The organism is Mycobacterium dioxanotrophicus (assembly GCF_002157835.1).
GTDB classification, from domain to species: Bacteria; Actinomycetota; Actinomycetes; order Mycobacteriales; family Mycobacteriaceae; genus Mycobacterium; species Mycobacterium dioxanotrophicus.
Genome location: NZ_CP020809.1, coordinates 2,847,904 through 2,905,028, shown reverse-complemented (window position 1 = coordinate 2,905,028; position 57,125 = coordinate 2,847,904). Strand labels below are relative to the sequence as shown.

The 57,125-nt window shown below is 67.2% G+C and carries 49 protein-coding genes and 1 tRNA gene (2 of these 50 only partly in view); 19 read left to right on the top strand and 31 right to left on the bottom strand.

Annotated features, from left to right (window positions below; genetic code table 11):
• Positions 1 to 580 carry the 3' portion of a flavodoxin family protein gene (locus tag BTO20_RS14015; RefSeq protein ID WP_087076752.1) on the top strand. The gene continues 68 nt to the left of window position 1, outside the view, so only the last 580 of its 648 coding nucleotides appear in the window; the start codon falls outside the window, past its left edge; the stop codon is at positions 578 to 580.
• On the opposite strand, the gene BTO20_RS14010 is transcribed toward BTO20_RS14015, so the two are convergent.
• The 4 genes from BTO20_RS14010 to BTO20_RS13995 are packed head-to-tail and all read right to left on the bottom strand — an operon-like array spanning position 531 to position 3,568.
• Positions 531 to 1,907 carry an FAD-containing oxidoreductase gene (locus BTO20_RS14010; RefSeq protein WP_087076750.1) on the bottom strand — a complete coding sequence of 459 codons (1,377 nt, stop codon included), beginning with the start codon at positions 1,905 to 1,907 and terminating at the stop codon, positions 531 to 533. The two genes, BTO20_RS14015 and BTO20_RS14010, sit on opposite strands and share 50 nt — an antisense overlap.
• Positions 1,908 to 1,909: 2 nt before the next feature.
• Positions 1,910 to 2,392 (bottom strand): DUF4126 family protein, encoded by a 483-nt coding sequence (locus BTO20_RS14005; protein ID WP_087076747.1) that lies wholly within the window; start codon positions 2,390 to 2,392, stop codon positions 1,910 to 1,912.
• A gap of 40 nt (positions 2,393 to 2,432) precedes the next feature.
• On the bottom strand, positions 2,433 to 3,284 hold the full coding sequence (gene hisG / locus BTO20_RS14000) for an ATP phosphoribosyltransferase (protein ID WP_087076745.1): 852 nt from the start codon (positions 3,282 to 3,284) through the stop codon (positions 2,433 to 2,435).
• 2 nt (positions 3,285 to 3,286) lie between these two features.
• Entirely contained in the window at positions 3,287 to 3,568 is a 282-nt protein-coding gene (locus tag BTO20_RS13995) for a phosphoribosyl-ATP diphosphatase (RefSeq protein WP_087076743.1), read from the bottom strand.
• Positions 3,569 to 3,682: 114 nt separating this feature from the next.
• Here BTO20_RS13995 and BTO20_RS13990 point away from each other — a divergent pair, with 114 nt between their 5' ends.
• A complete protein-coding gene (locus BTO20_RS13990; protein ID WP_087076741.1) occupies positions 3,683 to 4,135 on the top strand; it encodes a hypothetical protein in 453 nt (150 codons plus the stop codon).
• Here BTO20_RS13990 and BTO20_RS13985 read toward each other — a convergent pair.
• From BTO20_RS13985 to metH, 3 genes are all read right to left on the bottom strand, one after another.
• Positions 4,132 to 5,598: a sugar porter family MFS transporter gene (locus BTO20_RS13985; RefSeq protein ID WP_087076739.1), complete on the bottom strand. Its 1,467-nt coding sequence runs from the start codon at positions 5,596 to 5,598 to the stop codon at positions 4,132 to 4,134. The genes BTO20_RS13990 and BTO20_RS13985 overlap by 4 nt on opposite strands.
• A gap of 96 nt (positions 5,599 to 5,694) precedes the next feature.
• A complete protein-coding gene (locus BTO20_RS13980) occupies positions 5,695 to 6,378 on the bottom strand; it encodes an HAD family hydrolase (RefSeq protein WP_087076737.1) in 684 nt (227 codons plus the stop codon).
• A gap of 161 nt (positions 6,379 to 6,539) precedes the next feature.
• Complete coding sequence (metH, locus tag BTO20_RS13975; RefSeq protein WP_087076735.1) at positions 6,540 to 10,295, bottom strand: methionine synthase; 3,756 nt, start codon at positions 10,293 to 10,295, stop codon at positions 6,540 to 6,542.
• Positions 10,296 to 10,751: 456 nt separating this feature from the next.
• Between metH and BTO20_RS13970 the strand changes: the two genes are divergently transcribed.
• Positions 10,752 to 11,630, top strand: coding sequence for a PAC2 family protein (locus tag BTO20_RS13970; protein WP_029372971.1), 879 nt, complete (start codon positions 10,752 to 10,754; stop codon positions 11,628 to 11,630).
• A 72-nt stretch (positions 11,631 to 11,702) separates the two neighbouring features.
• On the opposite strand, the gene BTO20_RS13965 is transcribed toward BTO20_RS13970, so the two are convergent.
• The 3 genes from BTO20_RS13965 to BTO20_RS13955 are packed head-to-tail and all read right to left on the bottom strand — an operon-like array spanning position 11,703 to position 14,700.
• A complete protein-coding gene (locus BTO20_RS13965) occupies positions 11,703 to 12,473 on the bottom strand; it encodes an SDR family oxidoreductase (RefSeq protein WP_083166168.1) in 771 nt (256 codons plus the stop codon).
• A gap of 17 nt (positions 12,474 to 12,490) precedes the next feature.
• Positions 12,491 to 12,958: a ribose-5-phosphate isomerase gene (locus BTO20_RS13960; RefSeq protein ID WP_087076731.1), complete on the bottom strand. Its 468-nt coding sequence runs from the start codon at positions 12,956 to 12,958 to the stop codon at positions 12,491 to 12,493.
• The gene (locus BTO20_RS13955; protein ID WP_087076729.1) at positions 12,958 to 14,700 is read right to left on the bottom strand and encodes a dihydroxyacetone kinase family protein; all 1,743 of its coding nucleotides are present in this window, start codon (positions 14,698 to 14,700) and stop codon (positions 12,958 to 12,960) included. The genes BTO20_RS13960 and BTO20_RS13955 overlap by 1 nt, the downstream gene beginning before the upstream one ends.
• 144 nt (positions 14,701 to 14,844) lie before the next feature.
• On the opposite strand from BTO20_RS13955, the gene BTO20_RS13950 reads away from it, so the two are divergent.
• The 4 genes from BTO20_RS13950 (at position 14,845) to BTO20_RS13935 (ending at position 19,433) form a co-directional block, all read left to right on the top strand.
• A complete protein-coding gene (locus BTO20_RS13950; RefSeq protein ID WP_087076727.1) occupies positions 14,845 to 16,368 on the top strand; it encodes a sugar ABC transporter ATP-binding protein in 1,524 nt (507 codons plus the stop codon).
• Positions 16,369 to 16,397: 29 nt separating this feature from the next.
• Positions 16,398 to 17,414, top strand: coding sequence for an ABC transporter permease (locus BTO20_RS13945; RefSeq protein WP_064944734.1), 1,017 nt, complete (start codon positions 16,398 to 16,400; stop codon positions 17,412 to 17,414).
• 73 nt (positions 17,415 to 17,487) lie between these two features.
• Positions 17,488 to 18,516 carry a substrate-binding domain-containing protein gene (locus BTO20_RS13940; RefSeq protein ID WP_157680212.1) on the top strand — a complete coding sequence of 343 codons (1,029 nt, stop codon included), beginning with the start codon at positions 17,488 to 17,490 and terminating at the stop codon, positions 18,514 to 18,516.
• Between the two features lie 77 nt (positions 18,517 to 18,593).
• Positions 18,594 to 19,433 carry a DeoR/GlpR family DNA-binding transcription regulator gene (locus tag BTO20_RS13935; protein WP_087076723.1) on the top strand — a complete coding sequence of 280 codons (840 nt, stop codon included), beginning with the start codon at positions 18,594 to 18,596 and terminating at the stop codon, positions 19,431 to 19,433.
• 82 nt (positions 19,434 to 19,515) lie between these two features.
• On the opposite strand, the gene BTO20_RS13930 is transcribed toward BTO20_RS13935, so the two are convergent.
• The 3 genes from BTO20_RS13930 to BTO20_RS13920 form a co-directional block, all read right to left on the bottom strand.
• Positions 19,516 to 20,391, bottom strand: coding sequence for an SDR family oxidoreductase (locus BTO20_RS13930; protein WP_087076721.1), 876 nt, complete (start codon positions 20,389 to 20,391; stop codon positions 19,516 to 19,518).
• Between the two features lie 21 nt (positions 20,392 to 20,412).
• Positions 20,413 to 21,651 carry a cysteine--1-D-myo-inosityl 2-amino-2-deoxy-alpha-D-glucopyranoside ligase gene (gene mshC, locus BTO20_RS13925; RefSeq protein ID WP_087082060.1) on the bottom strand — a complete coding sequence of 413 codons (1,239 nt, stop codon included), beginning with the start codon at positions 21,649 to 21,651 and terminating at the stop codon, positions 20,413 to 20,415.
• A 121-nt stretch (positions 21,652 to 21,772) separates the two neighbouring features.
• Positions 21,773 to 22,531: a 3'(2'),5'-bisphosphate nucleotidase CysQ gene (locus tag BTO20_RS13920; protein WP_087076719.1), complete on the bottom strand. Its 759-nt coding sequence runs from the start codon at positions 22,529 to 22,531 to the stop codon at positions 21,773 to 21,775.
• A 110-nt stretch (positions 22,532 to 22,641) separates the two neighbouring features.
• On the opposite strand from BTO20_RS13920, the gene BTO20_RS13915 reads away from it, so the two are divergent.
• Together BTO20_RS13915 and BTO20_RS13910 are read left to right on the top strand one after the other, a co-directional pair.
• Positions 22,642 to 23,049, top strand: a complete 408-nt coding sequence (locus BTO20_RS13915; RefSeq protein WP_087076717.1) for a DUF2628 domain-containing protein — start codon at positions 22,642 to 22,644, stop codon at positions 23,047 to 23,049.
• Between the two features lie 6 nt (positions 23,050 to 23,055).
• Positions 23,056 to 23,730, top strand: a complete 675-nt coding sequence (locus BTO20_RS13910; RefSeq protein ID WP_087076715.1) for a DUF6891 domain-containing protein — start codon at positions 23,056 to 23,058, stop codon at positions 23,728 to 23,730.
• Positions 23,731 to 23,754: 24 nt separating this feature from the next.
• On the opposite strand, the gene BTO20_RS13905 is transcribed toward BTO20_RS13910, so the two are convergent.
• The 6 genes from BTO20_RS13905 to BTO20_RS13880 all read right to left on the bottom strand — a co-directional run bounded on the left by BTO20_RS13905 (position 23,755) and on the right by BTO20_RS13880 (position 28,136).
• Entirely contained in the window at positions 23,755 to 24,672 is a 918-nt protein-coding gene (locus BTO20_RS13905; RefSeq protein WP_087076713.1) for a TIGR03619 family F420-dependent LLM class oxidoreductase, read from the bottom strand.
• A gap of 115 nt (positions 24,673 to 24,787) precedes the next feature.
• Complete coding sequence (locus BTO20_RS13900) at positions 24,788 to 25,645, bottom strand: SCO1664 family protein (RefSeq protein ID WP_087076711.1); 858 nt, start codon at positions 25,643 to 25,645, stop codon at positions 24,788 to 24,790.
• The gene (locus BTO20_RS13895; RefSeq protein WP_064944740.1) at positions 25,629 to 26,216 is read right to left on the bottom strand and encodes a DUF3090 domain-containing protein; all 588 of its coding nucleotides are present in this window, start codon (positions 26,214 to 26,216) and stop codon (positions 25,629 to 25,631) included. Before BTO20_RS13895 ends, BTO20_RS13900 begins: the two co-directional genes overlap by 17 nt.
• 35 nt (positions 26,217 to 26,251) lie before the next feature.
• Positions 26,252 to 26,923, bottom strand: a complete 672-nt coding sequence (locus BTO20_RS13890) for a histidine phosphatase family protein (RefSeq protein WP_087076709.1) — start codon at positions 26,921 to 26,923, stop codon at positions 26,252 to 26,254.
• Positions 26,924 to 26,948: 25 nt separating this feature from the next.
• Entirely contained in the window at positions 26,949 to 27,779 is an 831-nt protein-coding gene (locus BTO20_RS13885) for an undecaprenyl-diphosphate phosphatase (protein WP_087082058.1), read from the bottom strand.
• A gap of 45 nt (positions 27,780 to 27,824) precedes the next feature.
• Complete coding sequence (locus BTO20_RS13880) at positions 27,825 to 28,136, bottom strand: hypothetical protein (RefSeq protein ID WP_087082056.1); 312 nt, start codon at positions 28,134 to 28,136, stop codon at positions 27,825 to 27,827.
• Between the two features lie 114 nt (positions 28,137 to 28,250).
• Between BTO20_RS13880 and BTO20_RS13875 the strand changes: the two genes are divergently transcribed.
• Genes BTO20_RS13875 through BTO20_RS13865 form a run of 3 tightly spaced genes read left to right on the top strand, consistent with a single transcriptional unit; the run spans position 28,251 to position 30,597 of the window.
• Positions 28,251 to 29,273 (top strand): YncE family protein, encoded by a 1,023-nt coding sequence (locus tag BTO20_RS13875; RefSeq protein WP_198344512.1) that lies wholly within the window; start codon positions 28,251 to 28,253, stop codon positions 29,271 to 29,273.
• Between the two features lie 2 nt (positions 29,274 to 29,275).
• The gene (locus tag BTO20_RS13870) at positions 29,276 to 29,536 is read left to right on the top strand and encodes a DUF5703 family protein (protein WP_029368317.1); all 261 of its coding nucleotides are present in this window, start codon (positions 29,276 to 29,278) and stop codon (positions 29,534 to 29,536) included.
• Positions 29,536 to 30,597 carry a quinone-dependent dihydroorotate dehydrogenase gene (locus BTO20_RS13865; protein WP_198344511.1) on the top strand — a complete coding sequence of 354 codons (1,062 nt, stop codon included), beginning with the start codon at positions 29,536 to 29,538 and terminating at the stop codon, positions 30,595 to 30,597. The genes BTO20_RS13870 and BTO20_RS13865 overlap by 1 nt, the downstream gene beginning before the upstream one ends.
• Before the next feature lie 77 nt (positions 30,598 to 30,674).
• Here the strand turns inward: BTO20_RS13865 and BTO20_RS13860 are convergent, their stop codons facing one another.
• Positions 30,675 to 31,199 (bottom strand): YbhB/YbcL family Raf kinase inhibitor-like protein, encoded by a 525-nt coding sequence (locus BTO20_RS13860; RefSeq protein WP_087076703.1) that lies wholly within the window; start codon positions 31,197 to 31,199, stop codon positions 30,675 to 30,677.
• Positions 31,200 to 31,208: 9 nt separating this feature from the next.
• Entirely contained in the window at positions 31,209 to 32,552 is a 1,344-nt protein-coding gene (locus tag BTO20_RS13855; protein WP_087076701.1) for a M20/M25/M40 family metallo-hydrolase, read from the bottom strand.
• 117 nt (positions 32,553 to 32,669) lie between these two features.
• Here BTO20_RS13855 and BTO20_RS13850 point away from each other — a divergent pair.
• Positions 32,670 to 32,755: transfer RNA gene (locus tag BTO20_RS13850), tRNA-Leu, on the top strand.
• 125 nt (positions 32,756 to 32,880) lie between these two features.
• Here BTO20_RS13850 and BTO20_RS13845 read toward each other — a convergent pair.
• The 3 genes from BTO20_RS13845 to BTO20_RS13835 form a co-directional block, all read right to left on the bottom strand.
• Positions 32,881 to 33,390, bottom strand: a complete 510-nt coding sequence (locus tag BTO20_RS13845; protein ID WP_087076699.1) for a YkgB family protein — start codon at positions 33,388 to 33,390, stop codon at positions 32,881 to 32,883.
• A 49-nt stretch (positions 33,391 to 33,439) separates the two neighbouring features.
• Complete coding sequence (locus tag BTO20_RS13840) at positions 33,440 to 34,087, bottom strand: nitroreductase family protein (protein ID WP_087076697.1); 648 nt, start codon at positions 34,085 to 34,087, stop codon at positions 33,440 to 33,442.
• A 66-nt stretch (positions 34,088 to 34,153) separates the two neighbouring features.
• On the bottom strand, positions 34,154 to 34,693 hold the full coding sequence (locus BTO20_RS13835) for a carboxymuconolactone decarboxylase family protein (protein ID WP_087076695.1): 540 nt from the start codon (positions 34,691 to 34,693) through the stop codon (positions 34,154 to 34,156).
• Between the two features lie 104 nt (positions 34,694 to 34,797).
• Here BTO20_RS13835 and BTO20_RS13830 point away from each other — a divergent pair, with 104 nt between their 5' ends.
• Positions 34,798 to 35,430 carry a TetR/AcrR family transcriptional regulator gene (locus BTO20_RS13830; RefSeq protein ID WP_198344376.1) on the top strand — a complete coding sequence of 211 codons (633 nt, stop codon included), beginning with the start codon at positions 34,798 to 34,800 and terminating at the stop codon, positions 35,428 to 35,430.
• Positions 35,431 to 35,527: 97 nt separating this feature from the next.
• On the opposite strand, the gene BTO20_RS13825 is transcribed toward BTO20_RS13830, so the two are convergent.
• From BTO20_RS13825 to BTO20_RS13815, 3 genes are all read right to left on the bottom strand, one after another.
• Positions 35,528 to 37,984: a hypothetical protein gene (locus tag BTO20_RS13825; protein ID WP_087076693.1), complete on the bottom strand. Its 2,457-nt coding sequence runs from the start codon at positions 37,982 to 37,984 to the stop codon at positions 35,528 to 35,530.
• Between the two features lie 230 nt (positions 37,985 to 38,214).
• Positions 38,215 to 39,579 carry an alpha/beta fold hydrolase gene (locus BTO20_RS13820; RefSeq protein WP_087076691.1) on the bottom strand — a complete coding sequence of 455 codons (1,365 nt, stop codon included), beginning with the start codon at positions 39,577 to 39,579 and terminating at the stop codon, positions 38,215 to 38,217.
• 17 nt (positions 39,580 to 39,596) lie between these two features.
• Positions 39,597 to 41,435, bottom strand: coding sequence for a S8 family peptidase (locus BTO20_RS13815; protein WP_087076689.1), 1,839 nt, complete (start codon positions 41,433 to 41,435; stop codon positions 39,597 to 39,599).
• Between the two features lie 424 nt (positions 41,436 to 41,859).
• Here BTO20_RS13815 and BTO20_RS13810 point away from each other — a divergent pair, with 424 nt between their 5' ends.
• The 3 genes from BTO20_RS13810 to BTO20_RS13800 all read left to right on the top strand — a co-directional run bounded on the left by BTO20_RS13810 (position 41,860) and on the right by BTO20_RS13800 (position 47,491).
• Entirely contained in the window at positions 41,860 to 43,674 is a 1,815-nt protein-coding gene (locus BTO20_RS13810; RefSeq protein WP_087076687.1) for a peroxidase family protein, read from the top strand.
• Positions 43,671 to 44,771, top strand: a complete 1,101-nt coding sequence (locus tag BTO20_RS13805) for a catalase family protein (RefSeq protein ID WP_087082052.1) — start codon at positions 43,671 to 43,673, stop codon at positions 44,769 to 44,771. Before BTO20_RS13810 ends, BTO20_RS13805 begins: the two co-directional genes overlap by 4 nt.
• Positions 44,772 to 44,890: 119 nt before the next feature.
• A complete protein-coding gene (locus BTO20_RS13800) occupies positions 44,891 to 47,491 on the top strand; it encodes a LuxR C-terminal-related transcriptional regulator (protein ID WP_087076685.1) in 2,601 nt (866 codons plus the stop codon).
• A gap of 3 nt (positions 47,492 to 47,494) precedes the next feature.
• Here the strand turns inward: BTO20_RS13800 and BTO20_RS13795 are convergent, their stop codons facing one another.
• The 4 genes from BTO20_RS13795 to BTO20_RS13780 all read right to left on the bottom strand — a co-directional run bounded on the left by BTO20_RS13795 (position 47,495) and on the right by BTO20_RS13780 (position 54,777).
• Entirely contained in the window at positions 47,495 to 51,550 is a 4,056-nt protein-coding gene (locus tag BTO20_RS13795) for a bifunctional nitrate reductase/sulfite reductase flavoprotein subunit alpha (protein ID WP_087076683.1), read from the bottom strand.
• Positions 51,551 to 51,718: 168 nt separating this feature from the next.
• Complete coding sequence (locus BTO20_RS13790) at positions 51,719 to 53,260, bottom strand: tripartite tricarboxylate transporter permease (RefSeq protein WP_087076681.1); 1,542 nt, start codon at positions 53,258 to 53,260, stop codon at positions 51,719 to 51,721.
• On the bottom strand, positions 53,261 to 53,785 hold the full coding sequence (locus tag BTO20_RS13785) for a tripartite tricarboxylate transporter TctB family protein (protein ID WP_087076679.1): 525 nt from the start codon (positions 53,783 to 53,785) through the stop codon (positions 53,261 to 53,263).
• On the bottom strand, positions 53,782 to 54,777 hold the full coding sequence (locus BTO20_RS13780; protein ID WP_087076677.1) for a Bug family tripartite tricarboxylate transporter substrate binding protein: 996 nt from the start codon (positions 54,775 to 54,777) through the stop codon (positions 53,782 to 53,784). Before BTO20_RS13780 ends, BTO20_RS13785 begins: the two co-directional genes overlap by 4 nt.
• Before the next feature lie 63 nt (positions 54,778 to 54,840).
• On the opposite strand from BTO20_RS13780, the gene BTO20_RS13775 reads away from it, so the two are divergent.
• Positions 54,841 to 56,484 carry a sensor histidine kinase gene (locus BTO20_RS13775; RefSeq protein WP_087076675.1) on the top strand — a complete coding sequence of 548 codons (1,644 nt, stop codon included), beginning with the start codon at positions 54,841 to 54,843 and terminating at the stop codon, positions 56,482 to 56,484.
• Positions 56,477 to 57,125, top strand: the 5' portion of a protein-coding gene (locus tag BTO20_RS13770) for a response regulator (RefSeq protein WP_087076673.1). Its footprint extends 32 nt past the window's final position; the window shows 649 of its 681 coding nt (coding positions 1-649); its start codon is at positions 56,477 to 56,479; the stop codon falls past the right edge of the window. The genes BTO20_RS13775 and BTO20_RS13770 overlap by 8 nt, the downstream gene beginning before the upstream one ends.

Genomic DNA, 57,125 nt, shown 5'->3' with positions numbered 1-57,125 from the left:
CACCGCGACCCTGGCCGACGCGGTGGCCGCCGGTGCGGTCGACGCCGGAGCCGACGTCACTCTCGTCGTGGTCGACACCATCACCGAGGCCCAGTGGGACCTCCTCGACAACGTCGACGCCATGATCTTCGGCACCCCCACCTATATGGGCAACGTGTCGGCCGGGTTCCAGGCGTTCGCCGAGAAGACCGGACGGCGCTGCGTCGACGGCACCTGGCGGGACAAGGTCGCGGCGGGCTTCACGAACTCCGGAGGCAAGAGCGGCGACAAGCTGAACACGCTCAGTTCACTGGCGGTCCTCGCCGCCCAGCACCGGATGCACTGGGTGAACCTGGGTTTGGCACCCGGCTGGAATACCTCGTTCAGTAGCGAGAACGATCTCAATCGGCTCGGCTTCTTCCTGGGGGCAGGCGCTCAGACCAACGTGGACGCCAACCCCGATCAGGTGCACCCCGCCGACGTCGCCACGTGCCGTCATCTCGGGGCGCGCGTGGCACTGGTGACCCGCCAATTGAACATCGGCCGCAGCCTCAGTCCAGCGGCTGCAAGTCCTGCAGCAGCGTCGGCACCAGCTCACTGACCGTCGGATGGATGTGCATGGTGCGGGAGATGGCGGTGTAGGGCAGCTTGGCGGTCATGACGTCGAGGATGCTGTGGATGACCTCGTCGCCACCGACGCCGAGAACGGCCGCACCGAGAATCTCCTCGGTCTCGGCGTCGACCACCACTTTCATGAAGCCCTGCGTCTCCCCCTTCTCCACCGCGCGACCCACCCGGGTCATCGGGCGCTTGGCCACCAACGCTTTTCGTCCTGACGCCCGCACCTGGTCGACGGTCAGCCCGGCCCGCCCCAGCGGCGGATCGATGAACAGCGCATAAGTGGGAACGCGATCGCTGACCCGGCGCGGATCGTCGTCGAGCAGATTGGCCGCCACGATCTCGTAGTCGTTGTAGGAGGTATGGGTGAACGCGCCCTTGCCGTTACAGTCCCCCATGGCCCAGATGTGCTCGACGCTGGTGCGCAACTCGTCGTCCACCACGATGTAACCGCGCTTGTCGGTCTGCACACCGGCGTTCTCCAGGCCGAGATCGTCGGTGTTGGGCACCCGGCCGACCGCCACCAGCAGGTGCGTTCCCGCGATCGGCGCCGCGCCGTCGGCCGGGACAACCTCAAAACCGTTGTCTCGCTTGGCAAAGCGGATGCCGGTCGCATTGAGCACGATGTCGATGCCCTCGGCTTCGAGGATGTCCTTGATCGCGGCCGAGATATCCTCGTCCTCCCGTGAGGTCAGCCGCGGGCCCCGCTCGACGACGGTGACCCTCGCGCCGAAGCGGCGGTACATCTGAGCGAACTCCAGAGCGATGTAGCTGCCGCCGATGATCACGAGGTGCTCGGGCACCGAATCCAGTTCCAGGATCCCGACATTGGTCAGATAGTCGATGTCGGCCAGGCCCGGGAAATCGGGAGCCACGGCGCGGCCGCCCACGTTGAGGAAGATCCGATCCGCACGCAGCAGCCGACCGTCGACCTCCATGGTGTGCGGATCGACGAACCGGGCGTGGCCGCGGATGAGCGACGCCCCGTCCATGCCCTCCAACCAGGCCTCCACCCCGTGCCGGTCGTCCCCGATGATGCCGTCCTTGCGGGCCTTCACCTTGACCATGTCGACGGTGACTTCGCCTGTGCTGACCCCGTATTCGGCGCCCCGGCGGGCCAGGTGCGCGGCATGGGCGCTGGCCACCAAGGTCTTGGTGGGAATACAGCCGGTGTTCACACACGTACCGCCCACCAGTTTGCGTTCGATCACGGCGACGGTGCTGCCTGCTGTGGTGAGGCGCCCGGCCAGCGACGGGCCGGCCTGCCCGGCACCAACGATGATGGCGTCGAACCGCTCTGGCTCCGCCATGGCTACACCACCGCGGTGAGCGCCGCGACCGCGAAGCCGCCCACCACCGCGACGACATCCTCCACCAGGGCGACCGGCAGATCGCGGCCGCCCGTGGCGGCGACCAGGCGGGTCCGGGCCTCGTAGCCGCCCAGCGTTCCCAGCACCGCACCGATCATGCCGGCACCGAGTCCGCCGAAGGTGTACCCCCAGGCCGTGCCGATCACCGCCCCGGCGAACGCACCGACGATCAGCCTCGCGAGGAACTGGACCGGGGTTTTACGACTGGGCGTCTTGGGGAGCTGATCGGTAATGAGCTCGACCACAGCAAGAATGGTCAGCACAGTGACGGTGATGGGATGGGCCAACCACTGCGCCCAGGTGCCGTCCAGATTGATCCAGTGCAACGCCGCGGCCCACGCCACCACGGCGGGCGGGGTCAACGCCCGCAGCCCGGCCACCACCCCGATGAGCAGCGCCAGCAGCAGAACGAGGAAATGGGTCATGCCCGGACGCTAACACGCAGCGCGTCCGGGCACCGGATGATCAGAAGCGGCAGAACCGGATGTCAGAGGCGAGAATCGCCTTGGCGCCGATGGCCGCGAGCTCATCCATGATGGAGTTGACGTCGCGGCGCGGGACCAGGGCTCGCACGGCCGCCCATTCTGGATCGGCCAGCGGCGCGATGGTCGGCGATTCCAGCCCCGGGGTGACCGCCATGGCGTCGTCCAAAACCGCACGCGGGCAGTCATAGTCGAGCATCAGATACTGCTGACCGAAGACCACGCCCTGCACTCGGGCGGTCAGCTGGTCCCGCGCGGCCGCGTTCTCGTCCGAGGCACCGTCACGTTCGATCAGCACCGCCTCCGAATCACACAGCGGCGCACCGAAGGCCACCAGATCGTGCAGCCCCAGCGTGCGGCCCGAGCCCACCACGTCGGCGATGACGTCGGCGACACCGAGCTGGATCGAGATCTCCACCGCCCCGTCGAGCCGGATCACGGTGGCATCGATTCCTTGTGCCGTCAGGTCTTTGCGCACCAGGTTGGGAAACGACGTGGCGATCCGCTTGCCCGCGAGGTCCGCCGTCGTCCACTCCCGGCCCGCAGGCGCGGCGTAGCGAAAGGTGGAATTTCCGAAACCGAGCGACAACCGCTCACGCACCGGTGCGTCCGAATCCGCGGCCAGGTCACGCCCGGTGATGCCGAGATCGAGCTGACCGGACCCGACGTAGACGGCGATGTCCTTCGGCCGCAAAAAGAAGAACTCGACGTTGTTGTTGTTGTCGACGACCGTCAGATCCTTGGGATCGCGCCGACGCCGGTATCCAGCCTCGGACAGGATCTCGGCGGCCGACTCGCTCAACGCGCCTTTGTTGGGAACAGCGACCCGCAGCATGCTCACAGCTTCCGGTAGACGTCGTCGAGGGTCAGGCCGCGGGCGAGCATCAGCACCTGCGTCCAGTACAGCAACTGGCTGACCTCCTCGGCCAGCGCCTCGTCGCTCTCATGCTCGGCGGCCAGCCACACCTCGCCGGCTTCCTCGAGGATCTTCTTGCCGAGCCCATGCACCCCGGTGTCCAACGCCGCGACGGTGCCACTACCTTCGGGCCGGGTGCGTGCCTTCTCGCTGAGCTCAGCGAACAGGCCGTCGAAAGTCTTCACGGGCATGGATTGTTTCATGGCCCGCCGGTAATCCTGCGTTGGCCCTGGTCACCCCGACCGTGCACGGCCGGGCACCGAAAACAGTCCACTTTTGTGCACGGTAGGAACCCGAACCTGGGGTGCAATAGAGGGGTGAGCGATCCAGCCGACCATCCCCTGCCGACATACACCGCACGGGTGGCAGCGATCAGCACGATCCTGGCGAAGCACCTGCCGCTCGATGGCCTGGTGCGGAACAACCAGGTGGCCAACCCGCTCGCGCCGTACCCGTCCTTGACGGCGGCCTGGGGCCCGGGCACCTCCGCACCGGCGACGCTGACGATTTCCGTGCATCCCGTCGACGACGTCGCCGAGGAGGTCGCGCTGTTGCGGTCCACGGCAGGTGACATCGCCTACGAGGTGCCGTGCCGGGACCCCGGCACCTACGCGCTGGTCCAGAAGGATCCGGCGGCCGTGTGGGTGGTGGCGACGGGTTGTGAGGTCAGGATGAGCCACAACGGCATGGACCCGGCCACCCTGGTGGAGCCCGCGCTGGAAGTCGCGACCAGCGTCGGCTGGTCGGACTTCGTCGACGACACGCGCTAGGAATTCAGCGTGGGATGCTGCTCGTGGTGCGGGATCTCGCTCTGCATGTCCTCGAGATGTTTGCCCTTGGTCTCCTGGACCCACCGCGACACGAACACGAACGACAGCACCGCGCACAGGGCGTAGAAGCCGTAGGCCACGCCGAGCATGCTGCTCAGCGTCGGGAACGTCACGGTGATCACCCAGTTCGCCACCCACTGACCGGCCGCGGCCAACCCCAGCGCGGCGGCGCGGATGCGGTTCGGGAACATCTCACCGAGCAACACCCACACGACCGGGCCCCACGACATACCGAATGCCACGACGAACAGGTTGGCGGCGACCAGCGCCACCGGTCCGGCGACGTCGCCCAGCACCGGCTTGCCGCCGACCTGGCTCGCGGTGCCGAAGATGACCGCCATGGTGCCCAGCGTGACCGCCATGCCCGCCGAACCCATGAGGAGCAGCGGTTTGCGGCCGATCCGGTCGATGAGTGCGATGGCGATCAGCGTGGTCACGATGTTGGTGATCGACGTGATCACCGTGATGACGAACGCCTGGCTCTCACCGAATCCGACGGCCTCCCACAGCACGTTCGAGTAGTAGAAGATCACGTTGATGCCGACGAACTGCTGGAAGATCGACAGCCCGAGGCCCACCCAGACGATGCCGTAGATACCGCCCGCGGGCTTGCGCAGATCCCGCCATGACGGCGGCTTGTCGGATTTCAGCGAATCCTGGATACGGCTGATGGTGATTTCCAGGTTCTTCTCGCCCAGCAGCATCGTGAGAACCGAGCGGGCTTCCGGAATCCGGTACTTGGCAACGAGATAGCGCGGCGATTCCGGGATGGTGAATGCCAGCGCGCCGTAGAGGATCGCGGGCAACGCCATCGCAAGGAACATCCAGCGCCACGCAGCCAACCCGAGCCACAGTTCCTCCCGCGATCCCCCGGCCAGTCGCGCCAACAGCGCATCGATGGCCAGCGATATGAAGATGCCGCTGACGATCGCCAACTGTTGCAACGACCCCAGCCGCCCCCGGATTCGCGGTGGCGAGGTCTCGGCGATGTAGGCCGGTGCGATCACCGACGCCACGCCGACGCCGATACCGCCGATGACGCGGAAGATCACCACCAGCCAGATGTTGGGCGCCAAGGCCGTGCCGATGGCGCTGATGAAGAACAGGATGGCGGCCAGTTTCATCACCGACAGACGCCCGATGCGGTCGGCCAACCGGCCCGCCGTCATCGCGCCCGCCGCGGCACCCAGCAGCGCCGAGGCGACCGCGACGCCGAGGGTGTAATCGCCGATGCCGAACTCGTCGCGCAGGGCGGCGACGGCGCCGTTGATCACGGCACTGTCATAGCCGAACAGCAGGCCGCCGAGTGCGGCCACCGACGCGATGCGCACCACCTTGCCGCTGTGTTCCGATTCCTCATAGTCGAGGCCGGACGTGGAATCGCCTACCGGTCCGTGCGTCATGACACGTCCTCTCGCAGCGTCGCGTGATCTGTGCCACATCACAATCGCACAGTCGACCTGCCGATAGGGGCGAAATCCGTACCGGTGATTGACGCCTCAGGCGCTGCGCTGACCTTGCTCGCTGTCCAGCTCGGCGTGGATCGCCCGAAGATCGGCCACGTCGAGCCGGCTCAGCGATTCGACGTGCTTGCGACGCGGTCCGTGAGGAACGGCCATATCGTTGGGCACCACCAGCACGGGGCACCCGGCGGCCTCGGCGGACGCCGTGCCGGTGACCGAATCCTCAATGGCCAGACAACGGCTCGCGGGCAACCCGAGCAGTTCGGCCGCACGCAGATACGGGTCGGGTGACGGCTTGCCGGTTGGCACCTCGTCACCGCATACGGTCACCGAAAAGTAGTGGTTGCCAATGCTTTTCAGGGCCCGCTCGGCGAGATCGCGCCGGGTGTTGGTCACCAGCGCCATCGGAATGCCCGCGGTGAGCAGGGCGTCGAGCAGTTCCTGGGCGCCGGGGCGCCACGGCAGGCCCTGCTCGAACAGATCACCCGTGTAATCGTGCAGCCAGTCCGCCGACTCGGCCATCGCGGCCGGGTCGGGGTCGAGCCCCACGTCTTTGTAGACGATCTGCATCACCGTCTCTGCCGAGCCACCCAGCGTCGACTCCCTCACCTCGGGAGTGAGCACCGCACCCATCCGCGCATAGAGCGCGTGCATCGAGACGTCCCAGAGTTTTTCGGAGTCGACCAGGGTGCCGTCCATATCCCACAGCACCGCTTTCACCCGGCGATTCTCGCACAGCGGCCACCTGCCAGTCACATCGCGCGACCGGCCGCCAAACCGGCTCGCACCACCGAAGTTTCGGTGGTGTCGAGCACGGCCTCCCCGAAAGCCTTACAGCCGTGGGCATTTCTCCGCCCACCGGCCGCCGACGAAGGTCGAGCTCAGTCCTCCGGGTTGTAGCCGAGGTTGGAGGACAGCCAGCGCTCGGCCTCCGGCAACGTCCAGCCCTTGCGCTTGGCGTAGTCGGCGACCTGATCCTGGGCCAACCTGCCGACCACGAAGTACTGCGACTGCGGGTGCGAGAAGTACCAGCCACTGACGGCGGCTCCGGGCCACATCGCCATCGACTCGGTCAGCTCGATGCCGGTGCGCGCGTGGACGTCCATCAATTTCCAGAGCGTTTCCTTCTCGGTGTGCTCCGGGCAGGCCGGGTAGCCGGGGGCGGGGCGGATTCCCACGTACTTCTCGCCGATGAGTGCGTCGTTGTCGAGCTGCTCGTCGGGCTGGTAGCCCCAGAACTCCTTGCGGACGCGCTCGTGCATGCGTTCGGCGAACGCCTCGGCCAGCCGGTCGGCGAGCGACTCCAGCAGAATCGCGCTGTAGTCGTCGAGCGCGGCCTTGAACTCCATGATCTTGTCCTGGCTGCCGAGCCCGGCGGTGACGGCGAAGGCGCCGACGTAATCCCGGAGGCCCGTTTCTTTGGGGGCGATGAAATCACCCAGCGACCGGTTCGGGATACCTTCGCGGTGCTCGCCCTGCTGGCGCAGGTTGTGCAGCGTGGTGAGTACCTCGGAACGGGTCTCGTCGGTGTACACCTCGATGTCGTCGCCGACGGCGTTCGCCGGGAAGAACCCGATCACCCCGTTGGCGGTCAGCCACTTCTCCTTGATCAGGGTGTCGAGCATCTCCTGGGCGTCGTCGTACAGCTTGCGGGCGGTCTCCCCCGTGGCCGGGTTGTTGAGAATGTCGGGAAACTTGCCCTTCATCTCCCAGGCGTTGAAGAACGGCTGCCAGTCGATGTACTCCCGCAGCTCGGCGAGGTCGTAGTCGAGGAAATCTCGCACTCCCGTCCCTATGGCAGGCACCGGTGGCGTGTACCCGCCCCATTCGATCGGCGTCCGGTTGGCGCGGGCCTTCTCGAGCGTCAGCATCGGCCGCTCATGCTTCTGGGCGTGCCGTTCGCGCAGCGACGCGTAGTCCTTCTCGGTGGCCTCCAACAGGGCCGGTCGCTGTTTGTCGTCGAGGAGTGCGGCGGCCACGGGCACCGAGCGGGAGGCGTCCTTGACCCAGACCACCGGACCGCTGCGACGCGGCGCGATTTTCACGGCCGTGTGCGCGCGGGACGTGGTCGCGCCCCCGATCAGCAGTGGGATCTCCATCCCCTCGCGTTCCATCTCGACGGCGAAGTTCACCATCTCGTCCAGGGACGGGGTGATCAGGCCGGACAGGCCGATGATGTCGGCGTTGTGTTCCTTGGCCGTGTCGAGGATCTTCTGCGCGGGCACCATCACACCGAGGTCGATCACGGTGTAGTTGTTGCACTGCAGCACGACTCCGACGATGTTCTTGCCGATGTCGTGGACGTCGCCCTTCACGGTCGCCATCACGATCGTGCCGTTCGTGTTCTCGGCGTCGCCGGGCTGCTTCTCGGCTTCGATGTACGGCAACAGGTAGGCCACGGCCTTCTTCATCACCCGAGCCGACTTCACCACCTGGGGCAGGAACATCTTGCCCGAGCCGAAGAGGTCGCCGACGACGTTCATCCCGTCCATCAGCGGGCCCTCGATCACTTCGATCGGCCGTCCGCCCGCGGCAGCGATCTCGGCCCGCAGTTCCTCGGTGTCCTCGTCGACGTGGGCGTCGATGCCCTTGACGAGGGCGTGCGTGATCCGCTCGCGGACCGGCAGACCGCGCCACTCGGCCGCCTGCGGATCCTCCGACTTGCCCTTGCTGTTGAACCGTTCGGCGATCTCCAGCAGCCGCTCGGCCGCATCTTCGCGACGGTTCAACACGACATCTTCGATACGGTCCCGCAGCTCGGGGTCGATCGAGTCGTAGGGCACCAGCGCGCCGGCGTTGACGATGCCCATGTCCAGGCCGGCCTTGATGGCATGGAACAGGAACACCGAGTGGATCGCCTCGCGGACCGGGTTGTTGCCGCGGAACGAGAACGACACGTTGGAGATACCGCCGGAGATGTGCACCCCGGGCAGGTTCTCCTTGATCCAGGCGCAGGCCTGGATGAAGTCGATGCCGTAGGTCGCGTGCTCTTCGATGCCGGTCGCCAGCGCGAAGCAGTTGGGGTCGAAGATGACGTCCTCGGCCGGGAAGCCGACCTCCTCGGTCAGGATCCGGTAGGCGCGGCCGCAGATTTCTTTGCGGCGCTGCAGATTGTCGGCCTGCCCCTGCTCGTCGAAGGCCATCACGACGACGGCGGCGCCGTACTTGCGGCACAACCGGGCCTCGCGGATGAACTTCTCCTCGCCCTCCTTCATGGAGATCGAGTTGACGATCGGCTTGCCCTGCACGTTCTTCAGGCCCGCCTCGATGACCTCGAACTTGGAGGAGTCGATCATCACCGGAACCCGGCTGATGTCGGGCTCGGCCGCGATCAGCTTGGTGAAGCGGTCCATCGCGGCGACGCCGTCGATCATGCCCTCGTCCATGTTGATGTCGATGACCTGCGCACCGACCTCGACCTGCTGCAGGGCCACCGACAGGGCGGTGTCGTAGTCCTCGGCCTTGATGAGGTTGCGGAACCGGGCGGAGCCGGTGATGTTGGTGCGCTCACCGATGTTGACGAACAGGGAGTCCTCGGTGATGTTGAGCGGCTCCAGGCCCGCGAGCCGGGTGGCGATCTCGATCTGCGGCACCTCGCGCGGCGGCACACCGTCGACGACCTTGGCGATCTCCGCGATGTGCGCCGGCGTCGTTCCGCAGCACCCACCGACCAGGTTGACCAGACCGGCCCCGGCGAAGTCGGCGACATAACCCGCCTGGCGCTTCGGGGACTCGTCGTACTCGCCGAAGGCGTTGGGCAGGCCGGCGTTCGGGTAGCAGGACACGAAGGTGTCGGCGATGCGCGACATCTCGGCGATATAGGGCCGCATCTCCGGCGCGCCCAGGGCGCAGTTGAGGCCGACCGCGAGCGGCTTGGCGTGCCGGATCGAGTTCCAGAATGCTTCGGTGACCTGACCGGACAACGTCCGCCCGGAGGCGTCGGTGATGGTGCCCGAGAGGATCACCGGCCAGCGGCGGCCGCGGTCCTCGAACAGCGTCTCGATGGCGAACACCGCGGCCTTGGCGTTGAGTGTGTCGAAGATCGTCTCGACGATGAGGATGTCGGCACCACCGTCGACGAGGCCGTTGGCAGCTTCGAGGTAGGCAGCGACCAGCTGGTCGTAGGAGACGTTGCGGGCTCCCGGATCGTTGACGTCCGGCGAGATCGACGCGGTGCGGGTCGTCGGCCCCAGCGCTCCGGCGACGTAGCGCGGTTTGTCGTTGGTGCTGAACTCGTCGCAGGCTTTGCGGGCCAGGGCCGCGCCGGCGTAGTTGAGCTCGTAGCTCAGCTCCTGCATGTCGTAGTCGGAGAGCGAGACCGCGTTCGCGTTGAACGTGTTGGTCTCCAGGATGTCGGCGCCCGCTTCCAGGTACTCGCGGTGGATGCCTTCGATGATCTGCGGCTGCGTCAGGTTCAGCAGGTCGTTGTTGCCTTGAACCGGGCTCGGCCAGTCCTTGAACCGCTCGCCGCGGTAGCCGGCCTCGTCCGGGCGGTCCCGCTGGATAGCTGTGCCCATCGCGCCGTCGATGACCATGATCCGGCTGCGGAGTGTTGCCGTCAGCTCCTCGGTGCAGTCCGGGCGGACGTTCGGGGTAAGGGTGTCCGACGCGGGAACATTCAACCCAGAGGCGTTCACATACTCTCCTTCCGTAACGGAAGGCGTCCTTGACTCTGCCGAGCGTGGCGGATACGGGCAGAAACCCGGAACCGTTGCAACGCCTCTCGACCAGAAGAGTCTACGTCGTCATCAGACAGACGTGTGGACGCCCAACGCGTCGTCGCGATCGACCCGACCCGCTTGGCGTCACGCGCTTTTGAGCGGCACCTTGCGGATCTTGTCGGCAATGTCGTCGTCACCGGGCCTAACCAGATTGCAGCCGCACGTATTTCGTATCGTCGGCACCGTTGCCCACCACACACGGCGACACGGTGTCGAGCCGATCGGTGTCGGAGGCGCGACGGTCACCAGCATTCACATCAACAGGGTAGTTGGTCTATGCAACCCGCTTGTTGGCGCGACTGGCTCAGCGGCGCGAAATGACCCGTGGCGACAAGGCGCTCATCGCCCCCACGCAGGGCTTACGCTGGCAGTGTGACACCGTCGTATCCGAGCGGAGGTAGGCCGTCCGACCTGCCCGAATTGCAGAACGCCATCGTCGTTGCGGCGTTCGAAGGATGGAACGACGCCGGTGACGCGGCCAGCGACGCGCTGGACCACCTCGATGCGATCTGGGAAGCCGAACCGATCGTCGAGATCGACGACGAGGCCTACTACGACTACCAGGTGAACCGACCCGTGATCCGGCAGATCGACGGCGTGACGCGGGAGCTGGTGTGGCCGTCGATGCGCATCTCGCACTGCCGACCACCGGGCAGCGAGCGCGACGTGGTGCTCATGCACGGTGTCGAGCCGAACATGCGGTGGCGCACTTTCTGCGCCGAGCTGTTGGCCATCGCCGACAAGCTCAACGTGCAGACCGTGGTGATCCTCGGTGCGTTGCTGGCCGATACGCCTCACACCCGCCCGGTGCCGGTGTCGGGTGCCGCGTACTCGTCGGAGTCGGCCAAGTTCTTCGGGCTGGAGGAAACCCGCTACGAGGGCCCGACCGGCATTGCCGGGGTGTTCCAGGACGCGTGTGTGCAGGCCGGTATCCCGGCGGTGACGTTCTGGGCGGCCGTGCCGCACTACGTGTCGCAGCCACCCAACCCCAAGGCCACCGTGGCGTTGCTGCGCCGCGTCGAGGACGTGCTCGACATCGAGGTGCCGCTGGCCGACCTGCCCGCGGCCGCCGAGGAGTGGGAGCAGGCGGTCACCGAGATGACGGCCGAGGACGACGAGATCGCCGAGTACGTCCAGTCGCTGGAGGAACGCGGCGACGCCGAGGTCGACATGCACGAAGTGCTGGGCAAGATCGACGGTGACGCCTTGGCGGCGGAGTTCGAGCGGTATCTGCGTCGGCGCGGCCGGTAAGCATGCGGCCGAGCGGCCAGTTGTGCCACGCGATCGACGAAAAGGCGTGTCACAACTGGCCGTTCGACGTCGTCAGCGGATGGTGTATCCGCCGTCGACAAGAAGGTCGGCCCCGTTGATCATCGCGGCCGCGTCGGATGCGAGAAATACTGCAGCGGCGGCAATTTCGTCGGGGTAGGCGAATCGACCGGTCGGGATCTGGGTCTTGAGCCGGTCCCCCTTCTCGTTCTCCCATGCGGCGCGGCCGAGATCAGTCAGCACCACCGTCGGGCTGATGGTGTTGGCGGTGACACCACGGCCCGCCCACTCCGAGGCGAGCACCTTGGTGACGCCCACGACGCCGAATTTCGAGGCGCAGTACGCGACGTGATCGGTGAGGGCGACGCTGGCCGCCTGCGAGGCCATGTTGATCACGCGCCCGTAGCCCTGCTCGAGCATCACGGCCCCCACCTTCTGGCACATCAGGAACGTGCCCGTCAGGTTGATGGCGATGGTCTTGTCCCAGGCCTTGACGTCGATCTCGGCGGCGGGTGCGAGCAGCGCCACCCCGGCGGAGTTGACGAGGATGTCGATGCGGCCGAAGCGTTCCCGGACCGCCTCGACGGCGTCGGCGACCGATTCCGCGGAGCTGACATCGCACGCGAAGGCGGCGTGGCCGTCCCCGAGTTCACGGGCCCGCTGGGTAGCGGCATCACCCGAGAGGTCCAGGATGGCGACGGAGGCGCCCTTCTTGGCGTAGGCCGTCGCGATCGCGGCGCCGATGCCCGAAGCTCCGCCGGTCACGACGGCAACCTTGCCGGCCAGCGAAAAGTCGAAGTCGACAACGGGATCCGTGGTGCTCATGGTCATCTCCTTGCTCGTCAGCAGCCGGGGGCCGGCTCGTACCCGGCGATCGCGTCGACCTTGGCGGCCGAGGCCGACTCCGGGTCGAACTGGTAGTCGAGCCATTCCTTGGCCAGTCTGCGCGCCAGCTCGATCCCCACGACACGTTGTCCGAAACACAGCACCTGGGCATTGTTGGACAGCACCGACCGTTCGACTGAGAAGCTGTCGTGCGCGGTGACCGCCCGGATTCCGGGGACCTTGTTGGCGCTGATGGCCACGCCGAGGCCGGTGCCGCAGACCAGCAGCGCGCGGTCGGCCTTGCCTTCGGCGACCATGCGGGCCGCCGCGACCGCGACGTGCGGATAGGCGGTGTGCTCGTCGGTGCCGACCCCGACATCGACGACGGATTCGACGCGCTCGTCGGCCTCCAGGTCGCGCCGCAGGATGTCCTTGTAGTCCACGCCGGCGTCATCGGCGCCGACCACGATCCGCAGACCGCTCATCACTTGCTCCTCACTGTGTCGTCTGCCGCGGCCTGTGCCAGTACCGCTGCCGCGGTCCGGACGCACAGCGCCAAAGACAGAGCTCCTGCATCGGGGGTGCCGAGGCTGCGCTCGGCGAGCGGACGTGCCCGTCCCACTTTGGGTTTCAGATCTGCCGTGGCCTGTGCGGCCTGTTCGGCGTCGGCCGCCGCCTGCTGCCAGGCATCGGCCAGCTCGGCGCCCGCGGCGGTCTCACGTTCGAGGCGGTCCACGAACGGCACGAGCGCGTCGAGCATCGTCTTGTCGCCGACGGAGGCCTTGCCGAGCGTGGTGATGGCCTCCAGCCCGGCCCGCACCGCGGCCGCGACATCGGAAGGCGCGATGACGTCGGCGTCGTCGCCGAGACGCGCGCCGAGTGCGGCCAGTGCGGCTCCCCAGAGCACGCCGGACGTGCCGCCGGCCTGGCTGGCCCAGGCCTCTCCCGCCGCGGTGAGTACGGATGCCGCGCCCGCGCCGGAGGCATCGGCGCGCTCGGCCGCCTGCAGTGCTGCGGAGGTGCCCTTCACCATGCCGCGGCCGTGGTCACCGTCGCCCGCGACCGCGTCGACACGCCCGAGCTCGTCGGCCGCACCCTCGATCGCGGCGGCCATCGCCGCCAGGACCGCGGTCGCGGTCTGTCCGCAGCGGCGGGCTGCCGGTGACACCTCGACGGCCTCGGTTTCGGTGACGGTCGCCGCCGCGACAGTGCGCCGGGGTGCAGCGCCCGACGTGGTCGCGATGCCCTTGCGGTAGGCCGGCGTGTCGGCGGGCGCCCGCCACAACTCGTCGAGCTCGTCGTCGAGGAACACCAAAGTCAGTGAGCAGCCTGCCATGTCGAGACTGGTGACCAGCTCCCCGACCTCGGGGTCGACCAGCGTGTAGCCGGCGGACCGCAGCAGTGGGGCCACCGTGCGCCACACGACGAACAACTCTTCGTACTTGGTGGCGCCGAGACCGTTGAGGATCACGCCGACGCGGTTGGTGTCCCCCGGCGCCTCGGCGAGCACGCCTTCCACCAACCGGCGGGCCAGGTCGGCAGCGCGGGGCAGATCGCCCTCGGCGATTCCGGGCTCGCCGTGGATGCCGAGCCCGACACCCATGCGGCCGTCGGGGACGGTGAACAGCGGGGTGTCGGCGCCCGGCATCGTGCAGCCGCCGAACGCGACGCCGAGCGTGCGGGTGCGGTCGTTGGCCAGGCGCGCGACGCGTTCCACACCGTCGAGGTCGTAGCCGGCCTCGGCGGCGGCACCGGCGATCTTGAACACCACGAAGTCGCCAGCGATCCCACGTCGCTTGTGAATTTCCTCAACAGGTGCGCTAGCAATATCGTCGGTGACGAACACGACGCGGGTGTCGATGCCCTCTTGCTGCAGCCGCTGCTGGGCCAGCGTGAAGTTCATGACGTCGCCGGCGTAGTTGCCCGTGCTGAACAGCACCCCGGCGCCGTTGGACGCCGCCCGTCCGACCGAGTAGGCCTCCTGGGTCGAGGGCGAGGTGAACACGTTGCCCACCACTGCCCCATCGGCGAAACCTGTTCCGACAACACCACAGAACGCCGGGTAGTGACCCGAGCCGCCGCCGACGACGACGGCCACCTTCCCGGGCGTTTCGGCGGCTCGCACCACCCCGCCCTCGACGCTGAGAACACGGTCGGCGTGCAGGTCGACGAACCCCTCCAGGAGGTCGTCACTGAACGCGCGTGGGTCGTCGTACAGTTTCGTCACCGCTGATTCCTTCGCTCACGCGGATGCGTGTGTGCGTCCGCTCACTCGTTTTATAACATGATAGATGCGATTTCTAATGTCAATCCCTTGATAGTTCGCATCGTCGTTGTTATCTTTCTCAAATCCGAGATCAGAGGAGCAGGTATGGCCACCGCCCTACATGTCGATCACGTCGCGAAGGCTTTCGGCGGCGTGCCGGTGCTGCGTGACGTGTCGTTCGACCTGCACCCCGGCGAGCTCACCGTGCTCGCGGGCGAGAACGGGGCGGGCAAGTCCACGCTCATGAAGATCGTCACCGGGCAACTCAAGGCCGACTCGGGCGAGGTCACCGTCGACGGCACCGCCCTGCAGCACGCCGACCCCAAGCTCGCCCGCAGCCTCGGGGTGGGCATCGTGCCGCAGGAGCTCGCTCCCTACCCGGAGCTGACGATCTACGAAAACCTGTTCGTGGGAAGGGAACTCAAGACCCAGTTCCGCACCCTGGATCGGCGCGGCATGGCCAAACAGGCGCGCGAGATGCTGGGCACCTTCGGGGTCGAGGTCGATCCCAGGACCCGTATGGGTGATCTGCCGATCGCGCTCATGCAGCTCGTCGAGATCGCCAAGGCGACCACGTGGGGCGCCAAGGTGCTGCTGCTCGACGAGCCGACGTCGGCGATCCCCGACCGCGAGGTCGAGCGGCTCTACGACGTGGTGCGCAGGCTCAAGAAGCAGGGCGTGGCGATGCTCTACACCACCCATCGCATGGCCGAGATCACCGAACTGGCCGACCACGTGGTGGTGTTGCGCGACGGCCAGCTCGTACTCAACGCGCCGCTGGCCGACACCACGCCGGACGGCATCGTGCACGCCATGATCGGCCGCGAACTGGACAACCTGTTTCCGCCCATCACCCCTGCCGGTGACGAGATCGGCCTGTCCGTGCGCGGTCTGCAACTGCATCCCGATGGCCCCGCCGTCGATCTCGAGGTCCGCAAGGGCGAGATCCTCGGACTCGGCGGACTGGTGGGCGCCGGGCGCAGCGAGATCGTCGAAGCCATCTTCGGCATCCGGCGCTCGGTCGCCGGCTCCATCGAGGTCAACGGCCGTGCAGTCCACCGCGGACGGGTGGCCGACGCGATCCGCGCAGGCATCTCGCTGGTCCCCGAGGACCGGAAGGGCGCGGGCCTGGTGCTCACACAGTCGGTCCTCGACAACGGCAGCCTGCCGCATCTGGGCGCATTCGCCTCCGCGGGCTGGCTACGCAACCGCAAACGTTCAGCGGCGGTCACCGATGCCACCGCGTCGGTCCGGCTCAAGTCCAGCGGCCTGGGCCAGCTCGTCGGCAACCTGTCCGGCGGCAACCAGCAGAAGATCGTGCTGGCCCGCTGGCTCACCCAGAACTGCTCGGTGCTGCTGCTCGACGAACCCACCCGCGGCGTCGATGTCGGCGCCCGCGGCGAGATCTACACGATCATCCGCGACTTGGCCGCCGAGGGACTCACCGTGATCCTGGTCAGCTCCGACATGCCCGAGCTCATCGGGCTCAGCCATCGCGTGCTGGTGATGCGCAGCGGCGGCGTGGCCGGGGAACTGTCCCGCGACCAGCTCGATGCCGACGACGTGCAGGAACGCATCTTCCGCTATGCCAGCGGCCAGGAAGCCACCCAACCAGGCGAAGTCGCGTGACCGCGTCGCCAAGCCCTCGAGAGGACACCATGTCAACCGCTACCGACCAGGCGAACAAGCTTCCGCCCGCGGATGCCGTGCGGGATACCAGGCGCTTCGACCGGACCTGGCTCACCAACTTCGCGATCCGTAACTCGATGGTGATCGTGCTGCTGCTTGTGATGGCCTACTTCAGCTACCGCAGCGTCCGGTTCGCCACGCCGGACAACGCATTGACCATCCTGGTGGCCGCCGCGCCGTTCGCACTGGTCGCGCTCGGACAGACCTTCGTGATCCTCACCGGAGGCATCGACCTGTCGGTGGGCAGCGTGATCGCGGTCAGTGCGATGACCGCGTCGTCGGTGGTGGTCGGCCATCCCGACCGGATCTTCCTCGGACTCGCGGCGGGTGTGGTGGTCGGCCTTCTGATCGGCCTGCTCAACGGGGTCGTGGTCAGCAAGCTCGGGGTGGCGCCGTTCGTGGCGACACTGGGCACACTGACAGCGGGTTCGGGCCTGGCCTATGTGATCGGTGGCGGTGCACCGATCAACGGGCTGCCCGGCGAGTGGGGCAAGATCGCCAACACCACGTTGTTCGGCGTGCAGCTGCCGGTGCTGATCATGATCGCCGGCTTCATCATCTCGTACCTGGTGCTGCGCAAGACCTCGTTCGGCGTGCGGGTGTACGCCGTCGGGGGCAACCGCACCGCGGCCGACGTCGCAGGCGTGAAATCTGGGCAGATCCTCATCGCGGTGTACACCCTCAGCGGTGCGCTTGCGGGGCTCTCGGGCGTGATCCTGTCCTCGCGCGTCATCTCCGGTCCGCCCAACCTGGGGTCCGGTTACGAACTGGCCGCCATCGCCGCCGTCGTCATCGGTGGCGCGAGCCTGCTCGGCGGCCGTGGATCGGTCTGGGGCACCCTGCTGGGCCTGCTGCTGATCCAGACCCTCAACAACGGCCTGGACATCCTCGTCGTCCCCGCCTACTGGCAGAAGGTCATCAGCGGCGTGCTGATCGTCGCGGCGGTCGCCGTCGACGTGTGGGCCGTGCGCAGACGCAGCAGCTGATCCGAAACGCTTGCACCCCAACCTCATCCACTTAGAGAAAGGCACGACCCCGATGTCCCGCAGACTGACCCGAATGCTTGTGACGGCAGCGGTTCCCGCCCTCATGGTGTCCGTTGCCGCCTGTGGCGCAGGTGATCCCAGCGCCAAGAACGGCCAGCCGTCGACGCGTGTCGGCGTCACCGTCTACGACATGTCCTCGTTCATCACCCAGGGCAAGGAAGGCGCCGAGTCCTACGCCAAGGCCAACAACATCGACTTGGTGTGGAACTCGGCGGGCGGTGACGTCTCGACCCAGGCCAGCCAGGTCGACCAGCTGATCAACCAGAAGGTGGACGCCATCGTGATCGTCCCGGTGCAGGCGGATTCCCTTGCGCCGCAGATGGCTTCGGCCAAGGCCGCCAACATTCCGGTGATCGCCGTGAACACCGCGCTTGCCGATTCGGGTGCGCTGAAATCCTCGGTGCTGCCCGACGATGTCGCCGCCGGTGCACAGGAGATGCAGATGATGGCAGACAAGCTCGGCGGCAAGGGCAACATCGTCGTGCTGCAGGGCCCGCTCGGATCGTCCCCCGAACTCGACCGCACCAAGGGCATCAAGGACACGCTGACCAAGTACCCCGGCATCAAGATCCTGGCCATCGACACCGCCAACTGGAAGCGCGACGAGGCGGTCAACAAGATGAAGAACTGGATCTCCAGTTTCGGTGACCAGATCAACGGAATCGTCTCGGAGAACGACGACATGGGTCTCGGTGCCGTGCAAGCCCTCTCGGAGGCGGGCAAGTCGATCCCCGTGGTCGGCATCGACGGCATCCAGGACGGCTTGGAAGCGGTCAAGAGCGGCAAGTTCATCGGCACCTCGCTGCAACACGGCCGGGTCGAGATGGCCGAGGGCATCGCGGTGGCGCAGCGCGCCGTCAAGGGTGAGCCGGTCGAGCAGAAGTACGTCTACAAGATGCCGCCTGTGACACCGCAGAACGTCGATCAGTACTACCAGAACGTGGTGACCGGCAAAGACGCGTTCCTCGCGCAGCTGCCTGCGCTGGTCGCCCAGAACCTGGCCTCGGGCGATCTGTCCAACGAGAAGCTGAACCAACAGTGACCGCGATCAGCGTCTAAGTAAGGTACGGACGGGGCGTGCGCGGCGCGTCCCGTCCGTACGACAGAACAGGAGGCCCGATGCCGAACCCAGCGGGTGTTGGTCGGTCGCACCGCGACGGACAGGCGGAGCCTCCGGCGGGACCGAATGAACGCCGCGCCGCCATCCTGGAAATGGTGATGGCCGCCGGGTCGGTGAAGATCGAAGACCTGCCCGACGCGTTCGGGGTCAGCCTGATGACCGTGCACCGCGATCTGGACACCCTGGCCACCCAGGGGCTGATCCGCAAGACCCGCGGGGTCGCAACGGCCATGCCGAGCACCCTGTCGGAGGCCAGCACCGAATTCCGGGCCCGCCAGAACGTCGCCGACAAGCACGCCGTGGCCAACGCCGCGCTACAGATGATCGAACCCGGGCAGTCGGTGATCATCGACGACTCCACCACGGGCCTGCACCTGGTGAGCCAGCTGCCCGAGCGTCAGCCGCTGACCGTCATCACCAACTTCCAGTCCGCGCTCGACGCCCTGCTCAACCAGCCGGGCCTCAACGTCATCGCGCTCGGCGGCCAGTACTACCCGTGGTGCCGGGCCTACATGGGGTCGTTGACGCTCACCGCGCTCCGCAACATCCGGGCCGACGTGTTCATCATGTCGACCTCCGCCGTCACCGACGGCATCTGCTTTCACCAACATCACGACACCGTTCTGGTGAAGCGCGCGATGTTCGAGTCGGCGCGCACCCGCATCGCCTACCTGGACCACTCCAAGTTCGAGCGGCGCGCCCTGCACGCCCTGGGCCCACTGAGCGATTTCGACACGGTCATCGTCGACAGCCGCACGCCTGAGGACCAGATCCGTGCGCTGCGCCTGGACGGCGTCAACGTCGTCGTCGCACCCGACGTCGGCGCGTCGGCCCTGTAACCGGCGCTACTACCGCCGAGTGGCCAGTTGTGGCACGCATATTCGCGAAAATGCGTGCGCAACTGGCCACTCGGCGTTTTCGCTACTTCTCCAGCGCCTCGGTGCGCGCGCTGGTAGACCGGCCGAGCGCGGCGGCCTCGGCGTCCAGCTTGGGCAGCAGCTCGGGCGTGAACTTGCGAATGTCGCGCTCCCCCAACGGGGTTGCCACCACCGGGCGGATCCAGCGGAAGAGCCCGACCCAGTCCGGGCAGTAGATGCGGCTCTTGCGGCCCTCGATGCCCTTGACGAACGCCGCGCCGCACTTGTCCACCGTGGTGGTCTGCTTGATCGGCCCGGGCATCTTGGACAGCATGACGCGGAACGTCGAAAGATCCGATTTCGCGTCCTGCACCAGCGGGGTGTCGATCCAGCTCATGTGAGCCGAGCCCACGTCGACACCGAGGTGGGCCACCTCCAGCCGAAGCGTGTTGGCGAAGTACTCCACGCCCGCCTTGGACGCGTGATACGCCGCGAGGCCCGGTGCGGACGTGAACGCCGCGAGCGAGGACACCACCAGCACGTAGCCGCGGCGCTTGATCACCTCGGGCAGCGTGGCTCGGACGGTGTTGAAGACGCCGGTGATGTTGACGTCGATGACGCGCTTGAACGCTTCGGGATCGACGTTGAGCACCGAGCCGAAGCTCGCGATACCCGCGTTGGCGAGCACGATGTCGATGCCGCCGAACCGCTCGACAGCGGAGTCGGCAGCCTTCTGCATGGCAGGCAGGTCACGGACGTCGGCCAGGGCGGTCAGCACATGTTCCTCACCCAGCTCCGCGGCCAGGGCCGTCAGCGGCGCCTCGTCGAGATCGGTGAGCACCAGCTTGGCACCCTTGCGGCGCAGGCGGCGGGCCACCTCCTCGCCGACACCGCGAGCACCACCGGTGATGAAGACGACCTTGCCGTTGACTGAACTCATGCCGCCAACGTACCGCTCCGCTTAGAGGGCCACACCCAGCAGCGCGTCAACGGCAGCGGCCACCGCGCGCGGCGCCGCGGGGTCATGGCCGCCGTAACCGATCGCGTCGTCAGCCCAACCATCAAGAGCGGCAAGGGCTTTCGGAGTGTCCAGATCGTCGGCGAGGTACCGCCGTACCCGCGCGATCACATCGGTGGCATCCGGGCCACCGGGCATGGTGGTCGCCACGCGCCACCGTTCCAGGCGCGCGTTGGCCTCATCGAGCACCTGCTGGCTCCAGGAGCGGTCGGCCCGGTAGTGCCCCGCCAGCAGCCCGAGCCTGATGGCACCCGGATCAACACCATCGGCGAGCAACCGGGACACCAGCACCAGGTTGCCGCGGCTCTTGCTCATCTTGTGCCCGTCCCAGCCGATCATCCCGGCGTGCACGTAGTGGCGCGCGAATCTGCGCTCCCCCGTGACGGATTCGGCATGCGCGGCGGAGAACTCGTGGTGCGGGAAGATCAGGTCGCTGCCGCCGCCCTGGATGTCCAGGCCGGTGCCGATGCGGGTCAACGCGATGGCCGAACACTCCACGTGCCAACCGGGACGGCCCGGCCCGAACGGCGACGGCCAGCTCGGCTCGCCGGGACGGTGCGCGCGCCACAACAGCGCATCGAGCTCGTCGCCCTTACCCGGCCGATCCGGGTCGCCTCCACGCTCGCCGAACAGGCGCAGCATGGTCTCGCGGTCGTATCCGGATTCATAGCCGAACTGCACGGTGGCGTCGGCCCGGTAGTACACGTCGGGATACTGCGCGTCGTCGACCACGTACGCCGCACCCGAGGCCAGCATCTTCTCGACCACCTCGACCACTTCGCCGATCGCGTCGGTGGCGGCCACGTAGTCGTGCGGCGGCAATACCCGCAGCGCCGTCATGTCCTCGCGGAACAGCTGGGTCTCGCGGTCACCGAGCGCACGCCAGTCCAGCCCGTCGCGCGCGGCGCGCTCGAACAACGGATCGTCGACGTCGGTGATGTTCTGCACGTAGTGCACGGTGTGCCCGGCGTCCAGCCACAGGCGGTACACCAGGTCGAAGGTCAGATAGGTCGCCGCGTGGCCGAGGTGCGTCGCATCGTACGGCGTGATGCCGCAGACGTACATGGTGGCCGTCGGCCCCGCCGCGACCGGGCGGATCTGCCGGTCCGCGGTGTCGTAAAGGCGCAGCTGAGGACCCTGCCCCGGCAGGGTAGGGATGTTCGGCGCCGGCCAAGACTGCATGGCTTCGACTTTAGGGTGCTCGGTCAGCACGGGTCTCCCCCGGTCGGTCGGGTCACCGAAGACAGCCTCGGTTCATGCAACACAGACAATGACGAACGCAGATCCATTCCCGCCTTTTCGATCACGCCGCGCCGATCGCCTCGAGCAGGATCGGCGCCAACTCCTGGCGGCACATCACGAAATCCGGCAGATACGGATCGGCACGGTTATAGACCAGCTTGGAGCCGTCCAGGCGGGAGGCGTGCAGCCCGGCCGCCAGCACCACGCCGGCGGGCGCGGCCGAATCCCATTCCCACTGTCCGCCGGCATGGATGTAGGCGTCGACATCGCCTCGGACCACGGCCATCGCCTTGGCCCCGGCCGAACCGATCCGCACCAGCTCGAAGTCGAGCCGCTCGCGCATGCGCCACAGCACCGGCGGCGGCCGGTTGGTGCTGGCGGTGATGAGGATGGGGCCGTCCCGGCGCGGCGGCGGTGGCTGCACGGTGTCGCTGCGGTACACCTCGCCGCGGGCAGGCAACGCCACCACCGCGTCGGTGAGCCCGGGACCCCCGGCGCGGTGACGCTGCCACAGCGCGATGTGCACGGCCCAATCCTCGCGGCCCGGTAGCGAATACTCGCGCGTGCCGTCGACGGGGTCGACGATCCACACGCGGTCGGCGTCGACCCGGGACAGATCGTCGACGGCCTCTTCGCTGAGCACCGCGTCCCGCGGTCGGGCTTGCGCGAGCCGGTCCAGGATCAGGGCGTTGGAGCGCAGATCGCCCTCGTCGCCGAGGTAATACGGATCGTAGAAACCGATCTCCTCGCGCACGGCCAGCAACAACTCGCCGGCCTCCTGGGCCACGGCAGCGGCCAGGTCGGCATCGGTCGAGTGCATCCAGTCAGTTTGACTGGTGCGCCCGACGGACCTCGAATCGGGGTTGGGCTGCGGCGGTTGTGCCGATCTCGTGGCGAAGCGGGCTCACCACCACCGTTAGGATCCATCGGGTGACCGAGCAAACCCCGAGCGTGACCCTGTCCCCGGCCTGGCAACGGCGCTTCGATTTCTTCAGCGTCTACGGCCTGCCCAACTCGTCGCCGGAATCCAAGGCGGTCTACCGGTCACTGCCGTTCGGCACCAAGATGCGCATCGGCTCGAACTTCCCGGCCTTCTTTTTCGGACCCATCTACTTCTTCGTCAAGGGCATGTGGCGCAAGGGACTGACACTGTTCGGCATCGCGATGGCCCTTTCGGTGGTGCTCGTCGTCCTCGACGTGTCCGACAACGTCGCCCGCGCGGCAGGCATCGCGGTGGCCTCGGTGGCGATGAGCACCGCCAACTACGCGTACTACCTGCACGTGACCAGGAGCAGCCAATCCTGGAACCTGTTCGAGGGATTCGGCCGGCGGCGCTAGACGGCGATGCGCATCCTCGACTGGGACACCGGCGATCTCGACGAGCTCAGCCGCTTCATCCGCGCGCGGTTGGTCGCGGGCTTCTGGGAATTCGACGACCTGCTCGACTGGGTGACGGCGTGGGTGGACGACTCCGGGGTGGTCCGGCCAGCCGAGGCCACGGCGCTGCTGGAATCGATGTGGGGCCAACGGCTTTCCGAGCAGGCGAGGTGGCAGGACACCGGCGACTACGGGCGGCTGCAATACGTGTTCACCCAGTTGGAGTCGGAGGGCATCCTGGCCCGGATGTGCTTCGCGTGCTGCACCACCTGCGCGACGCACGAGATCGACGACGAACGGACGCCCAACCCGGATCCGAACGACTGGTACCGCTACCGCGAGTGGGCGTACACCTTCTTCCACGAACAGGACGCTGCGCGCCTCGGCGACCGCGATCCGGTGCTCTACCTGGGCTACAGCGCTTTTCGCCCGCATCCGGCGTTACCGCAGGCGCTGATACGCGCGGCCGCGGCCGGCGATGAATCCGCGTCCGCCGAGATCACCGACCGCACCGAGACACTGCTCGGCGAACGAATCGTGGTACTGGCCAACCACTATGGGCTGGCGACGACCTGGTCGGGGTCGAGGCGCGACCGTATCGAGGTCAATGTCCGCGAATGGCGTAAACCGCTGCCGGAGTAGAGATTCCACAGTGGCCGTACCGCACTAGACAGCGGGCGCGATCTCCTCGATGACCCACTGCGCGTAGTCCAGGTACTCTGCCACATCCTGCACCGGCGGTATCGGCACACTGCTGATCGTCACGCCCAGTTCGCTGAACCGGCCGAGCTTGTCGATGATCTCGCCCGCACTCATGCCCGGACGCTGGGTCGGATCATCCTTGACCACATGCCCTTCGCCGATCAGTGAGGTGCCCAGGCCGTACATCACGTCGAACGGCCGGCCGTCATAGGACTGCTGGGATTTGATGAAGTCGATCCGGGCGGGGAACTGATCGGGCTGGGTCAGAAACGGCATCCACCCGCAACTGAACCTGGCCGCGCGTTGCAGCGCCCGGTCGGCATCGCCGCCGATCCAGATGGGGATGTGCGGCTGCTGCACTGGTTTCGGCTGGAATGCGACGTCGTCGAACGTGACGTACTTTCCTTCGAATCTCGGCGACTCGCTGGTCCACAATTCGATGATGGCGCTGAGATACTCGTCGGCCATCCGCCCGCGTTCGTGAAAGGGCACCCCGAGCATCCGGAATTCCTCGGCGTCCCAACCGATACCGAACGTGACGCCGATCCGGCCGCCACTCATCCAGTCCGCTGTCGCCAACGCTTTGGCCATGATGACCGGATGCTGCAGCGGTAGCAGAGTGGCGCAGGTGCTCAGCCGGATGGTCTGCGTGGCCCCCGCGAGGTAGGCCTGGGCGACCGTGGAATGGAAGTAGTGCGGTCCTGTCAGTGCGACGTGGGAGCGCGGCACCAGGAAATGCTCCGGTACCGCGAGCAACCCGTATCCAAGTTCCTCGGCCCGCCTGGCCATCATGGCCTGGTCCGCTCCGGTGACGGCGAGCTCCCACGGCTGAGTCAACGCCGCGAGTTCCATCGTGTGGGGCATGACGAACATCAGCTGCATGACGTGCTCCGATCACTCACCGCCGATCTGGCTGCGCACAGTCTGCGGGTGTCCGCCGCGGCCGCCTAGAGTAGCGAGTTACCTAATCGCGACACGGACATACGCCCCACAGAGGCTAGAACGCCGGCCACGGGATGGGCCTACGCCGGTCCGGTGTCGGCATCACCGGATTGTCCAGCAGCCCAACAACTCTGCCCCGCAGCGCGGCAATCTCACGGCCGGTGATGTGGTCGCACAATTGCTCGGCCAGATCGCCGGCCAGCCGGTCCCGCAGGGCCGCCACGTCGACCAGGGTGTCGTCGTCCACCGGCTTGCCCGCCCAGCCCCACAGCACGGTGCGCAGCTTGTCCTCGACGTGCAGGCTGACACCGTGGTCGACGCCGTAGACCCCGCCGTCAACGCCGGCCAGGATGTGCCCACCCTTGCGATCGGCATTGTTGATCAGCACGTCGAAGACCGCCATGCGATACAGCCGGGGGTCATCGGCGTGCACCAGGGTCACCTCGTCGCCTGCGTAGTCGTAGGCCTGCAGGATCGGCATGTAACCGGGTGGAACATGCCCAGCGGGCACCAGGTCGACGAGATCCAGCGCTTCCTCCGCCGGTTCAGTGCTCGTTTCGCTCCTCACGTCCGCGTCGTCCCCGGGTTGGTCCACCCAACGTTGCACCATTCCGATGCCGGCAGGGCCGTCACGAATGATGGTCTGGGGCACGATGTTCCACCCGAGCGCCGCTGACACCAGGTATGCGGCCACCTCACGACCGGCGAGTGTGCCGTCGGGGAAATCCCACAGCGGGGCCTCGCCGCGCACCGGTTTGTACACGCAGTGCACCACGGCGTCCCGCAGTTGCGCCTCGCACAGGAAGGTGGCGTTGCTCGCCGAACGGATCCGACCGATCACCGTGAGTTCGCCGCCCGCCAACGCCTCATCGGCGTCAATGGAGTCCGGCTCGCCGTCAGCCCTCGGCGTCATCTTCGGTTCCGGCGATGGCACCGCGCCGGTAGCCGTTGGTACGTACACAGATATGCCCATCGGGGTCCAGCGGCTCATCGCACAGCGGGCACGGTGGCCGGCCGGCCGAGATGACCCGGTTGGACCGCGTCGCGAACTCCCTGGCCGACTCCGGCGTCAGGAACACCCGCACCGCGTCCGGGCCTTCCTCGGCGTCGTCGAGCACCACCGACGCGTCGAACTCGGCATCCGAGACCGCCAGCAGCTCCACCACCACCGTCTGCGCCTCGGAGTCCCAGCCCAGACCCATGGTGCCGACCCGGAACTCCGCGTCCACGGGCGTGATGAGCGGCCGCAGGTCGGCCACTTCACCGGTGTCGGGCGGGATGGGGGTGCCGAACCGGCGGTTGATCTCCAGCAGCAGCGCACCGATGCGTTCGGCCAGCACGGCGACCTGCTGCTTCTCCAGCACCACCGAGATCACCCTGCTGTCGTGGACAGCCTGCAGGTAGAAGGTCCGATTTCCGGGTTGACCGACGGTCCCGGCCACGAAGCGGTCGGGAGTGCGGAAGACGTGAATTGCGCGGGCCATGGCACCTTCCAAAATACCGGTTGGAGCACCGACGGTCAGTCAGTGGACCCGCCGACCACCGCATCGGTGGCAGGTTTGGCGGCCAGTCCGGCGCTCAGCTGCGCGCCGGTGTGGTTGATGTGCACGACAAATGGGCGCATATCCGTGTAGCGGATCACGCTCATGGACGCGGGGTCGGCGGTGATGCGCTGGAAGCCATCCAGGTGCACGCCCAACGCGTCGGCGAGGATCGCCTTGATCACGTCGCCGTGGGTGCACGCCACCCACAGCGCGTCGCCGCCATGCTCGGCGGCCAGCGCGCGGTCCCGTTCCCGGATCGCGGCCACCGCGCGGGCCTGGACCTGCGCCAACCCCTCCCCGTCGGGGAACACCGCGGCGCTGGGCTGCTGCTGCACCACGCCCCACAGCGGTTCTTTCACCAGCTCGCCGATCTTGCGGCCGGTCCACGCGCCGTAGTCGACCTCGGTCAGCCGGTCATCGACGATCGGCTCCACCCCGAGTGCGGCGGCCAGCGGGGCCACTGTCCGTTCGCAGCGCAGCAACGGCGACCGGACGATCGCGCGCACCGGAAGCTCTCCCACCCGGCCGACCACGGCAGCGGCCTGTTCGACGCCGCGTTCGTCGAGATCGACGCCCTCCGACCGGCCCGCGAGCGTGTTGGCGGTATTCGACGTCGAACGCCCATGTCGCAGCAGGATGACGGTCATATCGGCTCCTCGTTCAAGCGCTCGATCATTGTGCCGCCAACACCCCGGTACCCAGCAGCACGAGCACCACCGCGCCGGCCACCACCCGGTAACCGACGAACCAGTACATGCTGTGGGAGACCAGGAATTTCAGGAACCACGCGATGGCGGCGAACCCGACGACGAACGCGATGACCGTCGCCACCAGCAGTTGCGCACCGCTGGCGCTCATGCCCTCCCCGACCGGGTGGAACGCGTCGGGCAGGGAGAACAATCCTGAGGCGAACACCGCCGGGATGGCCAGCAGAAAACCGAACCGGGCCGCCAGTTCGCGGTCCAGCCCGAGAAACAGCCCGGCGCTGATCGTCGCCCCCGAGCGCGACACACCCGGCACCAGGGCCAGGCACTGCGCCAGGCCGACCACCACGCTGTCGCGCCAGGTGAGCTGCTCCACCTGGCGGGTCTGCTTGCCGAAGTACTCGGCCGCGGCGATCACCGCCGAGAACACGATCAGCGCCGACGCGACCAGCCAGAGATTGCGTGCGCCGGTGCGGATCTCGTCCTTGAACAGCAGCCCGAAAAACCCGATGGGAATGCTGCCGATGATCACGAACCAGCCGAGGCGATAGTCGGCGTCGCGGTGGGCGGCGACGAACAGCCCGTTGAACCAGGCCTTGACGATCCGCCAGATGTCGCGGGCGAAATAGACGAGTACGGCCAGTTCGGTACCCAGTTGGGTGACCGCGGTGAAGGAGGCGCCTGCGTCGTCATGGAAGAACAGCCGTGAGGTGATCGCGAGGTGCCCGGATGACGAGACGGGAAGAAACTCTGTGAGCCCCTGCACAATCGACAACACGACCACTTGCAGCCACGACATCGCCGGCACGTCAATCACGCCGACGACCGTACCGTGAGGGTTCGGTCAGCGTCCGAGTCGCGGTACCGGCTGCGCGTCGGCGACCGCGTCACGCACCGTCGCCGACAAGCTGCGCTCGTCGGTCAGATCGATATCGGTCAGTTTGCGGGTGGCGAGCGCCACCACGTCTTCTTCGGCGGGCACCGGTCCGGACAAGCGCGGCCGATACACCTCGATGATCAGCTGCCCGCGTTCGATGTGGAAGGAGAAAGTACGGCCGTCACCGACCTGGCCAAATCCACTGGCGTGGACACCCGTGGAAATGTCCTCGATAGCAAACTCCTGGTACCCCGGTTCCCGGTCTGCGGCGAGGGTCATGCTTCGCACCATACTCTTGCTTATGCAAGGACGTGCGCCAGACGCGTCCAAATACCCTCGGTGGCCGTGCATAGACTGGTCGGTCAACCATCCGCCCCGAACGAGAGCCATCCGTTGCGCCTAATCCCTGCAGGTCAGCCGATTCGTGCTGGCGTGGCAGCACTGGCACTGCTGCTCGCGCCGGGTTGTTCGTCGAACCCGGCCGACGCTCCGCCACCGACCATCGAACCCGCCCAGGCCGCGGTTTCACCTCCAGTCACCGGCGTCCCCGACGGCGAAGTCCGCCCGGTCGGCGGCCGTGCGCAGTCCGCGGTGTTCGATCCAGCAACGGCCAGCCTGGCCGTGCTCGGACCGGGGCCCGACGGGCAGTCGATGGTCACCCTCGTGGCCGGAACCCAGCCGCCGCGCACGGTGCTGCTGCCCGCGACGGCATCGACGATGGCCGGCGACAGCCGCGGCGGGCTCGTCCTTGCGACCCGGGGCGGGTACTTCCGCGTCGACATCGCAGCGGGCAAGGCGACCAAAATCACGGTCGCGGGTGAGCAGGACACCGATTTCACCGCGATCACGTTGCGAACGGACGGTAAAGCGGTACTCGGCAGCGCCGACGGCGCGGTCTACACCCTGAATTCCCCCGATACCGTCGGCGCCAAACTCAAGATTTTCGCGAGAGTGGATGAGCTTGCCACTCAGGGGAATACCACGGTGGTGTTGGATCGCGGCCAGACCTCGGTGACCGAGGTCGACGTCACTGGCACCAAGGCCGAGCAGGCGCTGCGAGCCGGCGACGGCGCCACCACCATGGCCGTCGATCCGCACGGTCGGGTCCTGGTCGCCGATACCCGCGGCGACGAGCTGCTGGTGTTCAGCACCGACCCGCTGATCATGCGTCAGCGCTACCCGGTGCGGGCCGCGCCGTACGGGCTGGTCGGCACATCGCGGCTGGCATGGGTGTCACAGACCGCCGACAACACAGTCATTGGTTACGATCTTGACACCGGCATTCCCGTCGAAAAGGTGCGTTATCGAACCGTGCAGCAACCCAACTCCCTGGCCTATGACGACAAGTCCGGCACGCTCTATGTGGTGTCCGGCTCGGGAGCGGGCGTGCAGGTGATCCCGCACGCGGGGGGATGACCATGACGTCGATACAACGCGGCAGGATGCCGGCGGGGTGGGACGCCGAGGGGCTCTCCGACGAGTACGAGTGGGTGCCGCTGCGGCTGCCACCCGACGTGACCAGGCTCAGCGCCTCCATCCGGCTGTCCATAGAAGCGGAATACCGCGGCTGGGAACTGACCCGGGTGCGGGCCTATACAGACGGGAGTCGACGGGTGCTGTTGCGCCGCAGGAAGACCGCCGCCACCACGCCGGGCACACCGGATCAGCCGACGCCGTGATCTACAGCGCGCTGCGGCGGGCACTGTTCCTGGTGCCGCCCGAACGGATCCATGTCTGGGTGTTCGCGCTGTTGCGCGTCGCCTCGGGCCCGGCGGCGTTTCGGCGCGCGTTGACCCGCTGGTTGGCGCCTTCTGATCCGGTGCTGGCCAGCACGGTGTTCGGAGTCCGGTTCCCCGGCCCGATGGGCCTCGCCGCCGGGTTCGACAAGGACGGCTGCGGACTGGCCACCTGGGGTGCGCTGGGTTTCGGGTACGCCGAGGTGGGCACCGTGACCGCGGCGGCCCAGCCGGGCAATCCGCAGCCGCGCCTGTTCCGCCTTCCCGAGGACCGCGCACTGCTCAACCGCATGGGCTTCAACAACGAGGGTGCCGGCGCGTTGGCCATGCGCCTGTCACAGCACTCCCCCGACGTGCCGATCGGGGTGAACATCGGCAAGACGAAAGTGACCCCGGCCGAGCGCGCGGTCGAGGATTACGCGCAGAGCGCTCGACAGCTGGGCAACCTGGCCGCCTACGTGGTGGTCAACGTCAGCTCCCCCAACACTCCCGGACTGCGCGACCTGCAGGCGGTGGCCTCGTTGCGACCGATCCTGGCTGCGGTCAAGGCCGAGACCACCAAGCCGGTGCTGGTCAAGATCGCCCCCGACCTCTCCGATGCCGATATCGATGAAATCGCCGATCTGGCAGTTGAATTGGGCCTCGCCGGAATCGTGGCGACCAACACCACGATCTCGCGTGACGGGTTGGCGACCGCCGGCGTCGACGACCTCGGGACGGGCGGCATCTCCGGGCCGCCGGTGGCCCGGCGTTCAGCCGAGGTGCTGCGCCGGCTGTATCGCCGCGTGGGCGACAAGCTGGTGTTGATCAGCGTGGGCGGGATCGAGACCGCCGACGACGCCTGGGACCGGATCACCTCCGGGGCCACGCTGTTGCAGGGCTACACCGGCTTCATCTACGGCGGCGGTTTGTGGGCCAAGCAGATTCACGACGGCATCGCCGAACGCCTGCACGCGGGCGGGTTCGCGTCGCTCACCGACGCGGTGGGCTCAGCCGCACGCTGAGGCGCCGCGAGCGTGCGTGGACTGTTGCCCAAACACGGAGTGTCGGGCAACAGACCCGCACGCTCGCGGTGCTGGGGCTACTTCTGCTCGTAGGTGCCGTGGATGACGGCGCGCGCGATGGCCTGGCCGAACAGGTTGAAGCCGAGGTACGCCGGGGTGGCGCCGTCGGGCAGCTCAAGAGCCTCGACGGGCAGCGCGTGCACGGCGACGTAGTAGCGGTGCGGGCCGTGTCCGGCAGGCGGGGCCGCGCCGAGGAAGCGCTTGAGGCCCGCGTCGTTGGTGAGAGTGACCGCGCCACCGGGCAACGGGCCGCCGTTACCGGCATCGGCAGGCAGGGACGTGACGCTCACGGGCAGGTCGGCGACCGCCCAGTGCCAGAAGCCCGACCCGGTCGGTGCGTCGGGGTCGTACATCGTCACCGCGAAGCTCTTGGTCTCTGCCGGGAATCCCGACCAGCTCAGCTGCGGCGACACATCGGAACCGCCCGCGCCCATGATGCCGCTGACCTGGTCGTTGCCCAGCGGCTGCCCGTCGGTCACCGACTCCGAGGTCAGCGTGAAGGTCGGCAGCTGTGGCAGGTTGTCGTACGGGGAATTGCTCATGGTGCCCTTTCAGCAGTGCGTCAAGAAATGTTCTAGGACCTTCGCGCCGAACTGTAATGCGTCGACGGGTACCCGCTCGTCCACCCCGTGGAACAGCGCAGCGAAGTCCAGCTCCGGCGGCAGCTTCAGCGGGGCGAACCCGAAGCAGCGAATGCCCAACCGCTGCAATGATTTTGCGTCCGTGCCGCCGGAAAGCATGTACGGCACGATGCGCGCGTCGGGATCCACCGCCAGCAGTGCGGCATTCATCGCATCGACCAGATCGCCGTCGAAGGTGGTCTGGTACGACGGCAGGTCACGCTCCCAGCTGCGGGTGACGTCCGGACCGATGAGCTCGTCGATCTCCCGCTCGAACGCCGCCTTGCGGCCGGGCAGCACACGGCAGTCCACGACCGCCTCGGCCGTCGCCGGGATGACGTTGGCCTTGTAGCCGGCCTTGAGCATCGTCGGGTTGGCCGTGTCGCGCAGCGTGGCCGACACGATGCGCGCCACCCCGCCGAGCTTCTCGATCGCCAGGTCGAGGTCCGGAGAGTCGACGTCGAACTCGTAGCCCGTCTCCTCCGAGACCGCGGCCAGGAACTGCTCCACCGCCTCGTTGAGGACCAACGGGAAGCGATGCCGACCCAGGCGGTCGACCGCGCCCGCGATCGCCGTCACGGCGTTGTCGTCATGCACCATCGAGCCGTGCCCGGCCCGGCCCCGGGCCGTCAACCGCATCCAGGACAGCCCCTTCTCGGCGGTCTCGATGAGGTAGAGGCGCCGCTCACCACCGTCCTTGCGGGGAACGGTCAGGGAGAATCCACCGACCTCGCCGATCGCCTCGGTGACCCCGGCGAACAGGTCGGGCCGGTTGTCCACCAGCCAGTTCGCGCCGTACGTGCCGCCGTGTTCCTCGTCGGAGAGGAACGCGAACACCAGATCGCGCGGCGGCACGATGCCGGCCCGCTTGAAGTGCCGGGCCACCGCGATCATCATCCCGACCATGTCTTTCATGTCGACCGCGCCACGGCCCCAGACGTAACCGTCTTTGATCGCACCCGAGAACGGGTGCACGCTCCAGTCCGCGGGCTCGGCGGGCACCACGTCGAGGTGCCCGTGGATCATCAGCGCGCCGCGCTGCGGGTCCGCACCGGGCAGGCGCGCGAACACGTTGCCCCGGCCGGGCGCACCGGCTTCGACGTATTCGGTGGTGTAGCCGACCTCCCGAAGCCGGTCGGCGACCCACTCGGCACAGTCGGCCTCGCCTTTGGTCGTGGCGGGGTCGCCGGTGTTGGAGGTATCGAACCTGATCAGAGCGCTGACGATGTCGACCACTTCGTCAACGCTGCCCACGGGGTCAGTCACAGTCACCATTCGTACCACTGCAGGCACCATCGCGCGGCAGGCCGACACGGCAGGCTCGCACCCACCGGTTTGGGACCTGGGCCCTCAATCCGTTAGCCTTAGGCGCCCAACCGATGAGGTTGGCAAGTCCGAGTGGCGGAATGGCAGACGCGCTAGCTTGAGGTGCTAGTGCCCTATTAACGGGCGTGGGGGTTCAAGTCCCCCCTCGGACACAATTTTTGCGGCAACACCAGATACAGAAAGCCCCGGCCGGAGCCGGGGCTTTTCCGTTTCGCGAGCCGGTTGCGCTCAGCTCCCTGCAGCCGGCTGAGCTGAGCGCCCCCTGTCGACAGTGAATTCACTGCGGCGGCGCAGCGCGGTGAGCGATCGCCTCCATGGCGTCGGCGAGGGTAAAAATCGACGCCCCCAACAGCACGATGTCCTTGATCAGAAATTGACCCGTCATGGACAGGAAGGGAAAGCCTCCGGCCGACGCTTCGCCCACTCCCGGTGTCGTGATCACGAACGACAGCGTGCTGACGAAAAGCACTATCGCCAACACACTTCCGGCCAGCGACACCCGCGGATACCAGGGCTTCACCACCAGCAGGACAGCAGTGACTATCTCCACGACGCCGAGGATCGACGAAAACGTCGTCACGCTGAACACGCTGTAGAGCCAACCCATGAAGGGGCTGTTGGCGACCAGCGGCTGAATATTGAGTGCCTCGTACGAGCAGAATTTGAATATTCCGATCCAGCCGATGACGATGGCCAGCCCGTAGCGGACGAGAATATTCGCCAGCCCACGGACTGCGGGCGCATTGTTTTGGCATGCGACGCTCAGCGCGTCGGTTCTGGTGGACATTTTTCGATACCTTTCGGGTTCCAGATGAACTGAATGTGGGTGATGTGGTTCAGGCGAAGGTGAAGAGCCGATCGTGGTCGAATCGCGAAATCGGGTTGGTGTATGCCTTGGCGGTGTCCGGGTAGCCGAGGGCCAGCAGCACCGTCGTGGTGTATCCGGTTTCTCGGATCTTGAATGCCTTGTCGACGCTGGCCGGGTCGAAACCTTCCAGCGGCGTCGCGTCGAAGCCGAGCTCGGCGGCCGCCATCATGGTCATGCCCAGCGCCAGGTAGGCCTGCTTCTCCATCCAGTGAGTCAGGTCCTTGTAGCCGTAGGTGCGGAGATTGACGAAGTCGCGTGTCATCGACTCCCACAGCGACTGCTTCGCCGGGTCGGGGAACCGGCCATCGGTCTTCTCTTTGCCGAACACCTCATCGAGGTGGCTGCCGGGCAGGTCGGCCCTGGTGGTGAAGATCAAGACGTGCGAGGCGTCGCGGATCTTGCCGCCGTTGTCGAGGAAGCGTTCGCCGAGATTGTCTGCGAGCCGCTCCTTTGCCTCCGGCGTGCCGAGCACGTAGTAACGGCTGGCCTGTACGTTCACCGACGACGGCGTCGAGCGCAGGAACCGCAGCAGCTGCTGCAGGGAGTCCGCCGGGATGGTCTTGCTGGAGTCGAAATATCTCGTGAGGTGCTTGCTCATCAGGTTGTCGAGGTTCATGTGAATTCGCTTTCTTCGCAATATGTTTGGGTGGGGACGGTGAATGTCGTATGCGCGAGTAGCCGGTTACGCCGCTGCGCCGGCGGCCGGGATATCGATGACGGTCTGGTTGACGTTGTTGATGTAGTTGGTCAGCAATGTCTGGACGGCGACAGTGACGATCGCCAGGATTTGCGAGTCGGTGTACCCGGCGCCCCGCACGGCGGCCAGGTCGGCATCGCCGACCTTTCCGCGTGTTTCGACCACCTGCTGAGCGAAGCGAGCAACGGCGGCCCGCTTGGGGTCGATTGAGTTACCGGACCGCGCCAGGTCGATGTCGTCGCTCGACATGCCGCCGAGGTGGGCCGACACATACGAGTGCACTGCCAGGCAGTACTCGCAGCCGTTGGCTTCGGACACCGCCAGTGCGATGGTGTGCCTGGTCTTGGCGTCCAGGACCCGTCCCAGGCTGCCCTGCAGACCCATGACGACATCCAGGACGGTCGGATTGGACGCGAGCATCGCGAACATGTTCGGGACGAAGCCGAACTGTTTGCCGACGGTGTCCAGGACGCTCTGCGCGTCGGCGGTGACGTCTTCGGAAGCGGGTGTGCTCAGACGGGACATGCGGATCGACCTCCAGGAGATGTGGATGAATTTTTTGGGCTGCTTAGCCCACTTCCCGACTTAACACCCCGCAATAGTGGGCTGTCAAGCCCAATTTTGGTAGCATGGCGATCATGACCGGCAGAACGGCAGTCCAAGAGCCCCGCAAGCTCACGAAAAAGGGGGAGGCAACGCGGGCGCGCATCCTCGAGCACGCCGCGGAGCTCATCCACACCAACGGCGTCGCCGCGACGAACAACGAGCAGCTCCGCCGCGTCACAGGCATCAGCGGGTCGCAGCTCAATCACTATTTCCCGACCAAGGAAAGCCTGGTCGTGGCCGTGATCGAATGGCAGGCCGAGCGCGTCCTGCACTTCTATGGCGGTGACCAATTCGCCGGCTTCGACAACATCGACGCACTCCGAGCCTGGGTGGACTACTACGTCACCCACGAGAGCGCCTACCGCGACGGCTGCACTCTCGGATCCTTGGCGAGCCAGATCATCAAGTCAGACCTGCAGGTTCACGATGAGCTGGCTCGAGTATTCGATCAGTGGCGGGACATCTTCCGCGACGGACTGCAGCGGATGCAGAGCCTCGGCCGGATCAACCCCGACGCGAATCCCACCCAGCTGGCCGATCTCCTGCTGTCGGCATTCCAGGGCGGCATGGTCCTCACCCAGGTGCAGCAGGATGTCACCCCACTCAAGAACGCCCTCAACGCAGCCATCGACCACGTGCAGACGTTCGCGGCATAGTCCGTGGCGACGGGCAGGTTTCGGCCACCGACCCGGCAGACACTGACTCTGCGTCCACGGCGCAGAAGCGCGAGTAGCCGACGCCCTCACCACAGAGTCAACGGCGGGGCTTGGGCGGCGGCCGCAGCCGGTTCGGCTCAGCCCCGGGCGGCGCAGGGAGCAGCGGCGGGGGTGGTAACGGTCCGGGCACCGGCATGACGTTCCCGCCCGGCACGGCGGTCGCGGGATCGAGAACTGCCTTGTTGTACAGAAACTGCTGATACTCCGCGGCGCCAGGACCGGTCCAGGGTGGGTCTTTGAAACTCGCGACGCGCATGGTGCCGTCGTCGACCCGATAGCGCGTCCAGAACGGGCGTTCGGCCCCGGGAACGAACCCATATTCGGTCTCGAACCGGATTTTCGAGACCGGGTCCTGCCAGGCGATCGCAGACTTGACCGGAGTTCGGGACCGCAGTGCAAGGGTGTCCCCGGTGACGAGATCGAAGTCGGCCATCGAGGGCAGCCGATCGAAAGCGAGCCCCCGGTTCGGGTGGTAGTGGATTTCCAGGTGCCATTCGGCGGGGTCACCGTTGCGGAAGTTCTCCTTGAGCATCTGCCACGACCGGCCTTCGACAAATGAATGCCCGCCTTGAACCGCGACACATTCGCCGGTGGCCGTATCGCGGAAGATCGCTGCCTCACGCGACGGGTCGTCGCTGATCATCGCTTCGAAGCTCCGTTTGGCGCCGGCGTTGTCGAGACCGTACTCGACCAGTCCGGCCGGATCGGTGATGGTTCCGGGCTGTTCCGGAGTCGCCTTGTCCCGCAACCAATCATCGAAGCGTTTGCCCCGATCCGGATTGTCCTTGTCGCGGGAGGCCTTCTTCCAGATCTCATAGTCGGCCTGAAGTTTTTCCGGGTCGGCGACGGCCAGATCGGCCAGGCTGACCTCGTTCGGTTTATCCCGGCTGGCCGTGACGATGAGATCCTTGAGTGCCGGGTCCTTGATCTTGTCCAGTGCGGCCTTGAGATCGGTGGCCATGGATTCGGCGTCGCCCATCGCGGTCGCGACGATCTGTGCGCCCAATCCTGGCTTCTCACTTGCCGATTCCACCGCGAGGTGCAATTTCTTCTGTGCCGCAAGCACTTCGGCTGCTCCGGCGCCCCTGGCCACCTTGGCGATGGCCGCAGCGGCACGCGCCTCCTTGTAGGCGGCGCCGACAGCCTTGAACACGGCGATGGCACCCTCGAGAGCCTTGACCTCCGCGACCCCTTCGAGCAGGCCGAAGGCGAGCGCGGCCCCCAAGGAGAACAGCGACGGATCGGTCTGGGATATCGCCTCGGCCTTGTCCATCGCGGTACCCGATGCCGCTTCCTCCCAGAAGAAGTCCTGGAACGCGCCGTAGACGTCGACCGCACCCATCACCATGCCGATACCGCCTGCGACGAGTCCGACACCCGGGATGAGTGAGGCCAGCAGAAGTCCCGTGCCGATGGCCGTCTTGAGCTTGCCGTCGAACTCGGCGTCTTCGTTGATACCCCGGATCTTGTCGTCGATCGCCGCACTGGGTAATGAACCGGCGCCGATCGCCATCTTCCGCTTTGTGCCGTCACGCAGCGAGGGGTTGGTCCAGAACTTCTTGATCTTGTCGTCGTCGTTCATGTTGCTCTTGACGTACGCGATGTTCGCCAGCTTGTCGGCGATGTCGTGACGAATCTTCTCCTGCGCATCCATCAGCGCCGTCGTGGCAGCCTGACCGGTCGAACCGGGCTGCGCGAACTGGGCGTTGGATGCGAGCTCGGCAAGCTTCGTGTCGTCGCGTTCGAACGAAGACAGGATCGGATAGTCGCTGCACTGCTTCTGCCGCAGGGCGTGGTACTCCTTGACCGCAGGTTCCAGCGTCGTCGGCCGAACCATCTCTCCGAGAAACGGCCCCATCTTGGCATTCGCGTCCTTGGCCTTCTTCAGCTTCTGCTTGCCGTCGACGAGGGCTTTCGCAGCCCGCATCATCCCGCGGATCTCTTCGCTCCACGGCATCGACGCGAAGATTGCGGCTTGGCCGGCAGTCATTGGAGTGGGGTTGAGGATCGACTCCTGGTTGGGAAATCCGTATCGCTTGCCCTCAGCGAGAAGACGACTCTCGCTGGAGTCGAGCATGCTGCTGACGGTGCCCAGCAGGTCCTGCTGAAACTGCTTCTGCGCCAACGTCACACCGTCGTCGACGCCCCGCTGACCTTGCTCGGCGTTGGTGGCCATCGTCGGCTCGACACTGACTGTCTGGCCCTTCGTAGGGTCGTCGTATTTGTGGACGTTGGCGCCGGGCGTGCCCTTCATATCTGCGACGAACTCCGCCTGCCATGTGCGCTCGGCCACGAGTCCGTTGCGTCCTGCCATATCGGTCAGAAGTTTGTTCATCGCTTTCGCATCGACACTGACGATGTCGTTGCCGTAGCGGTAATTGCCGGGTGCGAGCGGCGGACCGTCGACGAGTGCGAGGCGCTGGAGGTGAGGCAAGGTGAGGACAGCCTGGTTTCCGGCGAGGCGTTGGAGGGCGACGAGGGCGGGAGCACCCACGGCGGAGACCTTCGGTGCGGCGTCGCTTCTGATCGCGGGCAGCGGGGTGTGCGACGGGCGAGGCCGATCGTGGCTGCGCTGAGGCTCGGGTCGTGCCCTTGATACGGACATATCGCCACTCCCTACGACGGCGCCTCCCCATTGTGTTGAGGGCGAGGGATACGCCGCAAGGACAACGACCGATGACTGCCCCTTCGGACCTACGGCGAGATCGGATCACACGCAGTGATTCACGGCTTGTTCAAGCCACCCGCGAATGCGGTCACCCAGCTCAGTTCCGAATGGAAGATGTCGCTGTGCGCGCCCGACGGGCCGGCGTCGGCGTTCACGACTGCCGAGGCGTCCAGGTTGAACAGCTGACGCGGCTGGAACCGGTACGGCACTCCGTCGTCGCCGAGCGGCTGGGTCACCGCGCGGTAGGCACCCAGCGAGCCCATGGCCCGCCACCGGAACAGCGGATCGTCCAACCCTGCCGCGTCGTCGCCCGCAGCAGCCGAAGCGAGCGGATAGAACGTGCTCAGCGCCCGGTCGTAGCGGGAGAAGCAGACGGTCACGGGACCGTCGACGCGGTTCTGGCAGCCCGCCAGCGCGCCGGAAGCCTGCCGGAACGGCAACCGGTCGGCGAAGGCAAACCGCGAGTACGCCGCCTCCATCAACGTGACTGCCTTCACGGGCGAGGGTTTGCGGTCCCGCATCCCGGCCAGCGCGTAGGACACCAGACGGCCACCGAAGCTGTGCCCGACAAGATGGAACCGCAACGCCGGATACTCGTCTGCCAACCGGTCGATGGCCGGGCCAAGCCCGTTGCGGCCGACCACGCCTGCACGGTTCTTCATCTGCCAGTAGCTGAGCTGCCGCAGCGCCTCTTTCGCGCCCTGCCATACCTTCTCGGCGAGACCGCCCAGCCCGGCCGCTCCACCGCCGCCATCGCCGAACGTGGCGCCTGCGTCGGCGAGCCGGTCACCGAACTTGGTGAACACGTCGACCGGACTGCGCTGCGGGTCGAGCATTCCGGGAGTACCCGGGGCCAGCATCGCGGCGGGATCCGCTTCGCCGTCGCTGAATCCGGTGTCGGTGTGGGCGTTGAACGCGCGCATCGCGGCGAACATCTGGGTGGCGCCCACCGCGGTGGGCGGCTGGGCCAGCAGGCCGGCGATCACATCGAGATCTTCGCTGCCGCCCGGGAACATCTCCTTGAGGTCGGCGAGTTGAGCGGCGTCGAGGGTTGGCGGCCCGGCCGGGAAGGTCGGGGCCTGCGCGAGCGCGACGGCGCCTGCGGCGTCGTCGGTCTGTTCGTCGGCGAAGTCGGGGATCGGCTCGTCGCGCCACAGCTGCGATGGCCACCGGAGCCCGACGAACCCGACGGTGTACGACGGATCCAGTTGTTGCGCCAGCAGTTTGAACCAGCGCTCGTAAAGTGATGTCGCCGCGGCCTCGTCGTTGTTCCAGCCATGCGAGAAGATCACCAGGTCGGTCAGCGCACTCTCCCGGATGCCCTCGGTCAGCGCGGCCGATGTCGCCGGATCGATGTCACCGTCGGCGTCGAACACCAGTCGAAACAGCGGCCTGCCGTCGATGCTCTCGATGTTGCCCATGGGTTTTTCCTTTCACCTCATACCGATTGCAGTGCGCGCAGCAGATCGACCAGACCGCTGCCCTCGAAGGCCGGATCGCGGCCGAGTGAGGTCGCCGATTCGACGAAAATGCGCTTGATGTCGTCGGGCTTGCCGATGAGTTCGCGCTGGACCGACAGGAACGCCGCGATGGCGCCGGACACGTGCGGGGCGGCCATGCTGGTGCCGCTGGCCTCGACGTACAGCGCCACCCCGTCGGCGATCGGCGCCTCGGTCTGCTGCTGGACGCTGATCCGGTTCTTGCCCGCGGCGGCCGAGGTGATCCGCTCCCCCGGCGCCACCAGATCCGGCTTGCGCCGTCCGTCCCCGGTGGGCCCTTTGGATGAGAAGTACGAAACCCCGTAGGTGTGCGGAGCGTCGCGATGCGTGGCCCCGACGGTGATGGCCCGTTCGGCGTTGCCCGGATCGTTGATCGTCATGTCGGCGCTGAATTTGGTGACGTCACTGGCGAAGAGCGGGTTCAGCGACACGTAACCGGTGTTGCCCGACGCCACCACGACCACGACACCCGAGCGCACGGTCTTGTCGACCTCCAGGCAGAGCGGGCTCTGGCCGCAGGCGAACCACTCGGCGGCGAATTCGTAACCCAGACTGAGATTGACCCCGTGGATGCGCGGCATCCGCTCGCTCTGCGCGTTGACCTCGCGGACGTAGTCCAGCGCGCGCATCACGCGACTCACGCGTGACGTCTGATCGCCGGGACCGAGGACCTTGAGGCTGACCAGCTTTGCCCGAGGGGCCATCCCGGCGAGCTTGCTGACGTCGGTCACCGTGCGCTGCTGCAGGATCGGATCGTCCCCGTCCGGCGCGCCGACGTTGAAGCGTTTCTCGGCGACGTAGACGTCCTCGGGCTTGAACCCCACCAGGCCGCCGGCGATGATGCCGGCGACGTGCGTGCCGTGCCCGTCGTCGTCGATCAGGGCGGAGGCGACCTGCTCACCGGCGGTGAAGTCGCGGTGCAGGTCGGCCACCGCAGGATCGGACAGGGTCTGATGCCCGATGAAGTGCGGGTGGTCTGCCGCGACGCCGGAATCGACCACTGCCCAGACGATTCCGTCGCCGAAGCTGTCGAACGCGCGTTGCGCGGGAATGGCCTTGATGGTTGCGGAGGATGCGTCGATGAGGGGTTGGGTGTCGAAGTCGGGCCAGATCCGGTAGACGGCCCGGGCCGGCCAGCGCTGTGGCACCGCGTCGGCGGATACCAACCCCTCGATCTGGCCGGTGGTCAGGTCCCCCACCAGGTACTGCCCGGCGACGGGCACCGGCACGCCCGTCCCGTCGACCAGCCGCCACAGGTCGCGCACCCGTTGCATCGCCGCGGCGGTGCCGTCGGCGTACCGCAGGTTCAGCTCGATCATCACCGGCCACAACGCATCCCGCGCCTGGGCGGCGTCCCCGCCGGGCGGGACGACGAACTTCGCCCGCAGCGGCGGGGTGATCACCCCGGCCAGTAGCGCGTCGCGGCCCGGCCCGGCGGTGGGCGCCGCGGGTGCGGCTGCGAGCGCACGTTCGTCGGTGGCCAACGCCGACGCGCAGGCATCGTCGACGCCGCGTCGACCCGGAGCCGTCAACTGCACCGCCTGGGCGGTCGAGGCGACGACACCGGCTCCGAGCAGTTGGTCGACGGCCCGGTCGACCTCACCGTGCCAGCGCGGGCTTCCGTCGACGCAGGGTCGGTCGTGCGCGGTGAACCGGGAGGCGAAGCGCGCGGCGACCGCCTCGCGGATGTGCTGCGGGTCGGCAGGCATCTCGAGGCGGTCCAGGTGGCCGAGCGCGCAATGCACCCGATCGGGCCATGGATCGTCGGCTGTGGTCACCGCACTACCTCTGGCATCGCACCGGTCTCAATCCGACAGGTGCCGGTCGTGGTCCCAGCGCTCAAGCCAGCGCTGCAGGTCGTACACGCCGAGCACCGCCGTGATCAACAGCAACACCGGCAGTGCGGCAAGCCAGGCCATCATGATCGAGCCGATTCTCGGTCGGTCGAGGTCACAGACATCTCGGACATCTCCGATACTCCCCTCAGCAAGTTCTGTTGCCGATACCAGGAAACGTACCACCCGGTGGATATGTCTGACACGAGTGGCGCACTACTCCAGTTCGAACAGCACTACCCCATTGCTCACGCAAGTAGTCGCGCTGTGCCACTGGCGACTGGCTCGGTTCGAGTAGCGCACTACTCGTGCCTTTCCCCGGCTGCTACGGCAACATTCCTGGCGTGCGCGGATGGGGAGACGGAATATGGTGACCACGGCTCGACGCCCGAACTGGTTGGCCAGCATCGCCGCCCGGTTCGCCCAGCGGGTGGATCAGACCATCGGCTGGTTCCGGCTGCCGACGGTGCTGGGCCTGGGTGTGCTCATCGGCCTGCGCCACCAGTTGCGCACCCAGAACCTCTTCGATGCGGGCCCGGTGCCCGATCCGGGCGATGACGGTCCGTCTGCTTATCTCGTCGCCCGCACGCGCAGCGGCAGGCACAACGATCTGGGCAGCCCCCAGATGGGAGCGTTGGGTTGCCGGTTCGGGCGCAATGTCCCGCCCGCCCATCAGCATCCGGAGAGCGAGACGCACCTGCTGGAACCCAACCCTCGGCTGATCAGCCGCACGCTGTTGGCGCGGACCGAGTTTCAGCCCGCCACCACACTCAACGTGCTGGCCGCCGCGTGGATCCAGTTCGAGGTGCACGACTGGTTCAGCCACGGCACCGTCACCACGCAACCGTGGGTGGTGCCGTTGGCCGACGACGACCCGTGGCCGCAGCGGCCCATGCGAGTCGACCGGACCACGCCGGACCCTCATCCCGATCCGACCGGCCCCGCGACGTTCACCACGCAGGAGACGCACTGGTGGGACTCGTCGCAGATCTACGGCACCACACCGGCATTCGCGGACGCGCTGCGGTGCCCCGAGACCGGGCGACTGCGCATCGACGACGCGGGCCTGCCGCCGCCCGATGTGGAGGCCACGGTGGATCTGACCGGTACCGCGGCCAACTTCTGGGTCGGGCTGGCGCTGCTGCATTCGTTGTTCATGCGCGAGCACAACGCGATCCGCGACCGGCTCGCCGCGGCCTACCCGCAGCTGTCGGCGCAGCAGCTCTACGACAAGGCCCGGTTGGTCAATGCCGCGCTGATGGCCAAGATCCACACCGTCGACTGGACCCCGGCGATCATCGCGCACCCGACCACGGTCGCGGCCATGCGGGCCAACTGGTTCGGGCTGCTCGGCGAAGGGTTCGCGCGCCGCTTCGGCCGGTTGAGCAGCAGCGTGCTGCTGCACGGGATCCCCGGTTCGCCGACCAACCACCACGGCATCCCGTACTCGCTCACCGAAGAGTTCGTCGCGGTGTACCGGATGCATCCGTTGGTCCCCGACACGTACACCTTCCGCTCGGCCACCGACGACCACGTGCTCTCGGTACACGAACTGCCGGACCTGACCGTCGAGAACGTCCGGGCCCGGCTCGCCGAGACGTCGATGACCGACCTGCTGTACTCGTTCGGCCGCGCCAATCCCGGTGCCCTCAACCTGCACAACTATCCACACCACCTGCAGCATCTGCAGCACATAGACGGTGAGCTCCTCGATCTGGCCACCATCGATCTCATTCGATCGCGGGAGCGAGGGGTCCCGCGATACAACGAGTTTCGACGGTTGTTCCGGCTCAGGCCGGCGGCCAGTTTCGAGGAGCTCACCGGCGAGACCACCCTGGCGGCCGAGCTGCGGGAGGTCTACGACGACATCGAGTCGGTGGACCTCATGATCGGCCTCTACGCCGAGCCGAAGCCACCCGGTTTCGGCTTCAGCGACACCGCGTTTCGGGTGTTCATCCTGATGGCGTCGCGACGGCTGGAAAGCGACCGGTTCTTCACCGACAGTTTCCGCAAGGAGATCTACACCGAGGTCGGGATGGACTGGATCCGGGACAACAACATGCGCAGTGTGCTGCTGCGCCACCACCGCGAACTCGAACCTGCGCTCGAAGGCGTGCGCAATCCGTTCACACCATGGAACCCGGCCGGCGCCGCATCGCCGAGAAAGGCCACGCCACGATGACCGCTGTCGACGAGTCGATGTTCGTCCGGTACCGCGACGATCTCGAACAGCCCAGGCCCGACGAAGCCGAGGACATCGCCAAGATCGTCGAAGCGCTGCACAAGAACAATGTGCGGGCGTACAAGAAGTTCAAGCACGGGTTGCGCGATGCGCACGCCAAGAGCCACGCGATCCTGCGCGGCGAGCTGACCGTGTACCCGGATCTGCCGCCGTCCTTGGCACAGGGATTGTTCGCCGCGCCGCGCACGTATCCGGTGATCGCCCGGCTGTCGACCACGTCGGGTGTGCTACGCAGCGACCGGGTGCGCGGCGTACGCGGCCTGGCCGTCAAAGTGCTTGGCGTGCAGGGCCCGCGGGCCCGGGCCGGCGACGACGCCACCACCCAGGACTTCATCATGGTGACCCACCGGGAGTTCCTCTTCGCCGACGCCCACGACTATCTGGTCAAAGGCATGCCGACAGCCACCCTGCTGGCCCGGCTGCCCGACGGCGTGCTGGCCGTCGGCAGCGACATCCTGGCCGGGCTCAAGCGGATCGGCCTGCCGATTCCCGCCAACGTGGCGGTATTCGTCGCCGAGAACCGGCCTATCCTCGGCGAAACGTTCTACTCCTCGGCACCGATCCGCTACGGCGACTACGTGGCGAAGCTCCGCTACGCTCCGCTCTCAGACGAAGTGAAAGCCCTTGAGACCCAGCTACTTCCGAAAGACGCCGATCAGGACGCGCACCGCGACCTGATCATGGATTTCCTGGCCGCCCACAGCGCCGAATACGAGCTCAGTGTCCAGCTCTGCACCGACCCGAAGACCATGCCGATCGAGGACGCCACGGTGGCCTGGCCCGAGGAGGCCTCACCGCACCGCCCGGTCGCGAAAATCGTCTTCGGCCCGCAAAACCCGGCCGGTCCGCAACGCCGCGCGTTCGGTGACGACGTGCTGTCGTTCAACTCGTGGCGGGGCCTGGCCGCGCACCGCCCCCTCGGCTCGATCAACCGGCTGAAAAAGGATGTGTACGACGCCTCCTCGATCTACCGGCACGAGGTGAACCGGGCGCCCAGCCTGGAACCGACCGACATCGCCCAACTGCCGGATTCCTGATCCGCAAACACCGAAACCTTGGTCCCATGCCCGCGACCCAGCGCCAACAGCCGAAGTGGCACATCTCGGATACCGCCCACGGCAGCGGTATCCGCCACCGGCACTTAGACTGTGCGTCCATGCCAGGGTATTGGCAGATGCTGGACCGGCCGACGGAACACGCGGCCATCCGCTCTGCGCTCAGCAGCACGGACAGTTGCGGCGTCGTGCTCGTGGGGGCCGCCGGTGTCGGCAAGACCACCCTGGCGCGCACCGTCACGTCTTCGATGGACACGAAGGTGCACTGGACCGCGTGCACCGAGTCCTCCCGCAGCATTCCGCTGGGCGCCTTCGCGTCCTGGGTGCGGCCATCGGCCTCCCGCGACCCGATCGCACTGCTCGGGTCCGCGCGCGAATCCCTTGTCGCCGAGGGCGACACCATCGTCGGCATCGACGACGCGCATCTGCTGGACCAGCTGTCGGCGACGCTGCTGCACCAGATCGCCGTCGAGCGCGCCGGCCGGGTGGTGGCCACCGTGCGCACCGGCGAGCCGGTACCCGACGCAGTCACCTCACTGTGGAAAGACGGCTATCTGGAACGCCTCGAACTGCGCCCGTTCAGCAAGGAACAGAGCATCGCGCTCATCGAGACCGTGCTGGGCGGCACGCTGGAGGGCCTCAGCGCCGACGTGATGTGGGAGTCCTCCGGCGGCAACCCCCTGTTCCTGCGCAACATGGTCGAAGGTGCCGTGGACGCCGGGACACTCACCGAGGTCAACGGGGTCTGGCAGTTCCGCGGTCCCACCGTCATCCCGTCCGGGCTCGCCGAGCTGCTCGACGAGCGCCTGGCCCACGCGGGCACCGATGTGCTGCATGCGCTGAAACTGCTGTCGCTGTGCGAACCGCTGGACATCGACGCGCTGGCCGAACTCGCCGGCGAGGACGCCGTCGACGGCGCCGAGATGCGCGGCCTGATCCGTATCACCGAGGACGACCGGCAGGTCAATGCCCGGTTCAGCCATCCGCTGTTCGGCGAGGTGGTCCGCAGGCGCGTGGGCACCGCGTCGGCCCGCAAGCTGCGCGGCAACATCGTCGGTATCCTGCGGCAGCGCGAACTCGATTCGGCCGCAAGCAGAATCCGGCTGGCCCAGCTGTGCGTCGACAGCGATCAGTCCGCCGACGCCGACCTGTTGATCACCGCGGCCAAGGATGCGGTGTTCCTGTCCAACCTTCCGCTCGGTGAACGGCTGGCCCGCGCCGCGTTCGACCGGGGCGGCGGACTGCCCGCGGCCGAGCTGCTGTCCCGGGCGCTGCTGTGGCAGGGCCACCCCGCCCAGGCCGACAACGTGCTGGCCCGGTTCTCCCCCGACGAGCTCGACGAGCTGCAACTCGTGCAGTGGGGCATCCCCCGGCTGTCCATCCTGTTCTGGTCCATGGGCGATGTCGCCCGGGCCGAGCGGCTGCTGGAGCTGCTGCGCTCCCGCGTCACCCACCCCAGCCTGCGGCTCGTGGTGGAAGCCACCGGATCGGCGATGGCCGTGCACGAGAACAAGGTCACCACCGGGCTGGCCGCCGCCGAACAGGTGCTGGCCGACCCGGCAGCACCCAAACAAGCTGTGGACTTCGCTGCGCTGGGCGCGGGGCTGGCCATGCCGGTGGCGGGCCGGGGCACCGCATTCGAACCGATCGCCGCGCGCTGCCGGGCCGAGCGCAAGTCCACCGACGGCATGATCCGGTTGATGGTCCACTACGGTGACGTGCTCGCGCTGACCCACCTCGGTGAGCTCGACCTGGCCGAGCAGCGGGCCGCTGAGTACGCCGAATTCTCCACTGCCGGACAGTTTGTGGGCTGGGCGATCGCGAAGATGATGACCGGCCTGGTGGCCACCTACCGCGGCCAGTTCCGCGACGCGATCACCGTGCTGGAACAGGCGCTGGCGGCCTTGAACGCGGAATCGTCGCTGCCGTGGCAGCTGGTCGGCCGGCTGTTGCTGGCCCGCGCGTACGCCGCGGTGGGCAACCCCGAGCAGGCCGAACGCGTGCTCGAGGATGCGACGGAGCACTCGGGTCCCCATATGGCGCTGCACGATCCGCAATGGACCATCGCCAAGGCCTGGGTGGCCGCCGCCAAGGGTGGGCACCGCTCGGCCATCGACCTGGCCCGCGCCGCCGCCGACGCCGCGCATTCGTCGGGCCAGTTCGCGATCGAGGCCGAAGCCCTGCACCACGCCGCGCGCTTCGGCGACCGCACGGTGACCCGACGCTTGGAGGCCCTCGCCGGCCGCATCGACGGATCACCCGCAGCCCTCTACGCCCGGCACGCGGCGGCGGTGGCCGCAGCCGATCCCGCCGAACTCGACGCGGTCTCCGAGGCATTCGAGCAGGCCGGCCTCAACCTGTCGGCCGCGGATGCCGCCGCGCAAGCCGTGCCGCTGCACGACCGGGCCGGCCAGCGCCGTCGCAGCACCGAATCGGCGGCCCACGCCCTGCATCTGGCCGCGCGCTGCGGTGGTGCGGCAACGCCTGCCATCCGGTCGGCGGCCCGGCCGCTGCCGGTGACCGCCCGGGAACGCGAGATCGCCGGGCTGGTCGCCGGGGGCCTGTCCAACCGCGACATCGCCGAGCGGCTCACCGTGTCGGTGCGCACCGTCGAGGGTCACATCTACCGGGCCTGCATCAAGCTCGGCGTGGCCGACCGCGACCAGCTCGCCAAGATCGTGTGGAGCGATCTGGGCCAGTAGCGCTCAATACACGTCGCGCACATACCGCTTGTCGGCGACCAGTTCCCGCTTGTAGTCATGCGCGGCCTCGTCCGACATGCCGCCGTGAGTGCGGATGATCGTGCTCAGCACCGTATCGACGTCCCTGGCCATCCGGGTGGCGTCCCCACACACATAGAAGTGGGCGCCGTCCTGCAGCCACCGCCACACCTCGGCGCCGCGCTCGAGCATCCTGTGCTGCACGTAGACCCGCCGCGCCTGATCCCGAGAGAACGCCAGGTCGAGCCGGGTGAGCAGGCCGTCGTGCGCCATCGCCTCGAAATCATCACGGTAGTAATAGTTCTCGTCGCGGTGCTGGTCACCGAAGAACAACCAGTTGCGTCCGCGGTGGCCCAGGGCCCGGCGCTCCTGCAGGAAGCCGCGGAACGGTGCGACACCGGTGCCCGGACCCACCATGATCATCGGGGTGTCGGCCTCGGGCGGCGGCCGGAAATGCGGTGAGCGTTGCAGGAAAACCGCGGCCGCAGCGGCCCGGTCGGCCAGGAAGGTCGAGCACACCCCGCTGCGACCGGTCCCGTCGGCACCGCGATACCGGACCACTGACACCGTCAACTGCACCTCGTGCGGGCTGACCAGTGGGCTCGACGATATCGAATAGCTGCGGGGGGTGAGCCGAACCAGGACGTCCTGCCACTGTTCGGGAGTGGCGCGGGTGGCGAACTCGGTGACGACGTCGAGCCCGTTGCGGTTGGCCAGCCAGGTGTCGAGCCGATCGCGGGATCCCTTGAGCACCTTGGCCGCCGAGCGGTCAGCAGCCGACTCCGCGACGAAGGCCAGCAGGTTCGGGGTGACGCGGCAGATGTCGTAGGACGTGATCAATGCGTCGCGCAACGACTGCTCGCTGCCGTCGACCTCGACGACCGCATCGGGATTCAGCGCGGTGGCCGCCAGCCAGGCGTCCACCACCGCCGGGTCGTTACTGGCGTAGACCCCGAGTGAGTCGCCCGCGGCGTAACTGACGTCATAGTCGGAGATGTCGAAACCGAACTGCCTGACCTCTTTCTGTGAGGTCGGCGCGGTCAGCACCGTGTTGCGGGCCAACGTCGCCAGAATCGGCTTGGCCCTGGTGAATTCGTCGGGTTCGGTGCGGATGATGGTGCGGGCGCCACCCTGGTGTCGCATGGCGGGACCGCTCGCGGGCGCGTCGCTCTCACCGGCGATCAGCGCGGCGACGGTGTCGGCCCAGCGCTGCATGGGCTCGTCGTCGTAGGCCTCGCACTCGGTGCGGTCGAGCAACCGGGTGGCACCCAGGTCGGCCAACCGCTGGTCCAGAGATCTGGCGTGGCCACAGAAGCTGTCGTAGGCGCGGTCACCGATACCCAGTACCGCATAACGGATTCCGGCGAGATTCGGCGCGTCCGAAGCTTGCAGCCTGCTCCAGAAATCGGAACCGTTGTCGGGCGGGCCACCGTCACCGAAGGTGCTGGTGATCACCAACACGTCGCGTACGGGCGCGAGGTCGGACAATGCCAGATCGTCCATGCCGACCAGTTCGGCGCCGGCCAGCCGGCCGGCCAACTGCGCCGCGAACTCTTCGGCGGTGCCGGTCTGGGAAGCCCACAGCACCAACGGCCCCGACGGACCCGACGGTGCGACCGGCGCGCTCGACACACCGGCACGCGAATAACGTCCGGCCAGGACCCCGTCGACCCACAATCGCACCGTGGTACTGACCGGTGCCGCTTCCGGCAGCACCGGCACCCCGGCGGGCGGGTCGCCGAGTCCGGTGAAAAACCCTGACAGATAGACCTTCTCGGGTTCAGACAGGCTGGGCCGGGTCAGCGCGGTCAGGCCGATCTCCGCGGCGACCGGATGCGCCGGCGCGGCGCTCGCCACCGACAGCACCGGCCGCAGGCTCACGGCACACGCTTTGAACTCGGGCTGCAGTGAGTCCGGGTCGACGGCGTCGTTGGTCAGCGCGTTGATGGTCAGGTATTCCCCGTGCTCGTCGTTCCAGTGAAACGGCACAAAGCAATTGCCGGGGCGAACCCGGTCGGTGAGCACCGCGGGCAGCACCGCCCGGCCCCGCCGCGAGGACAATTCGACCGACGCGTCTTCGACGATGCCGAGCCGCTGCGCGTCGACCGGGTGAATCTCCACGAAGGGACCCGGATTGAGCTTGTTGAGCTTGGCGACCTTGCCGGTCTTGGTCATGGTGTGCCACTGGTGCTGCAGCCTGCCGGTGTTGAGCACGAACGGATAATCGTCATCGGGCAATTCGGCCGGGTCGAGGTGCGGGCGGGCGTGGAACACCGCGCGCCGCGACGCCGTCGCGAAGGCCAACCGCGGGCGGTGGCCGTTCGCGTCGACGAACAGATCCTGGCTGACGCCGTCGTTGAGGTACCGGATGGGATGCCGGGCGTCCCCACCGGTCGGGGCGTCCGCCGGCGGGCACGGCCACTGCAGCGGTGCCTGCCGCAACCGGGCGTAGCTGGCTCCGCGCAGGTCGTATCCGGTCTTCGGGTTGGCGAACCCGCGGATCTCGTCGAAGATCTCTTCGGCGCTGCCGTAGTCGAACTGCTCGCCGAACCCCAGCGCAGCCGCGACGCCACAGATCAGCTGCCAGTCCGGCCTGGCGTCTCCCGCCGGGGGTAGGGACGCGGACAACAACGTCAAGTTGCGCTCGGAATTGACTGCGACACCTTCGGATTCGGCCCACAGCCCGGCGGGCAGCAGAATGTCGGCGTAGTGATTGGTGGCGGTGGACCGGTAGGCGTCCTGTGCGATCACCAGCTCGGCCGCCTCCAGACCGTTGATCACCGTCTTGCGGTTGGCCACGGTGGCAACGGGATTGGTGCAGATGATCCAGCACGCCTTGATGTGGCCCTCGGCCATCTCCTCGAACATACCGATCGTCCCGGGACCCACCTCGGAGCGGATGGTGCCCGGCTCAAGTCCCCATCGACCCTCCACGAAGGCTCGATCCTCTGCCGAGAAGACCGCGCGCTGACCGGGCAAACCCGGCCCCATGTAGCCCATTTCGCGGCCACCCATCGCGTTCGGCTGGCCGGTCAGCGACATCGGCCCGCTGCCCGGTCGGCAGATCGCGCCGGTTGCCAGATGCAGATTGCAGATGGCATTGGTGTTCCAGGTGCCGTGCGTGCTCTGGTTGAGCCCCATGGTCCAGCAGCTCATCCACTCCCCCGCCTCGGCGATCATCCGTGCGGCGGTACGGATGTCGGCTTCCGGTATGCCGGTGATCTCGGCCACCCGCGCGGGCGGGTAATCGGCCAGGAACTGCGGCATCGCCTCCCAGCCCTCGGTGTGCTCGGCGATGAAATCCTGATCGATCGCCCCGTCCGCCACGAGCAGGTGCAGTAGACCGTTGAGCAGGGCCACGTCGGTTCCCGGGTTGATCTGCAGGAACAGGTCGGCCTTCTCGGCGGTGGCGGTGCGGCGCGGGTCCACCACGATGAGCTTGGCTCCGGCCTTGAGCCGATCGGCCATCCGCAGGAACAGGATCGGGTGGCAATCGGCCATGTTCGAACCGATCACGAAAAAGAGGTCCGCGCAGTCGAAGTCGGCGTAGGAGCCCGGAGGTCCGTCGGCGCCCAGCGATTGCTTGAAACCCGTTCCCGCACTCGCCATGCACAACCGGGAGTTCGATTCCAGGTGGCGCGTACGCAGATAACCCTTGGCGAGCTTGGTGGCCAGGTACTGCGCTTCCAGCGACAGCTGCCCCGACACGTACAACGCGACAGCATCCGGACCGTGCTCGTCGACGATGGCGCGCAACCTGCGGCCGGCCTCGGCGATCGCGTCGTCGACCGGGGTCGGCACCAGTTCATCGTCGCGGGTGGAACGCAGCATCGCCGACCGGAGCCGGTCGTCGGCGGCGGCCATCATCTCGGCGTGCATGAGGCCTTTGGTGCACAACCGGCCGAAGTTCGCCGGGTGCAGTTTGTCCCCGGACACCCGGGCGATCACCCTGCGGTCACCCTCGACTCTGGTGGTGACCTCGATACCGCAGCCGACACCACAGTACGAACACGCGGTTCGGGTGGATGTGCCATCTGCCATGCGGCCATGATCAGCCGCGCCTGTTCCGGTAACTTTCCCCGCACGTTATCGCGACGAAAACTGGTCCTCACCGGGCCCGGCGGGCCACGGTGAGGACCGTTTGCCCAGTTCAACGGCCGATGGGCAGCCGATCAGCCAGCCCCGCCCGGGCGATGCTGTGCTCGCCGGTCACAGATTGCCCGCCTTCGCCTTCTGATCCGCGTCGTCCTCGACGATCAGCAGGGTCTCCTCGCTGCGGTGCATCAGCCGCAGCACCAACGGCGCCAGCAGCAGGATCGCCATGAGCACGTACGTGGTGATCGCGACCGGTTCGGTGAACAGACTGCCCCAGTCGCCGCCGCCGAGCTGCAGGCTCTGGCGCAGTTGCCGTTCGATGCGCGGTCCCAGGATGACACCGATGATCAGCGGCAGCACCGGCAAGCCGAAGCGGCGCATCATGAGGCCGACCAGCCCGAACACCAACAGCAGTGCGAGGTCCAGCGGTTGCACGTTGACTGCCAACGCGCCCAGGGTCGCGAAGAACAGGATGCCCGCGTACAGGTAGGGCCGCGGCGTGCGCAGCAGCTTGGCCCAGATCGGTGCCAGCGGCAGGTTGAGCACCAGCAGCAGGAAGTTGCCGATGAACAGGCTCGCGATGAGCGTCCAGATCAGCAGCGGCTCCTTCTCGAAAAGGGTTGGCCCCGGCTGGATTCCGTAGGAGACGAACGCTGTGAGCATGACCGCCGCGGTGGCGTTGGTGGGCAACCCCAGCGACAGCATCGGCACCAGCGTGCCCGCGGCAGAGGCGTTGTTGGCCGCTTCGGGCCCCGCCACGCCTTCGATCGCGCCCTTGCCGAATTCCTCGGGATGCTTCGAGAGTTTCTTCTCGGTGATGTAGGACAGGAACGTCGGCAACTCGGCACCACCGGCAGGCAACGCCCCGAACGGGAAGCCGTACGCGGTGCCGCGCAGCCACGGCTTCCACGACCGGCCCCAGTCCTGCTTGCTCATCCACGGCCGGCCCACTGGGATCACCTCGGCGGGGCGCCGGCGCAGGTGCGCGGCCACCCACAGCGCCTCACCGAGGGCGAAGATCGCCACCGCGATAACCACGATGTCGATGCCGTCGGAGAGCAGCGGCAGGCCGAATGTCGCACGGGGCTGACCGGTGAGGAAGTCGATGCCGACGACGCCGATGGCCAGGCCCAGGAACAGGGAGATCGCGCCGCGCAGTTTGGACGCGCCCAGCACCGCAGTCACCGCGACCAGGGCGAACAGCATGATCGCAAGGTATGACGGGGCCCCGAGCGTGACCGCGAACCGCGAGATCGGCGGGGCGAACGCCGCCAGCAGTGCGGTCCCGATCGCTCCGGCGACGAACGATCCGATCGCCGCCGTGGCCAGGGCCTGGGCCGCTCGGCCGGCCTTGGCCATCTTGTTGCCCTCGATCGAGGTGATCACCGACGAGGACTCGCCCGGAGTGTTCAGCAAGATGGACGTGGTCGACCCGCCGTACATGCCGCCGTAGAAGATGCCCGCGAACATGATGAACGCCGCACTGGGGCTCACGTTGTAGGTCACGGGCAGCAGCAGCGCCACGGTCATGGCCGGACCGATACCCGGCAGCACGCCGACGGCGGTGCCCAGCAGCACCCCGATGCAGGCGTACAGCAAGTTCATCGGGGTCGCGGCCTGCTCGAACCCCTGCAACATCCAGTCGAAGTTCTCCATTTACAGAATCCCGTCCAAAATGCCTGCGGGCAGCGGAATTCCGAGCCCGGAGTAGAACCCGTAGAAAGTCAGGACCGACAGCACCGCGCCGATCGCGATGTTGCGGACGTAATGCCGGTTGCCGAGGATGGTTGCGGCACCACCAAAGAACAGCGCCCCGGCGATCGCCCAGCCCAGAGGCTGGACCAGCACGATCAGCAACACGAACAAACCGACGAGCAGCCCGACGGTGCGCCAGTCCCCCGGCGAGTTCGGGTCGACGTCCTCACCGGCGTCGGCCTCACCGACCGATCCGCGCGGGATTGCGATCGCCAGGACAACCGCCAGCGCGATCAGCACGGCACCGATGGCCATCGGAAAGAACTTGGGCCCCACCGGATCGACCTTCGCGAAGCCGTCGGTCAGGGTCAGGGCGTCGTAGATCAGATACGCCCCGACCGCGACCATCACCACGCAGACGAGGTACTGGGCCTTGTCGACCGGTCTGGCGACGTGATCCTCGTGCGGCTCTGGTACGGCGGTCATATCAGCCCCAACTCGGTGAGTGTCGACGAAACGCGTTCGTCCTGGTCCTTCAAGAACTGTTCGAACTGCTCACCGGTGAGGAACGCATCGGTCCAACCGTTCTTCACCAGCGCCTGCTTCCACTGCTGCGTGGCGTGCAAGTCTTCGAGCGCCTGCACCATCGCCTTTTTCGCGTGATCGGAAATGCCCGGTGGCGCAAGGACTCCGCGCCAGTTCGCGAAGGTCAGGTCGATCCCTGCCTCTTTGAGGGTCGGGGCGTCGATGCCCTCGACCCGCTCGGCGCTGGACACCGCGAGCACCCGCAGTTGGCCGGCTTCGATCTGGTCGATGAGTTCGCCCGGGCTGGAGGTTCCGACGGTGATCTTCTTGCCGAGCAGCGCGGTCAGAAGGTCACCACCGCCGTCGTAGGTGATGAAGTTGACTGATTTCGGCTGGACGCCAACGGCCTTGGCCAGTTCCATCGGGAACAGGTGATCGGGTCCGCCCGGTGACGAGCCACCGCCGATGGTGATCTTCGACGGATCGACCTTCCACGCCGCGACGAAATCCTGGATCGTCTTCAAGGGCGAATCGGCGGGGACGAAGACCGCACCCGGATCCTCGATCAGCTTCGCCAAAGCGGTTGCGTCGGAAGCCTTTATCCGCGAACCATTGGTGTAGGTGGCACCGACGACGCCGAGCCCCATCGTCATCATCAGGTCGTCGTTGCCCTTCTCGTTCATCAACCGCGCCATGGCGACCGTGCCGCCCGCGCCGATCACGTTGAACACCTCGATCCGCCCGGTGATGTCGGTGTCTTCCATGATCTTCACCGCGGTACGCGCGGTCAGGTCGTAGCCGCCGCCCGGGCTGTTCGGCACCATCATGCGCAGCCGGTGCAGTCCGCGGGCGTCGTCGTTGCGGGTCACCCCGCAGCCGGTCAGTGTGAGTGCCACGGCCAGCGCCAGGATCACCCCGAGCGCCGCCGTCAGGTGTCCTCGTCGACACGTCATCAACCGTCCCCAATCACTTGTGATGCTCAGCAATACTGAATCGTGACGTGACCCAGGTCACTGATGAGTTCGCAAAGGAAGTATTGGTCATTGAGTTCACGCTCGGCGATAGTGCGCCTGCTCCGGGGCCGGAGCCTCGCCGGCCAGTTCCTGGCCTTCCAACTGCTGGTCGTCGCGGTGGTGCTGGTCGCGGTCGCCGCGGTGTCGGTCGCGCAGTCGACGCGTGAATTCCGGGACGTCCGGGGCCAGCGCATGATCGCGGTGGCGGAGAACATCGCCTCGACACCGATCGTGCGGGACCGCTACCGCGATCCGTTCGCCGCCTCCACCCTGGCTCCCGACGTGGATCGGGCGGTCGCCCTCTCGGGGGCCGAGCTGGCCGAGATCATCGATCCCAGCGGCACGGTACGCGCGTCGTCGGATCCGCAGCGCCTGGGCAAGCGGATCGATCTGGGCTCCACCCGTGCCGACGAGGGTCGGGCGTGGTTCGGCGACAGCGACGTCGACGGCGCGCACAGTCTGGTCGGCCAGGTACCGATCCTGGCGCCCGACGGCGATGTGCTCGCGATCGTCTCGGTCAGCGAACGGTATCCGTCGTTATGGCAGCTGCTGGGCGGAGCCGGAGAACGTCTGCTGATCTATCTCGGTATCGGGGCTGCGCTCGGCCTCGTGGCGTCGTGGCTGCTGTCTCGACGCATCAAAAGGCACACCCGCGGCCTGGAGGTCGCCGAGATCGCCGGCCTGGCCGATCATCGGGAAGCGTTGCTGCACAGCATCCGCGAGGGCGTGGTGGCGGTGAACACCGACGGCGCCATCACGGTGCTCAACGACAGTGCCCAGGAACTGCTGGGCCTCGACGACAGCGCGGTGGGGCGCCGGGTCGACGAGGTCGGTCTGGATCCGACGGTTGCAGGGTTCCTGTTGGACGGCGCCGCAGGCCGTGACGAGGACGACGTGATCATCACCACCAGAACGCGGGTTCTCGCGCTGAACCGGCGCGCGGCGAGCAGTCAGGGCCAGCGCATCGGTACCGTCACCACCATGCGCGACAGCACCGAACTCGCTGCGCTGCAGGCACAATTGTCGTCGCACCGCAGTGTGACCGATACGCTGCGGGCGCAGACCCACGAATTCGCCAACCAGCTGCACACCATCTCGGGCCTGACCCAGCTCGGCGAATTCGACGCGGTGCGCGATCTGGTGGGGACCCTCACCCGGCGCCGTGCGGAGATCAACGACGCTGTGACCCAACATATTTCCGACCCGGCGGTGGCCGCGCTGCTGATCGCCAAGACCTCGCTGGCCGCCGAGAGCGGCGTCACCCTCACCCTGACCGGCGACAGTCACCTCTCAGCGCTCGACCCGGCCCTGGCCACCGACGTGATCACGCTGCTCGGCAACCTGGTCGACAACGCCGTGGACGTCTCGGTCGGCTCGACCGCCGCACAGGTGCGCATCCACATCGATGACGCCCACGGTCTGCTGCTGACCGTTGCCGACTCGGGTCCCGGTGTGCCCCAGCATCTTCGGGAGTCGATCTTTTCCCGCGGCGTCACCTCGAAACCAGACGTCCCGGGCGGGCGCGGAATCGGCCTTGCGCTGGTCCGGCTGGTGACCGCCCAACACGGAGGTACCGTCGAGATCAGCGACGGCACCGGCGGCGGTGCGGTGTTCACGGTCCGGCTGCCGGAGGCCGCCCATGTATGACGTGCTGGTGGTCGACGACGATTTCATGGTCGCCGAGATTCACCGCCGATTCGTCGAACGCGTCGACGGATTCCGCGCCACCGGTGTCGCCCGGACCGGGGCCGAAGCCCTGTCCGCGGTGGCCGAACTCAGGCCCGACCTGGTCCTGCTCGATGTGTATCTGCCGGACATGACCGGCCTGAACGTGCTGCACCGGCTTCGCGCAGACGGCAACCGGGTCGGGGTCATCATGATCACCGCCGCCCGTGAACTCGACACGGTGCGTGGGGCCTTGGACGGCGGCGCCGCGGACTATTTGATCAAACCGTTCGAGTTCGACCAGTTGCGGGCGAAACTGGTGGCCTACGCGGCCCGGGCCGACGCCCTGGCGACCGAGGGCGGCGCCGACCAGTCGATGATCGATGCGTTGTTCGGCGGTGCCGCCGCCGCCGCCAAGGCCACGCTCCCGAAGGGGTTGGGTGCCGAGACCGCCGGCCTGGTACTCGATGCCGTACGCGCCACCGGCGAGGTCTCGGCAGCCGAATGTGCTGAACTCGTAGGCATTTCGCGTGTCAGCGCGCGCCGCTACCTGGAGTACTTCCTCGGCACAGGGGCGCTCGAGCTGCGGCTGCAGTACGGCACCGGGCGCCCGGAGCGGCGCT

What these genes read in the sequence shown, in the direction of transcription:
- BTO20_RS14010 (WP_087076750.1), bottom strand. Translation starts at nt 1,907, where the DNA reads ATGGCGGAGCCAGAGCGGTTCGACGCCATCATCGTTGGTGCCGGGCAG.
- BTO20_RS14005 (WP_087076747.1), bottom strand. Translation starts at nt 2,392, where the DNA reads ATGACCCATTTCCTCGTTCTGCTGCTGGCGCTGCTCATCGGGGTGGTG.
- hisG (WP_087076745.1), bottom strand. Translation starts at nt 3,284, where the DNA reads ATGCTGCGGGTCGCTGTTCCCAACAAAGGCGCGTTGAGCGAGTCGGCC.
- BTO20_RS13995 (WP_087076743.1), bottom strand. Translation starts at nt 3,568, where the DNA reads ATGAAACAATCCATGCCCGTGAAGACTTTCGACGGCCTGTTCGCTGAG.
- BTO20_RS13985 (WP_087076739.1), bottom strand. Translation starts at nt 5,598, where the DNA reads ATGACGCACGGACCGGTAGGCGATTCCACGTCCGGCCTCGACTATGAG.
- BTO20_RS13965 (WP_083166168.1), bottom strand. Translation starts at nt 12,473, where the DNA reads ATGAGCACCACGGATCCCGTTGTCGACTTCGACTTTTCGCTGGCCGGC.
- BTO20_RS13960 (WP_087076731.1), bottom strand. Translation starts at nt 12,958, where the DNA reads ATGAGCGGTCTGCGGATCGTGGTCGGCGCCGATGACGCCGGCGTGGAC.
- BTO20_RS13950 (WP_087076727.1), top strand. Translation starts at nt 14,845, where the DNA reads ATGGCCACCGCCCTACATGTCGATCACGTCGCGAAGGCTTTCGGCGGC.
- BTO20_RS13945 (WP_064944734.1), top strand. Translation starts at nt 16,398, where the DNA reads ATGTCAACCGCTACCGACCAGGCGAACAAGCTTCCGCCCGCGGATGCC.
- BTO20_RS13940 (WP_157680212.1), top strand. Translation starts at nt 17,488, where the DNA reads ATGCTTGTGACGGCAGCGGTTCCCGCCCTCATGGTGTCCGTTGCCGCC.
- BTO20_RS13935 (WP_087076723.1), top strand. Translation starts at nt 18,594, where the DNA reads ATGCCGAACCCAGCGGGTGTTGGTCGGTCGCACCGCGACGGACAGGCG.
- BTO20_RS13930 (WP_087076721.1), bottom strand. Translation starts at nt 20,391, where the DNA reads ATGAGTTCAGTCAACGGCAAGGTCGTCTTCATCACCGGTGGTGCTCGC.
- mshC (WP_087082060.1), bottom strand. Translation starts at nt 21,651, where the DNA reads ATGCAGTCTTGGCCGGCGCCGAACATCCCTACCCTGCCGGGGCAGGGT.
- BTO20_RS13920 (WP_087076719.1), bottom strand. Translation starts at nt 22,531, where the DNA reads ATGCACTCGACCGATGCCGACCTGGCCGCTGCCGTGGCCCAGGAGGCC.
- BTO20_RS13910 (WP_087076715.1), top strand. Translation starts at nt 23,056, where the DNA reads ATGCGCATCCTCGACTGGGACACCGGCGATCTCGACGAGCTCAGCCGC.
- BTO20_RS13905 (WP_087076713.1), bottom strand. Translation starts at nt 24,672, where the DNA reads ATGCAGCTGATGTTCGTCATGCCCCACACGATGGAACTCGCGGCGTTG.
- BTO20_RS13900 (WP_087076711.1), bottom strand. Translation starts at nt 25,645, where the DNA reads ATGACGCCGAGGGCTGACGGCGAGCCGGACTCCATTGACGCCGATGAG.
- BTO20_RS13895 (WP_064944740.1), bottom strand. Translation starts at nt 26,216, where the DNA reads ATGGCCCGCGCAATTCACGTCTTCCGCACTCCCGACCGCTTCGTGGCC.
- BTO20_RS13890 (WP_087076709.1), bottom strand. Translation starts at nt 26,923, where the DNA reads ATGACCGTCATCCTGCTGCGACATGGGCGTTCGACGTCGAATACCGCC.
- BTO20_RS13885 (WP_087082058.1), bottom strand. Translation starts at nt 27,779, where the DNA reads ATGTCGTGGCTGCAAGTGGTCGTGTTGTCGATTGTGCAGGGGCTCACA.
- BTO20_RS13880 (WP_087082056.1), bottom strand. Translation starts at nt 28,136, where the DNA reads ATGACCCTCGCCGCAGACCGGGAACCGGGGTACCAGGAGTTTGCTATC.
- BTO20_RS13870 (WP_029368317.1), top strand. Translation starts at nt 29,276, where the DNA reads ATGACGTCGATACAACGCGGCAGGATGCCGGCGGGGTGGGACGCCGAG.
- BTO20_RS13860 (WP_087076703.1), bottom strand. Translation starts at nt 31,199, where the DNA reads ATGAGCAATTCCCCGTACGACAACCTGCCACAGCTGCCGACCTTCACG.
- BTO20_RS13855 (WP_087076701.1), bottom strand. Translation starts at nt 32,552, where the DNA reads ATGGTGACTGTGACTGACCCCGTGGGCAGCGTTGACGAAGTGGTCGAC.
- BTO20_RS13845 (WP_087076699.1), bottom strand. Translation starts at nt 33,390, where the DNA reads ATGTCCACCAGAACCGACGCGCTGAGCGTCGCATGCCAAAACAATGCG.
- BTO20_RS13840 (WP_087076697.1), bottom strand. Translation starts at nt 34,087, where the DNA reads ATGAACCTCGACAACCTGATGAGCAAGCACCTCACGAGATATTTCGAC.
- BTO20_RS13835 (WP_087076695.1), bottom strand. Translation starts at nt 34,693, where the DNA reads ATGTCCCGTCTGAGCACACCCGCTTCCGAAGACGTCACCGCCGACGCG.
- BTO20_RS13830 (WP_198344376.1), top strand. Translation starts at nt 34,798, where the DNA reads ATGGCGATCATGACCGGCAGAACGGCAGTCCAAGAGCCCCGCAAGCTC.
- BTO20_RS13820 (WP_087076691.1), bottom strand. Translation starts at nt 39,579, where the DNA reads ATGGGCAACATCGAGAGCATCGACGGCAGGCCGCTGTTTCGACTGGTG.
- BTO20_RS13810 (WP_087076687.1), top strand. Translation starts at nt 41,860, where the DNA reads ATGGTGACCACGGCTCGACGCCCGAACTGGTTGGCCAGCATCGCCGCC.
- BTO20_RS13805 (WP_087082052.1), top strand. Translation starts at nt 43,671, where the DNA reads ATGACCGCTGTCGACGAGTCGATGTTCGTCCGGTACCGCGACGATCTC.
- BTO20_RS13800 (WP_087076685.1), top strand. Translation starts at nt 44,891, where the DNA reads ATGCCAGGGTATTGGCAGATGCTGGACCGGCCGACGGAACACGCGGCC.
- BTO20_RS13795 (WP_087076683.1), bottom strand. Translation starts at nt 51,550, where the DNA reads ATGGCAGATGGCACATCCACCCGAACCGCGTGTTCGTACTGTGGTGTC.
- BTO20_RS13790 (WP_087076681.1), bottom strand. Translation starts at nt 53,260, where the DNA reads ATGGAGAACTTCGACTGGATGTTGCAGGGGTTCGAGCAGGCCGCGACC.
- BTO20_RS13785 (WP_087076679.1), bottom strand. Translation starts at nt 53,785, where the DNA reads ATGACCGCCGTACCAGAGCCGCACGAGGATCACGTCGCCAGACCGGTC.
- BTO20_RS13780 (WP_087076677.1), bottom strand. Translation starts at nt 54,777, where the DNA reads ATGACGTGTCGACGAGGACACCTGACGGCGGCGCTCGGGGTGATCCTG.
- BTO20_RS13775 (WP_087076675.1), top strand. Translation starts at nt 54,841, where the DNA reads ATGAGTTCGCAAAGGAAGTATTGGTCATTGAGTTCACGCTCGGCGATA.